Below are 57,671 nucleotides of genomic sequence, written 5' to 3' on the forward strand. Positions count from 1 at the left end.
CCCTGCTGGCCGAAGTTCTCGCGGCCCAGGCTGCGGCTCTGGCTGTCGCTGCCGTCGAAGGCGGTGACGCTCATGCCGGGGAACACGAAGCGTTGCGCCTGGCGCAGTTCGGCGCCGGCACTGTTGAGGTAGATCTGCTCGACCGTGCTCAGGCCCAGGCTGGCCTGCCAGTTCACCAGGCGCGAATCGCCCGGCACGCTGGCCGATTCGCGGGCCAGCAGTTCATAGCAGTCGGCCAGGGCCGGGAAGGTGCTGTTGAGGTTGGGCGAGCAGTAGTCGGCGCGGGCGCTGGACACCGGTTGCTCGCGCAGGTCGAGCAGGGCGTGGCACGCGATCTGGCGGGCCAGCGCCTCGGCCTGGTCAAGGGCGCGTTGCAGGCCGGCCTGGGACAGGTCGGCGGTGGCCGCGTAGGCCTCCACGCCGTTGACGCGCACGGTGAGCATCGCGCCCTGGTCGCGGGTCAGGCTGGGTGGTTCGGCGATGTTCTTGCGCACCGACAGGTGCTGGTGGGCTTCCTGCACATAGCGCAGGGAGAAAAACTCGGCGCCGCTGTTCAGGCCAGCGAAACGCTGGCGCAGCGGCGCGGTGAAATCGAACATGCGCGAACCTCCGGGTGACGGTGGTTCCCCCTCAGAACCACTCCTCGTGCATGCCCGGGCAGGTGTCGTCGCGGGCCTCGAGCAATGCGAGGTCATTATGGCAGGCCGGTACTTCCCAGGTGAGGAAAAACCGTGCGGCCTGCAACTTGCCCCGATAGAACCCGGTATCGGCCGGGTTGCCGCGGGCCAGGCCCTGTTCGGCGCGAATCGCCTGCTCCAGCCAGCGCCAGCCGATCACGCAGTGACCGAAGGCCTTGAGGTACAGCGCCGAGTTGGCCAGGGCGCTGTTGACCTGGCCTGTGGACAACTCGCCAAGCAGGCCCAGGGTCACGTGCTGCAGGCGGCTGAGCAGTTGTTCCAGCGGTTCGCGCAACGGGTCCAGGCGGGTGTAGGCCTGGGCCTGGGCGCAAGTGCCGGCGATCAGGCGTACCAGTTGCTTGAGGCCGGCGCCACCGTGCTGGGCCAGCTTGCGCCCGAGCAGGTCGAGTGACTGGATGCCGTGGGTGCCTTCGTGGATCGGGTTCAGGCGGTTGTCGCGGTAGTACTGCTCTACCGGGTAATCGCGGGTGTAGCCGTGGCCACCGAGGATCTGGATCGCCAGCTCATTGGCCTTGAGGCAGAACTCGGACGGCCACGACTTGACGATCGGGGTCAGCAGGTCGAGCAGTTGCTGGGCATGCTGGCGCTCGTCTTCGGTGGCGGCGGTATGGCTGTCGTCGAACAGCCGGGCGGCGTACAGGCCCAGGTCGAAAGCGCCTTCGACGTAGGCCTTCTGGGTCAGCAGCATGCGTTTCACATCGCTGTGCTGGATGATCGGCACGGCGGCGGTGGCGGGGTTCTTGTTGTCGGGCAGGCGGCCTTGCGGGCGCTGGCGGGCGTAGTCCAGCGAGTACAGGTAGCCGGCGTAGCCGAGCATCACCGCGCCCATGCCCACGCCGATGCGCGCCTCGTTCATCATCTGGAACATGCAGGCCAGGCCCTGGTGCGGCTGGCCGATCAGGTAGCCGACGCACTGGCCGTTGTCGCCGAAGTTGAGTGCGGTGGAGGTGGTGCCGCGCCAGCCCATCTTGTGGAACAGGCCGGCCAGCACCACATCGTTGCGCTGGCCCAGGCTGGCGTCCGGGTTGACCAGGAACTTGGGCACGATGAACAGCGAAATGCCCTTTACCCCGGGTGGTGCGTCGGGGAGTTTGGCCAGTACCAGGTGCACGATGTTCTCGGACAGCGTGTGATCGCCCCCGGAGATGAAGATCTTGTTGCCCTTGAGGCGGAAGCTGCCGTCGGCGGCGGGTTCGGCGCGGGTGCGGATATCGGCCAGCGAGCTGCCGGCGTGGGGTTCGGTGAGGGCCATGGTGCCGAAGAAGCGGCCCTCGATCATCGGTTGCAGGAACAGGCGCTTTTGCTCGTCGGTGCCGAAGTTCTCGATCAGGTTGGCGGCGCCCATGGTCAGGAACGGGTAGGCGGTGGTGCCGGCGTTGGCGGCCTGAAAGTGGGCGAAGCAGGCTTGCGAGAGCAGGGTGGGCAACTGCATGCCGCCGGCCTCGAAGTCGCGGTTGGCGTTGAGAAATCCGGCGTCGAGGAAGGCGTCGACGGCAGGTTTGACCTCGGGGATGAGGATGGCCTGGCCGTTCTCGAAGCGTGGCTCGTGCTCGTCGCCCTTGCGGTTGTGCGGGGCGAAGTATTTTTCGGCCAGGGTGCGAGCGGTGTGCAGCGCGGCGTCGAAGGTTTCGCGGCTGTGCTCGGCGAAGCGTGGGCGTTGGGTGAGGGCCTCGGCGTCGAGCACTTCGTAGAGTTCGAAGGCCAGGTTGCGGGCGCTGAGCAGGGTGTCGGACATGGCGGCCATACCTTGGTGGGGATGGGGCCGAGTCTAGGCATGCGGGCGGGAGGTGGACAGGTTAATAGGTGGGGGTGATGAGGGGTCAGAACCGTTGTCAGGTGTGTGTCCGCAAAAAAAATCGCGGGCCAGGCCGGCCCCCACAAGAATCTGCATCGATCCTGTGGGGGCGGGCCTGACCCGCGATTGGCAACGCCTCGGTGGTTAGCCGATGGTCATCAGGCTGGCATTGCCGCCTGCCGCGGCGGTGTTCACGCTCAACGCACGCTCGATCACCAGGCGCTCCAGCGCAATCGCGGTTTCACCCGACGACAAGCCCTGCACACCCACGATCGCACCGGCACGCTTGGCCACCTGCTCGCATACTGCGCGCAGCTGGTCCGAATGGCCGTGATGCAGCACCGCGTCGAACACCACCTCGTCCTTGGCCCAGTCGCTCACCAGCTTGATGCGCGCCTGCACATCCTTCGGCAAGCGCCCACGCAAGGCCTTGCCCGGCTCGCCGTCGACGAACACTGCCGAGCTGCCCACCGCCATTACCGCTGCCAGTTGAGTCAGCAGATCAGCCTCCGACTCGGCCAGGCACAGCACGTGCTCGCGCGGCAGGATGGTGTAGCTGTTGCGCTCGCCGGTCGGGCCGTTGAGCAGGCGGGTGACGCCGCTCTGCGACTGCTGCGCGAACTGCTCGCACAGCTGCGCCAGCTCGGCCTGCTGGTTGCTGCCGGCCCACGCCTTGAGCGATTGCAGCGGCTTGAGCAACTGCTCGCGCAGACGCACGTCCGGGGCAGTGCCGGCGTCGCTGCGCTGGAACGACTGCTCGATGGCATCGGCCGGGCGCGTGGACAGCAAACGGTACAGGTACAGCGGGCCACCCGCCTTGGGGCCGGTACCCGACAGGCCTTCACCACCGAACGGCTGCACGCCGACCACGGCGCCGACGATGTTGCGGTTGACGTAGACGTTGCCGGCATGGACGTTGTCGATCACCTTGGCGATGGTCTCGTCGATGCGGGTGTGCACGCCCAGGGTCAGGCCGTAGCCGGATGCATTGATCTGCTCGATCAGCTGGTCGAGGTGCTTGCGGTTGTAGCGCACCACGTGCAGTACGGGGCCGAAGATCTCACGCTGCAGTTCATCGAAGCTTTCCAGCTCGATCAGGGTCGGCATCACGAAGGTGCCGCGCTTGATCTCTTCACCGTCGGCAATGGCCACCTGATACACGTTGCGACCCTTGTCGCGCATGCCCTGGATGTGTTTTTCGATGCCAGCCTTGGCCTCGGCGTCGATCACCGGGCCGATGTCCACGCTCAGGCGCTCCGGGTTGCCCAGGCGGCTTTCGGCCATGGCGCCCTTGAGCATCTCGATCACGCGGTCGGCCGAGTCTTCCTGCAGGCACAGCACGCGCAGGGCCGAGCAACGCTGGCCGGCGCTGTCGAAGGCCGAGGAGACCACGTCGATGACCACCTGCTCGGTCAGCGCCGAGGAGTCGACGATCATCGCGTTCTGGCCACCGGTTTCGGCGATCAGCGGGATCGGACGGCCCTGGCTGTCCAGGCGGCCGGCAATGTTGCGTTGCAGCAGGCGCGCCACTTCGGTGGAACCGGTGAACATCACGCCCTTGACCCGGTCATCGCCTACCAGGCGCGCACCGACGGTCTCGCCACGGCCCGGCAGCAGTTGCACCACGCCTTGCGGGATGCCGGCCTCGAGTAGCAGGCGCACGGCCTGGGCGGCCACCAGCGGGGTCTGCTCGGCAGGCTTGGCCAGTACCGGGTTGCCGGCAGCGAGCGCTGCAGCCACCTGGCCACTGAAGATCGCCAGCGGGAAGTTCCACGGGCTGATGCACACCACCGGGCCCAGCGGGCGGTGGGCGTCGTTGCTGAAGTCGTTGCGTGCCTGCACCGCGTAGTAGCGCAGGAAGTCGACCGCTTCGCGCACCTCGGCGATGGCGTTGGCGTAGGTCTTGCCGGCTTCGCGGGCCAGCAGGCCCATCAGCGGCTGGATCTCGCCTTCCATCAGGTCGGCGGCACGTTCCAGGATCGCGGCACGCTCGGCCGGCGGGGTGGCCTGCCAGATCGGTGCGGCGTTGAGTGCGCACTGGATGGCGTTGTCGGCGTCCTCGACGGTGGCTTCCTGCACGTGGCCGACCACGTCACGGTGGTCGGACGGGTTCAGCACCGGTGCGGCAGCTTCGTCGCTGGACGCGCAACCGAGCATCGGCTCGGCTTTCCAGTCGTTGTGCGCGGTGGCCAGCAGGGCGCACGACAGCGAGGCCAGGCGGTGTTCGTTGGCCATGTCGATGCCGCTGGAGTTGGCGCGCTCGGCACCGTACAGGTCACGCGGCAACGGGATGCGCGGGTGCGGCAGGCCGAAGCCGCCTTCCTGGGTGGCCATGCGCTCGATGGTCGCGACCGGGTCGGCCACCAGTTCCTGGATCGAGATCGACTGGTCGGCGATGCGGTTGACGAACGAGGTGTTGGCGCCGTTTTCCAGCAGGCGACGCACCAGGTAGGCCAGCAGCGTTTCGTGGGTGCCGACCGGGGCGTACACGCGGCACGGACGGTTCAGCTTGCCGTCGGCCACCTTGCCCACCACCTGTTCGTACAGCGGCTCGCCCATGCCGTGCAGGCACTGGAACTCGTACTGGCCCGGGTAGTAGTTCTGCCCGGCGATATGGTAGATGGCCGACAGGGTGTGGGCGTTGTGGGTGGCGAACTGCGGGTAGATGGCTTCGGGCACCGACAGCAGCTTGCGGGCGCAGGCGATGTAGGAGACGTCGGTGTACACCTTGCGGGTGTACACCGGGTAGCCTTCCAGGCCTTCGACCTGGGCGCGCTTGATCTCGCTGTCCCAGTAAGCGCCCTTTACCAGGCGGATCATCAGGCGGTGACGGCTGCGGCGTGCCAGGTCGATGACGTAGTCGATCACGTAAGGGCAGCGCTTCTGGTAGGCCTGGATCACGAAGCCGATGCCGTTCCATCCGCTCAACTGCGGCTCGAAGCACAGGCGCTCGAGCAGGTCCAGCGACAGCTCCAGGCGGTCGGCCTCTTCGGCGTCGATGTTCAGGCCGATGTCGTACTGCTTGGCCAGCAGGGTCAGCGACAGCAGGCGCGGGTACAGCTCGTCCATCACGCGCTCGTACTGGGCGCGGCTGTAGCGCGGGTGCAGGGCCGAGAGCTTGATCGAGATGCCCGGGCCTTCATAGATGCCGCGGCCATGGGAGGCCTTGCCGATGGCGTGGATGGCCTGCTCGTAGGAGGCCAGGTATTTCTGCGCGTCGTGCTCGGTGAGCGCGGCTTCACCAAGCATGTCGTAGGAGTAGCGGAAACCCTTGGCTTCGAACTTGCTGGCATTGGCCAGGGCTTCGGCAATGGTCTCGCCGGTGACGAACTGCTCGCCCATCAGGCGCATGGCCATGTCGACGCCCTTGCGGATCATCGGCTCGCCGCTCTTGCCGATGATGCGGCTGAGCGAGGAGGTGAGGCCGGATTCGTTGTGCGTGGACACCAGTTTGCCGGTCAGCAGCAGGCCCCAGGTGGCGGCGTTGACGAACAGCGACGGGCTGTTGCCCAGGTGCGGCTGCCAGTTGCCGGTGCTGATCTTGTCGCGGATCAACGCATCGCGGGTGCCCTTGTCGGGAATGCGCAGCAGGGCTTCGGCCAGGCACATCAGCGCCACGCCTTCCTGGGACGACAGCGAGAACTCCTGCAGCAGGCCCTGGACGATGCCGGCGCGGCCGCTGGCGCTCTTCTGGTTGCGCAGCTTTTCGGCAATGCCGGCGGCCAGCTTGTGGGTGGCCTCAGCCATGGGCGCGGGCAGGCGTGCCTGCTCCAGCAGCATCGGCACCACTTCCGGTTCCGGACGACGGTAGGCGGCGGTGATCGAGGCGCGCAGCACCGACTGCGGCAGGATGCTCTCGGCGAACTCGAGGAAGCACTGGTGCGAGTGGTCGGCCTGCACATCGCCGGCGTCGTCGCTCTGATTGCCGGGCTGACCGCTGAGTTCGGTCAGGGTGGCGCCACCCTCGAGCTTCTCCAGGTAGTTGAAGATCGCCTGCTTAATCAACCAGTGCGGGGTGCGGTCGATGGACTGCGCAGCCGTTTTCAGTCGCTCGCGGGTAGGGTCGTCGAGTTTGACCCCAAGGGTGGTCGTCGCCATTTCTTATCCTCATTATTGCCACTGGGCCGTGGCTAAGCTGGCGCCAAGATTAGCCGGGCGCCTTTGTGGGTGCAACCTAGTGCAACCCAAATAATCGCGTTGAGCAGTGCTACTCGTCCGGTGGCTAAAACCCCACAGCATAAATGGCTGTTCAAGGTGCATTTGCTTATGTAAACGGCGGTTTTTGCTCCCAAATGGAGCAAAAACACGTTGTTATGCGAAATATCCGACCAGGTGCAACTTGACTGAAGAAACTGGTTGCACCTTGTTTGCGTTGTTGCATAGGATTCGCCGCCTGGGTGCAACCGTTAGCGGCTGTCACTACATAAAAACAAACGCCAGGGCGCAACAATGAGTTTTAGCAATCCAATCACGATCACGTTCGTGATCTATATCGCGGCAATGGTGCTGATCGGCTTCATGGCCTATCGCTCCACCAACAACCTTTCCGATTACATCCTCGGTGGCCGCAGCCTCGGCAGCGTGGTGACCGCGCTCTCGGCCGGTGCCTCGGACATGAGCGGCTGGTTGCTGATGGGCCTGCCGGGCGCCATCTACATGTCGGGCCTTTCCGAAGCCTGGATCGCCATCGGCCTGACCGTCGGTGCCTACCTGAACTGGCTGTTCGTGGCCGGCCGCCTGCGCGTGCAGACCGAGCACAACGGCGACGCGCTGACCCTGCCGGACTATTTCGCCAGCCGTTTCGAAGACCACAGCGGCCTGCTGCGCATCATTTCGGCAATCGTGATCCTGGTGTTCTTCACCATCTATTGCGCCTCCGGCATCGTGGCCGGTGCCCGCCTGTTCGAAAGCACCTTCGGCATGTCGTATGAAACGGCGCTGTGGGCCGGTGCTGCTGCCACCATCGCCTACACCTTCGTCGGTGGCTTCCTGGCGGTGAGCTGGACCGATACCGTGCAGGCCACGCTGATGATCTTCGCGCTGATCCTGACCCCGGTGATCGTGCTGATCGCCACCGGCGGCTTCGACACCACCTTCCTGGCCATCGAAGCCCAGGGCGCGGGCAACTTCGACATGTTCAAGGGCGCCACCTTCATCGGCATCATCTCGCTGATGGGCTGGGGCCTGGGCTACTTCGGCCAGCCGCACATCCTGGCGCGCTTCATGGCGGCAGACTCGGTGAAATCGATCGCCAATGCCCGTCGCATCTCCATGACCTGGATGATCCTGTGCCTGGCCGGTACCGTGGCCGTGGGCTTCTTCGGCATCGCCTACTTCTCGGCGCACCCTGAAGTGGCCGGCCCGGTCACCGAGAACCACGAGCGCGTGTTCATCGAACTGGCCAAGATCCTGTTCAACCCGTGGATTGCCGGTGTGCTGCTGTCGGCCATCCTGGCAGCAGTGATGAGTACCCTGAGCTGCCAGCTGCTGGTGTGCTCCAGCGCCCTGACCGAAGACTTCTACAAGACCTTCCTGCGCAAGAACGCCTCGCAGGTCGAGCTGGTATGGGTCGGTCGCCTGATGGTGCTGGCGGTTGCGCTGATCGCCATCGCGCTGGCCGCCAACCCGGACAACCGCGTGCTGGGCCTGGTGGCCTACGCCTGGGCCGGCTTCGGTGCCGCCTTCGGCCCGGTGGTGCTGATTTCGGTACTGTGGAAGGGCATGACCCGCGACGGCGCACTGGCCGGTATCGTGGTGGGCGCGGTGACCGTGATCCTGTGGAAGCAGTTCGACACCATGGGCCTGTACGAAATCATCCCGGGCTTCCTGTTCGCATCGCTGGCGATCTACTTCGTGAGCAAGGCGGGCAGCCCGTCGGCTGCGATGGTCAAGCGTTTCGAAACCGCTGAAGCGGCGTTCCACGCCGACAAGTAACACGGCTGCATCATGCTGCCCGGCAACGGCCCGGCCTCTTCTGGAGGTCGGGCCGTTGTCATTCTGGCGGCTGTCACCTGACGGCGCGGGCCTGACAGGGTAAACTTCCGGGCCTTGCAGGAGTTGCCATGAACTATCGTCACGCCTTTCACGCCGGCAACCACGCCGACGTGTTCAAACACCTCGTATTGACCCGGCTGATTGCGCTGATGTCGCGCAAGGAGCAGCCGTTCGCCTACCTCGACACCCACGCCGGCCTTGGCCTGTATGACCTGCAGGGCGACCAGGCGACCCGCACCGGCGAGTGGCTGGAAGGCATCGGCCGGCTCTGGGGGCGCGACGACCTGCCCGAGGTGACGGCCGATTACCTGCGCATCCTGCGCAAGATGAACCCCGACGGCGAGCTGCGCTACTACCCGGGGTCGCCCGAGCTGGCACGGCGCCTGGCGCGCCAGCAGGACCGCGTGCTGCTCAACGAGAAGCACCCCGAAGACGGGCGCCTGCTCAAGGAAAACATGAAGAAGGACCCACGCGTGGCGGTGCACCTGGGCGAGGGCTGGCACGTGCCGAGGGCCTTGCTGCCGGTGCAGGAGAAGCGCGCGGTGATGCTGATCGACCCGCCCTTCGAGCAGGCCGACGAGCTCAAGCGCTGCACGGTGGCGATGAAGGAGACGATTGGCCGCATGCGCCAGACGGTCGCGGCCATCTGGTACCCGATCAAGGACCAGCGCCAGCTGGTGCGTTTCTATCAGGACCTGACCAGCACCGGTGCGCCGAAGCTGCTGCGGGTGGAGCTGTACGTGCACCCCCAGGACAGCCCGCAGGGCTTGAACGGCTCGGGCCTGGCGATCGCCAACCCGCCATGGGGCCTGGAAGAAGAGCTGCGCGCACTGCTGCCGTGGCTGGCCCAGGTGCTGGGGCAGACCCAGGGCAGCTGGCGCATGGACTGGCTGATTGCCGAGTAGGGTGTTGTGAATGTGTTGGCCTATCGCGGGTCAAGCCCGCTCCCACAGAGGCAATGATGTCCTTGTGGGAGCGGGCTTGACCCGCGATGGGTTCCACGCCAGCAGTGCGCCCTGCACTCCGTACCACGCTTTACGCTATAATCCCGCCCTTTCGCTGCCACCCGCCCATGAGGCCGGGGCGCACATCTACAGATTTGAAGAGGCTAGACCCTTGGCATTGACGATTCTTGGCCTGTCCGGCGCCCTTAGCCATGATCCTTCCGCGGCCCTGTACATCGACGGCAAGCTGATTGCCGCCGCTGAAGAAGAGCGCTTCGTGCGCGACAAACATGCAAAGAACCGCATGCCCTACGAATCGGCGAAGTTCTGCCTCGAACAGGCCGGCATCAAGCCGTCCGATGTCGATGTGGTAGCGATTCCGTTCGCCCCCATCAGCCTGTTCGGCAAGGCCCGCTGGCACTACGCCAAGCGCTACTGGTACGCCCCGGATCGCGCCCTCGACGCGCTGCTGATGGGCAACCGTCGCTACAAGCGCTACCGCAACAAGATCGTCTGGTGCCTGGAACAATTGGGCTTCGATCCGAAAAAGATCAAGATCGAACCGGTCGAGCACCACCTGGCCCATGCCTCCAGCGCCTACCACTGCTCGGGTTTCAAGGAAAAGACCGCGATCCTGGGCATCGACGGCAAGGGCGAGTACGCCACCACGTTCTTCGGCTACGGCGAAAACGGCAAGATCCACAAGATCAAGGAATTCTTCGACCCGGACTCCCTCGGCGGCCTGTATGGCGCGATCACCGAGTTCCTGGGCTTCGAAATGCTCGACGGCGAGTTCAAGGTCATGGGCATGGCGCCGTACGGCGACGCCAGCAAGTATGACTTCTCGCGCCTGGCCAGCTTCGAAAACGGCGAGCTGGAGATCAACACCGACTACGCCAACGTCATCGGCCTGCGCCGCTATAAAGAGAAGGGCAAGGGTTTCTACTTCTCGCCCAAGCTGATCGAGTGGCTGGGCCCCAAGCGCGAAGGCGACATCGCCGACGAGCCGTACATCCACTATGCGGCCAGCATGCAGGCGCTGTTCGAGAAGCTCGCGCTGCAGATGATCGACTACTACCTGGGTGACGTGCTCAAGGAAACCGGCAAGCTGGCCTTTGCCGGCGGCTGCGCGCTGAACGTCAAGCTGAACCAGAAGATCATCGCCCGTCCCGACGTGAAGGAGCTGTTCGTGCAGCCCGCCTCGGGCGACGCCGGCACCGCAGTCGGTGCTGCCGCCTATGTGTCCCACGCCCGTGGCGTACCGGTCGAGAAGATGGAACACGTCTACCTCGGCCCGGCGTACAGCAACGAGGACGTGATCGCCGCCTGCGCCCGTCACGAACACAAGCCGACCTGGCGCAAGCTGGACAACATGCCCGAGCAGATCGCCCGGATCATGGTCGACGGCAACCCGGTGGCCTGGTTCCAGGGCCGCATGGAGTTCGGCCCGCGGGCCTTGGGCGGACGTTCGATCATCGGCTGCCCGAGCGTGCCGGGCGTGGCCGACCGCATCAACCACCAGATCAAGTTCCGCGAGCGCTGGAGGCCTTTCTGCCCGTCGATGCTCGACACCGTGGCGCCGCAGATGATCAAGATCGATCACCCGGCCCCGTTCATGACCTTCACCTTCGAAGTGGCTGAAGAGTGGAAGACCCGCGTGCCGGAAGTGGTCCACGAAGATGGCACCTCGCGGGCCCAGGTGCTCAAGCGCGAGTACAACCCGCGCTACTACGACATGATGAAGGCGCTGGAGACCCTGACCGGCAACGGCGTGTCGCTCAATACCTCGCTCAACCGTCGTGGCGAACCGATGATCTGCTCGCCGACCGATGCCCTGAACATGTTCTTCGGCTCGGACCTGCAGTACCTGATCATGGAAGACATCCTGGTGGTCAAGGACGGCGCGAAAGCTTATGACAGCGTTGGCTGAACGGCACGTCCTGCAGTTTTGCCACGGCTATGACGGGCCGTTTCTCGATTGCGCCCGTCAGTACGCCAGCCTGTTCGCGGGCAAGGGCTACCGCGTCACCACGGTGTTTCTCACCGGCGCCGCCGATCCGCAGGTGGCGGCGGGCTGTGCGAGCGATGAAGTGCTGTTTCTCGAGTTCAGCTCCAAGGCCATTCGTGGCTTGAAGCTGGGCGCGATTCGCGAACTGCGCCGCATTGCCGCGTCGCGCCGGTTCAGCTTCTGCATCGCCCACCGCTTCAAGCCTATCTACATCGCCCTGCTGGCCACCCGCCTGCCGGTGATAGGCGTGCACCACGCCTTTGGCGACTACCAGCGGCGTACCCGCCAGCTGTTCGCCACTATTTTCAGCAAGCGCCTGAGCCTGCTCGGGGTGTCGGACGCGGTGCGCGACGACATGCGCCAGTGCCTGCCCAAGTGGCCGGCCGAGCGTATCCAGACGCTGTACAACCGCATCGATATCGACGCCCTGCAGGCCAGTCTGGTGCCCGCCGCGCAGGCGCGCCAGGCCCTGGGCCTTGATGCGAAGGCGTGGATCGTCGGCAATGTCGGCCGCCTGCATCCGGACAAGGACCAGGCCACCTTGCTGCGCGGGTTTGCCCAGGCGCTGCCGGCACTGCCGGCAGGCGCCCGCCTGGCGGTGCTGGGCACCGGCCGCCTGGAGCACGCGCTCAAGGCGCAGGCCGAGGCGCTGGGTATTGCCGCACAGGTGGACTTTCTCGGCCAGGTACCGGATGCACGGCGCTATTTCAGTGCCTTCGACGTGTTTGCCCTGAGCTCGGACCACGAGCCTTTCGGCATGGTGCTGCTCGAAGCGATGGTCGCCGGCGTGCCATTGCTGGCCACCGCTTGCGGTGGCGCCAAGGAAGTGGTCGAAGGTGTCGGCATCCTGTTCCCGCTGGGGGATGCCGAGCGTCTGGCGCAAGGCCTGCAACACCTGGCCGAGCTGGACCAGGCGCAACGCCAGGCCTGTGCCGAGCGCATGCTCGAGCGCCTGCGCGAACGCTTCTCCGACACGGCCGTGCGCGAGACTTTCTGGCACCTTCCCCAGGTTGTCGAACTGACGGGGCAGGCCTGATGCTCAATTATGTACAAGGCTGGCGTGAGCGCGGCTGGCGCGTGATCGATGCGCCGGCCTACGCCGACGCCTGGCAGCGCTTTGGCGGCAGTGTGGCGACCCACCCGCTGGTGCTCGCGCAACTGGCCGAGATGGCCGATATTCCGGTGCGTTACCTGGGCTGGTATCAGGGCGACCAACTGAAGGCGGCCATCCCCACCTGGGACCGCTACCTGGCACTGTCCAAGGACGTGCTCAAGCGCCGGGGCAAGAAGGGCCTGTTCGACCTGGGCAATGCCGAGCTGATTCTGCCGGCCGCTGCCGATGCACAGGCGCCGCTGCGCCATGCCGGGCGCTACCTGTCCGAGCTCAACCAGGGCCGTTTCAGCGGCCTCAAGGCGCAGCCCGAAGCCCTGGCCATGGCACGCCAGCCCGAAGAACTGTCGAAGAAGTTTCGCTACAACCAGCGCCGCGAACTGCGTTTGCTGGAAGAGGCGGGTGGGCAGGTACGGGCCATCACCGAGTACACCAGTGCCGAGATCGCGTCGATGTATTGCGACCTGTTCCAGCGCCGCTGGGGCTTTGCGGCCACCGGTGCCGAGCGCATGGCCGAGATGGTCGAACGCCTGCGCGCGTTGCTGATCGGCTCGGTGCTGTTTCTGGAAGACAAGCCGATCGCGATCCAGCTGGTGTACCGCGTCGAGGCTCCCGAGTGGGTCAGCGTCGAGTACGTCAACGGCGGCGTCGATCCCGAGACGCGTGCGTTCAGCCCAGGCAGCGTGCTGAGCTTTCTCAACACCCAGAGCGCCTGGGAAGCCGCGCGTGCGCTGAACAAGCCGCTGCGGTTCTCCTTCGGCCGCGCCGATCGCGAGTACAAGGACCGATGGTGCAACCCCGTGCCGGTGTTTCAGGTGTGAGCCGCAAGCAGCAGTTGCTCAGGCGCCATCGGCAGCGCAAGCGCATGACGCTGGTCATTTTGCTGGTCATTCTGCTGGCCAGTGCCTGGCTCGCCTGGTGGCTGCCGCTGGTGCTCGGCGTACTGGCCTGGTCCGCTCACGAGGCCTGGTTCAGCGACCATCTGTTCTATGCGCCGGCCAGTGATTACGACTATCTCATCGACAGCGACCAGTCCTACCCCCTGCGCCTGACGCAAGGTCGATTGGGTGTGCCGGCCGGGTGCAGCCTCGAGGAGGGCGACACGCTGCTGCTCAAGGTCTGTATGCGCGCTTCGCTGTTCGGTCGGCTGCTTGACCCGGCGGTGAGGATCGAAGGCGGCACATCCGATACACAGGTGTTCGAGCGCGGTGTGAAGGGGGTGCGTTACCTGAACCTGACCGGGCAGCACACCGCCCTTGTAGAGGGGCGACTACGTCTGCGCGGCCAGTACTGTCGGCTGGATGAACAGGTCGAGCTGTTGGTGTGCCGACATCCGGATTACCTCGCCGGGCCGTTGCTGGTGATCGCCCCGCATGCCGATGATGCCGAGCTGGCAGCCTTCGGCGCTTATGCCCAGGCCCGGGAAAGCTGGATCGTCACACTCACAGCCGGTGAAATCGAAACCGAACACTACCGGGCCATGGGCCTGGATGCAGTCGCCGCAGCTCGCCTCAAAGGCCAGTTGCGCAGCTGGGACAGCATCGCCGTGCCGCTGTGGGCCGGTGTACCGGCCGAGCGCTGCGTGCAGCTTGGCTATTTCTGCATGCAACTGGCGGCCATGCAGGCCGAGCCACTGATGGCGCAGGGGTCGCGCGAGGCGGACATGCTCGACACGCGCCTGTTCCGGCGTTTCAACCGTGTCGGCCTTGCCAGCGACGTCGATGGCGTCCCCTCCTGGCGCAACCTGGTGCAGGACCTGTGTGAACTGATCGAGCGTATTCGCCCGCAGACCATCGTGCTGCCTGAGCCGCTGCTCGATCCCCACCCCGATCATGTATGCGCCCGCAACGCAGTGCTAGAGGCCCTTGCGCTGACGCACCATCAGCCGCGGACGCTGCTGCACTACGCCAATCACCTGCATGACAACGACCGTTGGCCAATGGGGGATGCGGGCAGCGGAGTGGCGCTGCCGCCCCACTTCCAAGGGCAGGTGGCGATGCGCCCCTGGGTGCTGGCGTTGAGCGAGGAAAAGCAATGGCACAAGGCTATGTCTTTGGGCATGATGCACGACCTGCAGCCCGGAGCCCCCTTCAAGCGTCGCCTACGCCGCTTTTTGCAGCGCGTCCTGGCAGGGCGGCGTTGGCCGACCACTGGTGAAAACGAGTTTTTCCGCAAGGCCGTGCGCCGGCACGAGCTGTTCTGGGTCGGTGCCGAAACCGACAAGAGAGAGCAACAGTGAAAGTCCTATTTCTGGTTCAGAAAGAGCAACGGGCCATTCTGGATCGCTTATATGAAGGCGTAGGTGCAGCCTGCGACTGTGATATCCGTTGGCTGACCGACGCCGAGCAGGACAATCTGCGCGCTTATTTCAAGCAGCACGTCAATGTCGAACAGTACGACCGGATCGTGTTTTTCCTGCGCTTCAAGAAAGAGATACGTCAGGTCGGCTTTATCCGCACCGTGCCCAATCTGGTCATTCTCGAGCACGACGCTTATCAGAACTACATCCCGTGCAAGTACACGGGCAAGTTCAGCAAGCACTACCAGCAGATACCTTGGGCGCGGGTGATCACCTCGGGGGCGGTGGTAAGCCGGCGCCTGCGTGACGAGGGCTTCGACGCGGTGTTCGTGCCCAAAGGCTACGATCAGGCGCTGCTGCGCAATGAAGGGCGCGAGCGCGACATCGAACTGGCCTTCGTCGGCAGCCTTCGCAGCGTGGCCTACTCCGGGCGCAAGGCAATGCTCGACTCGCTCGCGAGTGTCGAGAACCTTGTCGTCACGCGCACCAAATCGGGTGAGGAGTACAGCCAGACCCTCAGCCGCATCCGCTTTTTCGTCAGTGCCGATGTCGGCATGGGCGAGTACATGATCAAGAATTTCGAAGCGATGGCCTGTGGCTGCGTCTTGTTTGCCTATGACCAGGGCGACGAGGAAAACCAGGCTCTGGGTTTTGTCGATATGCACAACATCGTGCTGTATCGCGACTTGGCAGAGCTGCGAGCCAAATTGAAACAGCTGCGTGAGCAGCCCGAGCTGGCCGACGAGATCTCCCGTCGCGGGCAGCAGTTGGCCGAGACGCGTTATACGTTTCACGCCTTGGGCAAGACCATTGTCGAGACCATGCGTGCGCCGCTGCGTGCGCATGCCCAGCCTGGCTGGTGGGCACGGCTGCGCAACGCGGTAGGCCGTTAAGGCCGTTCATCTGTCACTTATCGAGGAAGCAACATGCTCTTCAGCGAAAGCAGCGAAATCACCCTGATGGTGACCAGTTGCGGCCGGTTCGATCTACTCAAGCGCACGCTGGAAAGCTTCGACCGATTCAATACGGCGCCCATCCGGGAAGTTTTCATCACCGAAGACTCCGGTGACGAGGCAGTACGCGATTGCGTCCCTGTGCACTGGCGCGAGCACACCACCTGCATTGTCAACAACCCCAAGCTGGGCCAGTTGCGCTCGATCGATGCTGCCTACGCGCAGATCAAGACACGCTGGGTGTTCCATTGCGAGGACGACTGGGACTTCTATCGCCCAGGCTTCATCGAAGACTCCCAGGTGCTGCTGGAGGCCGACCCGCAGGCCTTGCAGGTGTGGTTGCGCAGCTTCAACCACGACCTGCAGGTGCACAGCCCTTACGTATTCCTCAACGAGCGCCAGGTGCTTCAGGGCATCGCGTTCTACCAGTTGGGCTCGCACAAGCCGGATTGGCAGGGCTTTTCCTTCAACCCCGGGTTGCGCCGCCTGGCCGACTATCAGCAGCACGCGCCGTATGCCGGGCACAGCGGTGAAAAGAGCCTTTCGCGTCTGTATGCCAGCGAAAACCGCTATGCATTGATACTGGAAAATGATGCCGTGCTGCACACGGGTTTCGGCGGACATGTCGAGTTGCCCCAGGAGAAACAGAACAAGTTGCGCCGTAAACAAAGGGATCGCTTCAAGCTGATTGGAGCGCTGGTAGTTGGAATGGTAATAGGCTGGATGTTGAATGTTATTTAGTGAGGTCCATTTGGAAAACAGCAACAGCCGTCGCTACTTTGGCGCGGCCATCATTCTGTTTCTGCTCAGCTTCATCCTGATGGACTCGTCCAAGTGGACGAACAACATCTTCTACGCGTTTATTGCTTTGCCCGGGTTGGTGTTTCTGCTCAAGGAACGGGGCGTCGGGCTGTTTCAGCACGGCCTGACCTGGGCCTGGCTGGCGTTCATGCTGTGGTTCCTCGTGCCTGCCGCCATTGCCGGCAATGGGCAGTTCTACAAGCACATCCTGTATGTCTGCGTGTTTGTGTTTGTGGTTGCCGGGCTGACGAGTCCGCAATTTTTCCGCTCGTCCGCGTTCACCCGCGCGCAGTTCTGGATCATTTTCGCCTACATCTTTGGCTACGCTACCTATGCCTACGCCACAGGCATCTTCCCCTTTGGCGAGCGTGTACGCTTGTTGCCTTCGCGCATGGAGAACATTATCTATGCCAGCATCTGGTTGCTCTGCGCCTTGGCGCTGGCCCTGCCTGCATGGGTCAGGGAGCGGCGCTGGATCGAGGCGATAGCTGCAGTGGCGCTGTCGCTGTTTGCGGTGGCGTTTGTGTTGCAAACACGTACCGCGCTGGTTGGCGCTGCCTTTCTGCTGGGCGTCTGGGCGCTGTACGGCATCCTGCGGTTCCCCAGGATTGGTTTGATCTGCGTGTCGGCGGCCGCTGCAGCCATGCTTCTGGTCTTGTGGCTGGTGCATGAGCAGCATTGGTTCCTGTCGCTGTTCGAGCGTGGCGATTCGTACCGTGTCGAACTGTTCCATATCATGGTCGGGGAATGGCGCAATTGTGGTTGGGCGCTAGGGTGCGGGGTCGACTTCAAGACCGCCAAGACCCTTCAGGACGGCCTGCCTATCCAGCACCCGCACAACATCTTCGTTGCCATGGGGCTGTACACCGGGGCGGTGTCGTTAGTGCTGTTCCTAATAGTGATGGGCGCGACCCTGTGGCAGGCCTGGCGCAACCGGGATCCATGGGGCATGTACCTGGCGTGCGCGCTGGTTATGCTCAACTTCGACGGCAGCAAGCTGATAGGCAACCCTGACGAACTCTGGCCACTCGTGCTGCTGCCTGCGGCGCTGGTGCTGGGGCGCGTGGCGCAGCGTCCGAGGCGCGTGCGTCTGTGATCCAGTCGACCACCTTCGGGTGGTCGATTTGTTTCAGGCCAGTGCGGCGCTCAGTTCGGCGGCGCTGCAGGTGTGCTGGTGGGCAAGGTAGGCGCTGCTGAAGGCATCGCCACCGTTGTCCAGCAACCAGGCCCGGTCCTGCGGGTAGCGCAGCATGTGCTTGAAGTTGCGCAGGCGTAGACGCTTGGTCAGCGCCTGGCGGTAGATGCGCAGGTCGGCAATATCGATCAGGCCCAGTTCGCCTTCCGGTGTGAGCACCACGTTGCCCAGGTGCGCAGAACGGAAGTAGACGCCTTTCTCGTGCAGTTGCGCGATAAATGCACCCAATTGCGCGCGCCGTCGGTCATCACTGAGCGGGTCCTCGAGCAACTGGCGCAGGGTTTGCCCCGGCAGGGGGTCGTAATGCACGGCATCCCGGGCGATTTCGGCTATTCGATACACCTGGCGCACACGCGGGCAGGGGATGCCACGTTCGGCCAGGGTGCGGCAGTTATCGGCAAAACGCTTGGCGTAGGGGTACCACGCCGCGGACGTGATCAGGCGCTTGCGGCGGAACAGCTTCAGCATCGAGCCGTCGCCCAGACGCAGCACCTTGTCTCCCGTACCGTCAGCCTCCAGGACTTGGGCGCCTTCGCGCAGGGCAAGGTAACGGGCATGTTCAAGGGCTTGCATCGATACTCCGGTGTCTGGGGCCTGAGGCTTGTTTGGCCGGCTATATTACCCCAGCACCGAGTGGCGAAAACCGCTTGTGATACAATCCCGCTTCTTTTTGATACGACGGATTCTCATGACCGCCCCTGAATCGTCCGCGCCTTCGAGCTTGAAAATCTATTTTCGACTGCTCGGTTACGTGAAGCCCTACGTGGGCATGTTCCTGGTGAGTATCCTCGGCTTCGTGATATTCGCCTCGACCCAGCCCATGCTGGCAGGCATCCTCAAGTATTTCGTCGATGGCCTGAGCAACCCCGAAGCGGTGCTGTTCCCCACCGTGCCTTACTTGCGCGACCTCCAATTGTTGCAGGCTGTGCCGCTGCTGATCGTGCTGATCGCCGCGTGGCAGGGCCTGGGCTCGTTTCTGGGCAACTATTTCCTGGCCAAGGTTTCCCTGGGTCTGGTGCACGACCTGCGGGTCGAGTTGTTCAACAAGCTGCTGGTACTGCCCAACCGCTATTTCGACAGCCACAACTCCGGACACCTGATTTCGCGCATCACCTTCAATGTGACCATGGTCACCGGCGCCGCCACCGATGCAATCAAGGTGGTGATCCGCGAAGGCCTGACCGTGGTGTTCCTGTTCGGCTATCTACTGTGGATGAACTGGAAGCTGACCATCGTGATGCTGGCGATTCTGCCGCTGATCGCCTTCATGGTCAGCAGTTCGAGCAAGAAATTCCGCAAGCAGAGCAAGAAGATCCAGGTGGCCATGGGTGACGTGACGCATGTCGCGTCCGAAACCATCCAGGGCTATCGCGTGGTGCGCAGCTTCGGGGGCGAGAACTACGAAGAGCAGCGCTTCAACAACGCCAGCCAGAGCAACACCGAGAAGCAGCTGCGCATGACCAAGACCAGCGCGGTATACACACCGATGCTGCAATTGGTGATCTACTCGGCCATGGCCGTGCTGATGTTCCTGGTGCTGTACCTGCGCGGCGACTCCACCGCCGGCGACCTGGTGGCCTACATCACCGCGGCCGGTCTGCTGCCCAAGCCGATCCGCCAGCTGTCGGAAGTCAGCTCGACCATCCAGAAGGGTGTGTCGGGGGCCGAGAGCATCTTCGAGCAGCTGGATGTGGAGCCGGAAGTCGACCACGGCACCGTCGAGCGCGACCGGGTTACCGGGCGCCTGGATGTACGTCACCTGAGCTTCACCTACCCGGGTAGCGAGCGCCGCGTGCTCGATGACATCAGCTTCACCGCCGAGCCGGGTCAGATGGTGGCGCTGGTTGGGCGTTCGGGCAGCGGCAAGTCGACCCTGGCCAGCCTGATACCGCGTTTCTACCCGCATGCCGAGGGCGAGATCCTGCTCGATGGCGTGGAGGTGGAGCAGTACCGCCTGCGTAACCTGCGTCGGCACATTGCCCAGGTGACCCAGCATGTGACCCTGTTCAACGACACCGTGGCCAACAACATCGCCTACGGTGACCTGGCCGGTGCGCCGCGCGAGCAGATCGAGGCTGCGGCAGCCGATGCCTATGCCAAGGAGTTCATCGATCAGTTGCCCCAAGGGCTGGACACCGAGGTCGGCGAGAACGGCGTGCTGCTGTCCGGCGGCCAGCGCCAGCGTCTGGCGATCGCCAGGGCCCTGCTCAAGAATGCACCGCTGCTGATTCTGGACGAGGCCACCTCGGCCCTCGACACCGAGTCGGAGCGGCACATCCAGGCCGCCCTGGACCAGGTGATGAAAGGCCGTACCACCCTGGTGATCGCGCACCGCCTGTCGACCATCGAGAAGGCCGACCTGATCCTGGTGATGGATCAGGGGCGCATCGTCGAGCGTGGCACGCATGGCCAGTTGCTGGCCGAAAACGGCTATTACGCGCGCCTGCACGCCATGGGCCTGGATGAGCCGGCCAAGGCCGACATCACCTGAGTCACCCTGCCAGGGCGCGTTCTGCGCCCTGGTTGTCACAGCAGGTTACCGGCGCCGAACAGGCCGGTGCCAGGGCTGTGCTAATATCCCGCCCCTGTTCATTTTGTCTATATGGGTTGCCCATGAAGTTGTCCATGCCGCGTTTCGATCAAGCTCCGGTACTGGTGGTCGGGGATGTCATGCTCGACCGCTACTGGCATGGCGGTACCTCTCGCATTTCACCTGAAGCCCCGGTACCGGTGGTCAAGGTCGAGCAGATCGAGGACCGTCCGGGTGGTGCAGCCAACGTTGCGCTGAACATTGCCGCGCTGGGTGCGCCGGCCTCGCTGGTGGGCGTCACCGGCCAGGACGAGGCCGCCGACAGTCTGGCCAACAGCCTGCAGGCAGCGGGGGTTCGTTCGATCTTCCAGCGCATCGCCCATCAGCCGACCATCGTCAAGCTGCGGGTCATGAGCCGTCACCAGCAACTGCTGCGCATCGATTTCGAAGAACCCTTTGCCACCGACCCGCTGTCGCTGGGCGCCGAAGTCGACGCCCTGCTCGAAGGGGTGAAGGTGCTGGTGCTGTCCGACTACGGCAAAGGCGCATTGAAGAACCATCAGAGCCTGATTCAGGCCGCGCGGGCCAAGGGCATTCCGGTGCTGGCCGACCCCAAGGGCAAGGATTTCTCGATCTACCGCGGCGCCAGCGTCATCACGCCGAATCTGGGCGAGTTCGAGGCCATCGTCGGGCATTGCGCCGACGAGACCGAACTGGTCAACAAGGGCGGCGAGCTGATGCGCGAGCTGGAACTGGGCGCCTTGCTGGTGACCCGAGGCGAGCACGGCATGACCTTGCTGCGCCCGGGCCATCCGGCCATGCACCTGCCGGCACGGGCGCGTGAAGTGTTCGATGTGACCGGTGCCGGCGATACCGTGATCTCCACCCTGGCGGCGGCGATCGCCGCCGGTGAGGAGCTGCCCCATGCGGTCGGTCTGGCCAACCTGGCTGCCGGCATCGTGGTCGGCAAGCTGGGTACGGCGGCCATCAGCGCGCCGGAACTGCGCCGCGCCATCCAGCGCGAAGAAGGCTCCGAGCGCGGGGTGCTGAGCCTTGAGCAGTTGCTGCTGGCCATCGACGATGCGCGGGCGCACAACGAGAAGATCGTGTTCACCAATGGCTGCTTCGACATTCTGCATGCCGGGCACGTGACCTACCTGGAGCAGGCGCGTGCGCAGGGCGACCGGTTGATCGTGGCGGTCAATGACGATGCTTCGGTCAGTCGCCTGAAGGGGCCGGGTCGGCCGATCAACAGTGTCGACCGGCGCATGGCGGTGCTGGCGGGGCTGGGGGCAGTGGACTGGGTCATCAGCTTCTCCGAAGGCACCCCGGAAAACCTGCTTGCCGAGGTCAAGCCCGACGTTCTGGTCAAGGGTGGCGACTACGGCATCGATCAGGTGGTGGGCGCCGATATCGTCAAGGCCTATGGCGGTACGGTGAAGGTGCTGGGGCTGGTGGAAAACAGCTCGACCACGGCGATCGTGGAGAAAATCCGCAAGAACTGAGTGGTTTGACCCGCGATTAGGGCCTGCAAAAACGTCCTACTTCTGCAAAGCCAGCCCCAACAGCTGGCGGGCCTTGCCCGTCAGCCTTTTAAGTTTCGAGTCCGGCCTGGGCGCCACCAGCCCCTGCTGCCTCAGCCAGTCCTTCCAGCGAATCCGCTCTTCACGCACCAGCCAGCCATCCTGGCGGGCAAAGCTTTCGGCCAGGTAGATACCACGTGTACTCGCCGGCACCAATCGGTCCTTCTTCAGGGTGTACAGCTCGGCCTGCGGCTGTCCGTCTTCCAGCGGCATCAGGTACAAGTCTGGCCGGCTGCGGTTGAGGCGTGCCACCAGTTGGTCGCCCTCAAGGCGCTCGTCCACATGGAACAGGCTCAATGATTTGGCTTCCCTGGGCACTTGCAGGCGCAGGTCATAAATCAGTTGCAGTGACGCCGTGGGCAGGTGGACATAGGCTCGCGGTCGCTCGATCAGCGGCTGGTTGCCACAGCGCACCGGTCGCGCGGCCCCCGAGTGAGGGGTCAGCACGAAGGGCATCGCTTCACGGTAATGCAGCGCGTCGGCGTACGGCGCCGGCAACCAGGTGTCGTTGAAACGCCCGCCAAGCCAGCCTTCCGGGGTCTCCAGCAGGCATTCCTCGGCCACTTCCTGCACGGCCGTGTGCAAGGGCAGGTTCAGCTCCTGAGCGGGCACGTAACCGGAGATCAGCTTGAGCACCACATCACCGCGGTCCTGGCGGCGCTGGCGCACCAGTACCCAGTAGTCGCGGTTCTGCCACTGCAGGGTGAGGCGCACCGAAACGCCCAGGTTGGCCAGCTCCACGGCGAAACGCTCGGGGTCGGCCACCTGGATTGCCTTGCGCCGCTGCAGGGTCTGGGCAAAGTTCAGCGGCATGCCGATGCTCTGGTAGCTCAGGCCCTCGGGGCCGGCTTCCACATGCAGGGGCAGGGTCTTGAAGTTGCTGGGGTTCTTGCGGATCAGCGTGCGCGGCATCTCGGCTCCTTCTTGCGTTGGGGTCGGCCGCGACGGCGGCTCAGCGCTGGCTCAGGATCTTGGCGACCACGCCCACGTTGTGGGCCAGGTGCACGGGATTGATGGTGCCGACAATAGCACTGCTCACCCCGGGGTGGGCAAACAGCAGCTCGAAGCTGGCTCGCACCGGGTCGACGCCCGGGGCCAGGCAGGCATGACCGCTGGCCAGGGCCTTTTTCACCAGGATGGCCTTGCCGTGTTCGGCAGCATAGTCCAGCACCGGGCGTTCGCCCTGCTCGTCGAGGTTGTAGGTAACCATCGCGCAATCGCCTGTTTGCAGGGCCTGCAGCCCCCCTTCGACGGTTTTGCCGGACAGCCCGAAGCCGCGAATCTTGCCTTCCTGCTTGAGTCGGGCCAGGGTTTCGTACACCGCTTCCTGCTGCAGAATGCGCAGATCGTTGCCGTCGGAATGCACCAGTACAAGATCGATACAATCTGTTTCAAGGCGTTGGAGGCTGCGTTCCACCGAGCGGCGCGTGTGGGCGGCGCTGAAGTCGAAGTGCGAGTGGCCGTCGTCGAACTCTTCGCCGACCTTGCTGACGATCACCCAGTCGTGGCGCTGGCCGCGCAGCAATGGGCCCAGCCGCTCTTCGCTGCGGCCATAGGCCGGTGCGGTGTCGATCAGGTTGATGCCCAGCTCGCGGGCCTGGCGCAGCAGCAGGCGGGCCTCGTCGTCGTCGGGGATGGTGAAGCCGTTGGGGTATTTGACGCCCTGGTCGCGGCCCAGCTTGACCGTGCCCAGCCCCAGCGGGGAAACGCTCAGGCCGGTGCTGCCCAGCGGGCGGTGATAGGGGTGCAGGGTCGGCAGGCTCATGGCAGCAGTTGCTCCCATACCGGTTGTGCCAGGGGCGGTTTTGGCAGGGGCGGCAGGGCAGGCAGATTGCCTGGCTTGATACCGTCACGTTCCAGGCTGTTCAGCACGCGGTCAGCGAAGTCCGGTGCCAGGGCCAGCTTGGTCGGCCAGCCCACCAGCAGGCGCTGCTGATCGGCGAGGAAGGCGTTGTCGGGGCGCACCAGGCCCGATTGCGCGGGTTCGGCGCGGTCGACACGCACGGTGGCCCACTGCACCTGGCTGAGGTCGACCCAGGGCAGCAGCCCCGCGACCTCCTTGCGGGCGGCAGCGATCTGCGCTTCGGGTTCGCGGGCAACGCCCTCGGCTTCGGCCAGGTCGCCGCCCAGGTACCACACCCACTGGCCGTCGGCGGCCGGGTGGGTGGTCACGGTGATGCGCGGCTTGGGCCCGCCGCCCAGGCAGTGGGCGTACAGGGGCTTGAGGCTCGGGCCCTTGGCCATGACCATGTGCAGCGGTCGGCGCTGCATGGCCGGCTGGCTCAGGCCCAGGCTTTGCAGCAGCGCGGCATTGCCGGCACCGGCGCTGAGCACCACGCGCTGGGCGCGGATATCGCGGCCATCGACACGCAAGCCGACCAGTTCGTCACCGTCATGCAGCGGTTCGATATGTTCACCGGCCAGCAGGCTGTCGCCGGCCAGCTCTGCCAGGCGCGCGAGCAGGCTCGGCACGTCCACCACCAGTTCGGCCAGGCGGTACACCTTGCCCTTGAAGGCACGGTCCTGCAGGGCAGGGGGCAACTGCTCGCCCTTGACCTGGTCGACCCGGCCGCGTACCGCCTTGCTGGCGAAGAAGCTGGTGAGGTTGCCGGCCAGGGTGCCGGGCGACCACAGGTAGTGCGCCTCGGACAGCAGGCGCACGCCGCTCAGGTCCAGTTCGCCGTTGCCGGCCAGGGCCTCGCGCCAGCGCCGCGGCATGTCGGCAATGGCCTCGGAGGCGCCGGTGAGCGCACCGTGCAGGGCGTACTTGGCACCACCGTGGATGATCCCCTGGGACTTGAGGGTCTGCTCGCCACCGAGGCTGGCGCGTTCCACCAGCACCGTCGAGTAGCCCAGGCGGCGCAGGCGGGCATTGAGCCAGAGGCCCGCGACCCCTGCGCCGACGATCAGCACGTCGGTGGAAATAACGGATGACATGCACGCACCTCACAAGCAAAGACAGGAGCGCAGTATACAGCCTGTGAGGTTTCGTACCCTGTCGCTCATCAATGCCCGGTGGTTTTGGAGAACACCTGGATCACCACCACGCCGCCGACGATCATGGCCATGCCGAGCATGGCCGGCACATCCAGTTTCTGCCCGTAGATCACCAGCGCCGCGATGCTGATCAGCACGATGCCCAGGCCCGACCAGATGGCGTAGGCAATGCCTACCGGAATGCTGCGAACCACCAGGGTCAGCATCCAGAACGCCACGATGTAGCCGCACACCATCAGAAGCAGGGGCAGCGGCGTACTCAGGCCCTTGACCGCCTTCATCGAGGCGGTGGCAATGACTTCGGCGCAGATGGCGATGGCCAGGTAGGTATAGGCGTTCATGGTAGTCCTCTGTTCTGGTCGCGCATTCTAGAGGATGGCGCAATGGGGTAAAGTCATTACCTATCTATTCTGGAGATAGGCTGGCATGCACGGTCAATGGAACCTCGAACAGCTGCGCACCTTCGTGCGGGTCGCCGAACTGCGCTCGTTCTCGGCGGTGGCGCGTGAGCAGCGCAAGGCCCAGTCGGCGGTCAGCAACGCCATCGCGTTGTTCGAGGCCGACCTTGGGGTCACGCTGTTCGAGCGTAGCAGCGGGCGTCAGCCGCGCCTGACCGATGCCGGCCAGGCGTTGCTCGAGGAGGCACGCGAGCTGCTGCGCCAGTGCGAGCGCCTGGACGGCCGGGCGCAGGCGCTGATGCGCGGGCAGGAGGCGCAACTGCGCCTGGCGCAGGACGAGGCCATGCCCTTCCAGCCGGTGCTCGACAGCCTCGACGAGCTGGCCGTGCAGTACCCGCTGCTGGAAATCCAGGTGGCCAGCGGGGCCCAGGGCGATGTGGCGCGCAAGCTGCTGGAGCGCCGTGCCGACCTGGGCCTGATGTTTCACCACGAGCACATGCCTGCAGCGCTGGAGCGCCAGGCGCTGGGCAGCGTGGAGATGGTCACCGTGTGCGCGGTGCATCACCCGCTGGCGCAACTGGCCAGCGTCAATCGCCAGCAGCTGGCGCAGCACCGTCAGTTGCTGATCACGCCCCAGCAGAGCGGCTACCCTGGCGGCGAACCGATCAGCCCGCAGATCTGGCGCGCCGACAGCTTCTACGTGATGGCCGAGATGCTCATGCGCGGGCTGGGCTGGGCCTGGCTGCCGCGCCATGTGGTGCAGTACCCGGCCTACCAGCAGCAGATGGTGGAGCTTGCCAGCGAGTGGCGCCCGCCGGCGCTGGTGGTGGAGTTGGCATGGCGCCGCGACGAGCCGCTGGGGCCGGCCGCGCGCTGGCTGGCCGAGCGCTTCGCAGTGCATTTGTGCGCCATTGGCTAGTACACTTCGGCGCCATGAACAGAACCCTTTATACCCTGCTGTTTCACCTGGGCCTGCCGCTGGTCGCGCTGCGCCTGTACCTGCGCTCGCGCAAGGCGCCGGCCTATGCCCGGCGCATCGCCGAGCGCTTCGGCCTGAAGCTGCCGCCCCTGCAGCCGGGGGGCATCTGGGTGCATGCGGTGTCGGTGGGCGAGAGCATCGCCGCCGCGCCGATGGTGCGTGCCCTGCTGCAACGTTATCCACAGTTGCCGATCACCATCACCTGCATGACGCCCACCGGTTCCGAGCGCATCCAGGCGCTGTTCGCAAACGAGCCACGCATCCAGCACTGCTACCTGCCGTACGACCTGCCGTGGGCGGCGGCGCGGTTTCTGGAGCGTGCACGCCCGCAACTGGCGGTGATCATGGAGACCGAGCTGTGGCCCAACCATATCCACCAGTGCGCCCGACGTGGCATACCGGTGGCGCTGGCCAATGCGCGGTTGTCGGCTCGTTCGGCCAAGGGCTATGCGCGTTTTGCCGGGCTGACCCGGCCGATGCTGGCCGAGATGAGCCTGATCGCGGTGCAGACCGAAACCGAGGCCGAGCGTTTTCGCCAGCTCGGTGCGCGGCCCGAGTGCGTGCAGGTGACCGGCTCGATCAAGTTCGACCTGACCATCGATGCGCAGCTGCCGGTGCGCGCCAGGGCGCTGCGTGAAGAGTGGCAGGCGCTGCAACGGCCGGTGTGGATTGCCGCAAGCACCCATGAGGGCGAGGACGAGGTGATCCTGGCAGCGCATCGGCAGTTGCTGGCGCACCATTCGGACGCGCTGCTGATGCTGGTACCGCGCCATCCGGAGCGCTTCAACGCGGTGCATGGGCTGTGCGCAGCGCAGTTTTCCACGGTGCGCCGCTCTGGCGGGGCGCCGGTGACGGCGGATTGCCAGGTATTGCTGGGCGATACCATGGGCGAGCTGCTGTTTCTGTATGCGCTGGCGGACATCGCGTTCGTCGGCGGCAGCCTGGTGCCCAACGGCGGGCACAATCTGCTGGAGCCGGCTGCACTGGCCAGGCCAGTGCTGAGTGGGCCCCATCTGTTCAACTTTCTCGAGATCGCGGCGATGCTGCGCGAGGCGGGGGCGTTGTGCGAAGTGGATGATGCCCAGGGGCTGGCGGCCGAGGTGCGGCGCCTGATCGAGCTGCCCAGTGATGCACTGAAGATGGGCGAGGCGGGGGTCGGGGTGATGCGGGCCAATCAGGGGGCGTTGAAGCGCCTGCTGGATGGGCTGGGGAATCTGCTCAAGGCGTGAGGCCTGTTCGCCGGCAAGGCCGGCTCCTACACGGGTGCGCAACACCTGTAGGAGCCGGCCTTGCCGGCGAAGCTGTTTCAGGGCCTTTCGAAATTGGCTTGCGCCGCCTTGGCCAGGTCCGGCGGCAGGAAGTCCTTGTCCGGGTTGTAGTCGGGCTTGAGGTAGCGACCCAGGTCATTCAGGTCTTGCGGGCTCAAGGTCCCGGCGGCCTGCTTCAGGCGCAGGTTGTCGAGGATGTAGTCATACCGGGTGTTGTTGTAGTCGCGCACCGAGGTGTACAGCTGGCGCTGTGCATCCAGCACGTCGACGATGTTGCGCGTACCCACCTGGTAACCGATTTCGGTCGCTTCCAGCGCGCTCTGGTTGGAAATGATCGACTGCTTGCGCGCCTGCACCTGCTCCACGTCGGTGTTCACCGCGCGGTGCAGGTTGCGGGTGTTTTCCACCACCTGGCGACGCAGGCTCTCGCGCTGCTGTTCGCTCTGGCTCAGGCGCTGGTACGCCTCGCGCACCTGCGAGCTGGTCAGCCCGCCACTGTAGATCGGGATGTTCAGCTGCAGGCCGATGCTGGTCTGCTCCACGTCGCCGCGGTAGTTCTGGCCCGTCAGGTTGGGGTTGCTGAAGCCCAGGCTGTCGTTGTCACCCTTCTGGTAGCGCGCCACCGCGTCCACCGTCGGCGCGTGCCCGGCCTTGCGCTGGCGCAGGGTTTCCTCGGCCGCGTTGACCGCGTAGTTGGTGGCCTGCAGGTTCAGGTTCTGCTTTGCGGCGGTTTCTACCCAGGCCTTGGCGTCATTGGGCGTGGGTACCTGCACCGGCAGGGTGTGCACGATGCCCTGCACCGAGTTGTAGTCGCGGTTGGTCAGGGTCACCAGTGCCTCGAAGGCGTCGTCCACCTGGCGCTGCGCGACGATGCGGTTGGCGCGTGCGGTGTCGTAGCTGGCCTGGGACTGCAGCACGTCGGTCTTGTCCGACAGGCCTACATCGAAGCGCTCGTTGCTCTGGTCGAGCTGGCGCTTGAACGCGGCTTCTTCGGCCTTGGTCGAAGCCAGGGTGTCCTGGGCGCGCAGCACGGCGAAGTAGTTCTCGGCACTTTGCAGAATCAGGTTCTGTTCGGTGGCCGACAGCTCCAGCGCCGCCTGTTCGTTCACCGCTTCGGCTGCCTGCAACTGGAACCAGCGGTCGGCGCGGAAGATCGGCTGGGCCAGGGTGGCCTGCCAGGAGTTGCCGCTGCGGTTGGCGGTGATCGAGGGGTGATCGATCTTCGTACGGCTGTTCATCATCTCGGCGCCGGCCGAGAGGTTGGGCAGCAGGCCGGCACGGGCCTGGGGCACCACTTCCTTGCGGGCGCCGTAGTCGGCGCGGGCAGCGGCCAGGTCGGCGTTGTTGTTCACCGCTTCCTGATACACGCTGACCAGATCGGTGCGTACCGACAGGGGCGGTTCTGCTGCCCAGGCCATTCCGTTGGTAGCACACGACACGGCGAGGGCCAGTGAAAGTTTGCGCAGCATAGGGCAGTCCTTGAACGGTTGAGTATTTCTGAACCGATGAGTGTAGTTGCGCAGGCATTTTGCAACAATCCGCTATTTGCGCCTTTTATCATGCTTGTGCTTGGACTGTTGGCGTTTCGCGTCGCACCGGTCTATGCTGGGCGCGTTCTTGTCGGGGTGCCTTGCGTTGAGGCTGAGATCGGATAATTCCGGATCCCGTTGAACCTGATCAGGTTAGCGCCTGCGTAGGGAACAAGATTGCTCGTCTCCCGCGAGCCCTCTTGTGTCGGCTGCGGGATTGTCATTTCAGCTTTTTGGCTGGTGTGGCATCTTCCGTTTTCGGCACAGCACCAGCCCTGGTGCGCCCGTGCCTTTCAGGTTCACTCCGACTGCCAACCCGTCTGGAGAGCCTGTGATGAGCCAAAAACAAAAATACCCCGCGCACCTGAGTGAATCGGCCAAGGTCGACGAGCAGTCCGTGCAGCCGTTCACCCGTTCGCGCAAGATCTACGTGCAGGGCTCGCGCCCCGATATCCAGGTGCCGATGCGCGAAATCAGCCTGGACGACACCCCCACCGATTTCGGCGGCGAAGCCAACGCGCCGGTGCTGGTGTACGACACCTCCGGCCCCTACACCGACCCCACCGTGCAGATCGACGTGCGCAAGGGCCTGGGCGATGTGCGCTCGGCCTGGATCGACGCGCGCGGCGACACCGAGCGCCTGGCCGGGCTGTCCTCCAGTTTCGGCCAGATGCGCCTGAACGACGTGGAACTGACCAAGCTGCGCTTTGCCCACGTGCGCAACCCGCGCCGGGCCAAGGCCGGCGCCAACGTCAGCCAGATGCACTACGCGCGCCAGGGCATCATCACCGCCGAGATGGAGTACGTGGCCATCCGCGAGAACATGAAGCTGCAGGAGGCCCGCGCTGCCGGCCTGCTCGACCAGCAGCACGCCGGGCACAGCTTCGGCGCAAGCATCCCCAAGGAGATCACCGCCGAATTCGTGCGCGAGGAAGTCGCTCGCGGCCGCGCGATCATTCCGGCCAACATCAACCATGTGGAGCTGGAGCCGATGATCATCGGCCGCAATTTCCTGGTGAAGGTCAACGGCAACATCGGCAACAGCGCGCTGGGCTCCTCCATCGAGGAAGAAGTGGCCAAGCTGACCTGGGGCATCCGCTGGGGCTCGGACACGGTAATGGACCTGTCCACCGGCAAGCACATCCATGAAACCCGCGAGTGGATCATCCGCAACTCGCCGGTGCCGATCGGTACGGTGCCGATCTACCAGGCACTGGAGAAGGTCAACGGCGTGGCCGAGGACCTGACCTGGGAGCTGTTTCGCGACACCCTGATCGAACAGGCAGAGCAGGGCGTGGACTACTTCACCATCCATGCCGGCGTGCTGCTGCGCTACGTGCCGCTGACCGCCAAGCGCGTGACCGGCATCGTCAGCCGCGGCGGCTCGATCATGGCCAAGTGGTGCCTGGCGCATCACAAGGAAAACTTCCTCTACACCCATTTCGACGAAATCTGCGAAATCATGAAGGCCTACGACGTCAGCTTTTCGCTGGGCGACGGCCTGCGTCCGGGCTCGATCGCCGACGCCAACGACGCGGCGCAGTTCGGCGAGCTGGAGACCCTGGGCGAGCTGACCAAGATCGCCTGGAAGCATGACGTGCAGTGCATGATCGAAGGCCCCGGCCACGTGCCGATGCAGTTGATCAAGGAGAACATGGACAAGCAGCTCGAGTGCTGCGACGAGGCGCCGTTCTACACCCTGGGCCCGCTGACCACCGACATCGCGCCGGGGTACGACCACATCACCTCGGGCATCGGTGCGGCGATGATCGGCTGGTTCGGTTGCGCGATGCTTTGCTACGTGACGCCCAAGGAGCACCTGGGGCTGCCGAACAAGGACGACGTCAAGACCGGCATCATCACCTACAAGATCGCCGCGCACGCGGCGGACCTGGCCAAGGGGCACCCGGGCGCGCAGATCCGCGACAACGCCTTGAGCAAGGCGCGGTTCGAGTTCCGCTGGGAAGACCAGTTCAACCTGGGCCTGGACCCGGACACCGCACGCTCGTTCCACGACGAGACCCTGCCCAAGGATTCGGCCAAGGTCGCGCACTTCTGCTCGATGTGCGGGCCGAAGTTCTGCTCGATGAAGATCACCCAGGAAGTGCGTGAATACGCCGCCAACCAGCCGGTCGAGGTGGCGGTAGAAGAGGGCATGCGCGAGCAGGCCGAGCGGTTCCGCCAGGAAGGCAGCCAGTTGTACCAGAAGGTCTGAAAGCATCGCGGGCCAAGCCCGCTCCCATAGGTATGCCGCTGCCCTAGAGAGCAGCGATACCCCGTGGGAGCGGGCTTGACCCGCGAAAGGGCCTTCCATCCAACCCACATTTCCTGCCGAGTCTTCATCGTGAGCACACCCAGCCACTACTCCCCCGATTCCCCAATTCCCGACAGCCAGCGCGTCTTCGGTGCGCGGGACCTGTTCTCCCTGTGGTTCTCCCTCGGCATCGGCCTGATGGTGCTGCAGACCGGCGCCTTGCTCGGCCCCGGCCTGGGCCTGTCCGGCGCGTTGCTGGCCATCACCCTCGGCACGCTGGTCGGCGTTCTGCTGCTGGCCGCCGCCGGCGTCATCGGCAGCGACACCGGCCTGTCGGCCATGGGCACCCTGCGCCTGAGCCTGGGCCGCCACGGCGTGGCGCTGCCGGCCATTCTCAACCTGCTGCAACTGGTTGGCTGGGGCGCGTTCGAAATCATCGTGATGCGCGACGCCGCCAGTCTGCTCGGTGCGCGGGCCTTCGGCGCCGATAGCCTGTGGGTCAGCCCGCTGTTGTGGGCACTGTGCTTCGGCGCCCTGGCCACCGCGCTGGCGGTGGCCGGCCCGCTGACCTTCGTGCGCCGCATTTTGCGCAAATGGGGCATCTGGCTGCTGCTGGGCGCCTGCCTGTGGCTGACCTGGAACCTGTTCGCCAAGGCCGACCTGGCCGCCCTGTGGGCCCGCGCCGGGGATGGCTCGATGTCGCTGGGGGTGGGCTTTGACATCGCCATCGCCATGCCGCTGTCGTGGCTGCCGCTGATTGCCGACTACTCGCGCTTCGGCAGGCATTCGGGGCAGGTGTTCGTGGGTACCGCACTGGGCTACTTCATCGGCAACCTGTGGATGATGAGCCTGGGGGTGGCCTACATCCTGGCCTTCGCCACCGATGGCGAAGCCAGCACCCTGCTGCTGGCGCTGGCCGGCGCAGGCTTTGGCATCCCGCTGTTGCTGGTGCTGCTCGACGAGTCGGAAAAGGCCTTTGCCGACATCCACTCGGCGGCGGTGTCCAGCAGCCTGCTGTCAGGCGTGAAGGTCGAGCACCTGGCACTGGTGATCGGTGTGGTGTGCACCCTGATCGCCTGCTTCGCGCCGCTGGGCCAGTACGAGAACTTCCTGCTGCTGATCGGCTCGGTGTTCGCGCCGCTGTTCGGTGTGGTGCTGAGCGATCACTACGTGCTGCGCCGGCGTCGCCTGCCCAGTGTGGTCGACGGCCTGCACTACGGGGCGCTGGTGGCGTGGGCCTGTGGCGTGGCGACCTACCATGTGCTGGCGCATTACGCCGCGGACGTTGGCGCCACCCTGCCAGCCTTGCTGCTGGCAGGGGCGCTGCATCTGTTGCTGGGCTTCAACCGCGGCCGGGAAACAGCTCGGGCCTGATCACGCCGTTCAGGCGCGGGTAGGGGATCTTGAGCTCGATGTGGCCCATGGAGTACGGGGCGATGGCATACACCTCGTACTTCACCACCACCGCGCCGTAGGTCAGGGCGACGTGCGGTGACTTCTGGAATGGCCAGTTCTTCACGAACTCGGCGTCCTTGTCCATGCCGGTGCTGATCAGCCAGCCCTTGTGGGCCTCTTCGACGGTCTTCCAGAAGGTTGCCTCCTGGCCCGGCACCAGCATGTCCTGCAGGGTCAGCACCTTGTCCTGCTGGCGAGAATAGTTGATGAAGCCGCGCCCCGGCATGCCGTGCGCGCCGCCGGTGTCCAGGTAGCTGGACAACTCGATGATCACCAAGCCGTCATGCTGCTCGCGTACCTTGGCCTGCAGGTAGCTGCTGTTGCGGCTCTGGGCCGATTGCAGGTAGCTGTCCTCGTAGGACTTGAGCGAGGCCGGCAACGGTGCGCCCTCGCCATCGCTGGTGAGCTTGAGCAGGCTGCGCTCGACGATCGCATCGAGCTTGGGGTTGGTGGGGAAGTGCACCGTGTCGATGTTCACCAGCGGGCAGTCGGCTGCGGTGCAGCCCGGCTTGATGTGCTCCCACCTGTCGCGCTTGACCTCGAGCGGCACGCGCATGTTGGGCTGGAACAGGCTCTGGCAGGCGCCCAGGGTCAAGGCCAGGGCGGTCACGCAGGCTAATTTCGCAAGTGACATGATGATCCTTGTAGTGCAACGGTAATCGGGCTTGGACCGTCGGCAATGCCGTCGGTTCGCCACTAAGCTGACAAGAAAGGCTGCGCCTATCCTCGCAGCCCGCACGATTGTTTTAAAGGGGTGAAACCGCGCAGTGTGCAGGTTAGGATGGCGCGACGTGGTAATGGGGTAACGAGGTATCCATGACAGACAAGCCAAAGGCCATGCCGACCGACGTACAGATCGTGCGGCGCGAAAACTGCTTCAAGGGCTTTTACCGGCTCGACCGGCTGCACCTGCGCCACGAGCTGTTTGCCGGCGGCATGGGCCGCGAGATCAGCCGTGAGCTGTTCGTGCGCCACGACGCAGTGTGCGTGCTGCCCTACGATCCGCAGCGTGACGAAGTGGTGCTGATCGAGCAGTTTCGTGTCGGCGCCATGGGCAAGGTCGACAACCCCTGGCTGGTGGAACTGGTCGCCGGTCTGATCGACAAGGACGAACAGCCCGAGGAGGTTGCGCACCGCGAGGCGCAGGAGGAAGCTGGGCTGACATTCAGTGCGCTGTGGCCGATGACCAAGTACTTTCCGTCGCCCGGCGGCAGCGATGAATTCGTGCACCTGTACCTGGGGCGTTGCCACAGCGACGGCGCGGGCGGCCTGCACGGGCTGGAAGAAGAGGGCGAAGACATTCGCGTGAAGGCCTGGGCGTTCGAGGATGCGTTGCAGGCCGTGCGCGATGGGCGCATTGCCAATGCCGCGAGCATCATCGCCCTGCAATGGCTGGCGTTGAACCGTGACGAAGTCAGGGGGCTGTGGTCGTGAATCTGTTGCGCGAGCGCTACCGGGTCGATCTGGTCGGCTTGCAGGCTGCCTGCGAGGCCAACTATGCGCGCCTGATGCGCCTGTTGCCCGACATGCGCACCACCCAGAGCTCGCGCCGCATCGGCATGACCCAGGGTGACCAGATGCTCGGCGTGCTGGTGCTCGACGTGGTGCTGGCCTGCCCTTACACCACCACCCTGCGCGTGCGCCAGGAGCACAGCCTGCCGTGGCTGCCGGTGCCGCAGCTGGAGGTGCAGGTGTACCACGACGCGCGCATGGCCGAGGTGGTCAGTGCCGAGCATGCGCGGCGCTTTCGCAGTGTCTACCCATACCCCAATGCGGCCATGCACCAGCCGGACGAAAAGGCCCAGCTCAACCTGTTCCTTGGCGAGTGGCTGAGCCATTGCCTGGCCTGCGGCCACGAACTGGAAGCGGTTCGCTGAAAATGTGACCGGTGTCGTGGGCGCGGGGTTTGCCGTTGCCTGCATTCCCACCATAATCGTGCAGAATCCGCCCAAGGAGACGGCCTTGCCGCACTCGATCATCCCTTCCCGTGACGCCTCGGTGCTGCTGGTGCAGCTCTCCGACAGTCATCTGTTCGCCGAAGCCGAAGGCACGCTGCTGGGCATGAACACCCGCGACAGCCTGCGCCGTGTGGTCGAGCGGGTACTCGACGAACAGCCGGTGGTCGACCTGGTGCTGGCCACCGGCGACCTGTCGCAGGATGGCAGCGTCGAATCCTATCTGCAGTTTCTGGCCCTCAGCGGCAGGATCCCGGCCCCGGCCCGCTGGCTGGCCGGCAATCACGACGAACCGTTCCCCATGGCGCAGGTGGCACGCGGCAGCGCGCTGCTCGAGCCGGTGGTGGATGCCGGCGCCTGGCGGGTGATCATGCTCAACTCGGCCGTGTGCGGCTCGGTGCCGGGGCTGCTGGCAGACGATCAGCTGCAACTGCTCAGGCAGGCCCTGGAGGCCGCACCGCAGCGCCATTGCCTGATCTGCTTCCATCACCAGCCGGTTTCCATCGATTGCGCCTGGATGGCGCCCATCGGGCTGCGCAACGCCGATGTGCTGTTCGACCTGCTCAAGGGTTATCCACAGGTGCGCGCGCTGCTCTGGGGGCATATCCACCAGGAGTGGGACCAGTTGCGTGACGGTGTGCGTCTGCTCGCTTCGCCGTCCACCTGCATTCAGTTCGAGCCGGGCAGTGAAGACTTCAAGGTGGGCGACCAGGCCCCGGGGTATCGCTGGCTGCGCCTGCATGACGACGGCAGGCTCGAGACCGGGGTCTCGCGCGTGACCGACTTTGCCTTCACCGTCGATTACGGCAGCAGTGGGTACTGAGCGCTGCAAGCTGCAAGTGAACGCGAATATCAACGCCCGGTTGTAACCTGATGTTTGAAAGTTGCCGCTCAAGGCTTCTCGAACAGGCTAAACTGCGCGTCTTTTGTGCTCGTTGCGACGGGCGTTGCATGGGCATCGGGGGCGATCATGTCGGGTTCGATTCTTTATATCCACGGGTTCAACAGTGCGCCCAGTTCGACCAAGGCCAGCCAGCTGAGCAGTGTGATGCAGCAGCTGGGGCTGGCCGGGCAGCTGCGCGTGCCCCTGCTGGACAACCATCCGCGCCAGGCCGTGGCGCAGCTTGAACGTGCCATCGCCGAGCTGGGTTCGCCATTGCTGGTCGGCAGCTCGCTCGGGGGCTACTATGCCACCCACCTGGCCCAGCGCCACGGGCTCAAGGCCCTGCTGATCAACCCGGCCGTCAATCCGCACCAGCTGTTCGACGGCTACCTGGGCCCGCAGCAGAATTTCTACACCGGGGAAACCTGGGAGCTGACACTGGACCACGTGCAGGCCCTGGCCGAGCTGGAAGTGCCCGCACCGAGCGACCCCGAGCGCTTCCAGGTATGGCTGCAGACGGGCGATGAAACCCTGGACTACCGCCGTGCCCAGGCCTTCTATCGGGCCTGTGCGCTACGCATCGAGGCCGGTGGCGACCACAGCTTCCAGGGCTTCGCGCAGCACCTGCCGGCCATGCTGAGCTTTGCCGGCATTGCACCGCAGGTGTACCAGGCATTCGATTTTTCTGTACTTTGACTGATTATTTTCACCTACGACTGACGACGAGAACCCATGGCCAATCCCAGCGCTAGCGCCTATAACGCAGACGCCATCGAAGTCCTCTCCGGCCTTGACCCGGTGCGCAAGCGCCCGGGCATGTACACCGACACCAGCCGGCCCAATCACCTGGCCCAGGAAGTCATCGACAACAGCGTCGACGAAGCGCTGGCCGGCCACGCCCGCACCGTGCAGGTCATCCTGCATGCAGACCATTCGCTGGAAGTGTCCGACGACGGTCGCGGCATGCCCGTGGACATCCACCCCGAAGAGGGCGTGTCGGGCGTCGAGCTGATCCTCACCAAGCTGCACGCCGGCGGCAAGTTTTCCAACAAGAACTACCAGTTCTCCGGCGGCCTGCACGGGGTGGGCATCTCGGTGGTCAACGCCCTGTCCAACCAGGTACGGGTACGGGTCAAGCGCGACGGCAACGAGTACCAGATGACCTTCGCCGACGGCTTCAAGGCCACCGAGCTCGAAGTGATCGGTACCGTCGGCAAGCGCAACACCGGTACCAGCGTGTACTTCGCGCCCGATCCCAAGTATTTCGACTCGCCCAAGTTTTCCATCAGCCGCCTCAAGCATGTGCTCAAGGCCAAGGCCGTACTGTGCCCGGGGCTGCTGGTCAGCTTCGAGGACAAAGGCACCGGCGAGAAGGTCGAGTGGCATTACGAGGACGGCCTGCGCTCGTACCTCGAAGACTCGGTAAGCGAGTTCCTGCGCCTGCCCGATGCGCCGTTCTGCGGCAGCCTGGCGGGCAACAAGGAGGCCGTGGACTGGGCCTTGCTGTGGCTGCCCGAAGGCGGCGACAGCGTGCAGGAAAGCTACGTCAACCTGATCCCCACCGCCCAGGGCGGCACCCACGTCAACGGCCTGCGCCAGGGCCTGCTCGATGCCATGCGCGAGTTCTGCGAGTTCCGCAACCTGCTGCCGCGCGGGGTCAAGCTGGCCCCCGAGGACGTGTGGGAGCGCATCAGCTTCGTGCTCTCGATGAAGATGCAGGAGCCGCAGTTCTCCGGCCAGACCAAGGAGCGCCTGTCGTCCCGCGAGGCCGCCGCATTCGTTTCCGGCGTGGTCAAGGATGCCTTCAGCCTGTGGCTCAATGCCCACCCCGAAGTGGGCATGCAACTGGCGGAACTGGCGATCAACAACGCCGGGCGCCGGCTCAAGGCGAGCAAGAAGGTCGAGCGCAAGCGCGTGACCCAGGGCCCGGCACTGCCGGGCAAGCTGGCCGACTGCGCCGGGCAGGACCCGATGCGCGCCGAGCTGTTCCTGGTCGAGGGTGACTCGGCCGGTGGTTCGGCCAAGCAGGCGCGCGACAAGGAGTTCCAGGCCATCCTGCCGCTGCGCGGCAAGATCCTCAACACCTGGGAAGTCGACGGCGGCGAAGTGCTGGCCAGTCAGGAAGTGCACAACATCGCGGTGGCCATCGGCGTCGACCCCGGTGCCACCGACATGAGCCAGCTGCGCTACGGCAAGATCTGCATCCTGGCCGACGCCGACTCCGACGGCCTGCACATCGCCACCTTGCTCTGCGCCCTGTTCGTGCAGCACTTTCGCCCGCTGGTGGAGGCCGGCCACGTGTACGTGGCGATGCCGCCGCTGTACCGCATCGACCTGGGCAAGGAGATCTACTACGCCCTGGACGAGGCCGAACGCGACGGCATCCTCGACCGCCTGGTGGCCGAGAAGAAGCGCGGCAAGCCGCAGGTCACCCGATTCAAGGGCCTGGGCGAGATGAACCCGCCGCAGCTGCGTGAAACCACCATGGACCCGAACACCCGGCGCCTGGTGCAGTTGACCCTGGAAGACCTCGAAGGCACCCGCGAGATCATGGACATGCTGCTGGCCAAGAAACGTGCGGGCGACCGCAAGAGCTGGCTGGAGTCCAAAGGCAACCTGGCCGAGGTACTGGCTTGATCGCTCGGTGCCTGGCAGCGCTGTTGTCACTGCTGGGCGTGCCGGCGCTGGCCGAAACCTGGCCGGAGCTGGCGATGCAGAGCGAGCATCCGGTAGAGGGCATGCGTGGCGGCAACCTGTCGGGGCTGGCCCTGTGCAACGGCGAGCTCTGGACCGTCTCGGACCGCGACGACGACCTGCTGTACCGCCTGGACACCACCCAGACGGTGTGGCAGGCCGAAGGTATTCGCCTGGAGGTGCCGCCGGTGCCGGACAGCGGCCTGCCCTGGGGCCTGCGCTCGAGCAACTGGGCAATGTCCTACGTGCGCGGCGGCGAGCTGGATTTCGAAGGCATCAGTTGCGATGCCGCAGGCAATCACTACCTGGTCAGCGAAACCCATGTGGCGGTGCTCAAGGTACCGGTCGCAGGCGACCCCAGCTGGCTGAAGATCGACCCGAGCATGGTCCGCCAGGCGCGCGCCAGCGGCATGCTGCTGCACTTCAATGCATTGTTCGAAGGCATCGCCGTGAACCCGGCCGGCGATCGCCTGTGGCTGGCCGCCGAGCGCGAGCGCCGCGGGCTGATTTCGATCAATCGCCAGCAGACCACCTGGCACTGCGGTGATGGCTGCGTGCTGCTCAGCGAGGCCGGCACCGAGATGCAGCCTGCGCAGATGCCCAACGCCCGCGAGCGGCCCCGGGATTTTGCCGACCTGGCGCTGTTCGAAGGCAAGCTGTTCACCCTGGAGCGCAACGCCTACCGTATCTGCCGGCGTGATGCCGACACTGGAAGCGTGGAGCGCTGCTGGTCGTTCGCTGCCGATGCCCTGATCGAATCGCGGCAGTACTCGCAGCCGTTCGGCCTGGCCGAGGCCCTGGTGATCGATGCCAAGGGTGCCTGGATAGGCCTGGACAACAACGGCGGTCGCCGCGCCGATGGCGAAAACCGCCCGATCGTGTGGCGCTTTGCAGCGCCCCAGGGCGGCTGGAGCGCCAAACCGTGAGCCAGGCACCGGGCAAGCGTGCCGGCCGGGTGATGCTGGTGCTGGCGTGGGCGGCCGGCCTGTTCCTGGCTACGCGCTTTTTCGGCGACTGGGAACAGCGCCAGGCCAACCCCAACAGCCAGATCAGCTCGCAGCACGGCGATGGCTATGTCGAGGTGCGGCTGCTGGGCAATGGCCAGGGGCATTTTGTGGCCGACGGTCTGATCAACGGCCAGGCCGTGCATTTTCTGCTGGATACTGGCGCCACCGACGTGGCGATCCCCGAGAGCCTGGCCCGGCAGTTCAGCCTGGAGCGTGGTGCGCCCGTGACCCTGAGTACCGCCAATGGTCGTACCGAGGGCTATCGCACCCGCCTCGACAGCCTGCAACTGGGCGATATTCTGCTGCGCGACGTACGCGCCCTGGTGGTGCCGGGGCTGGACGGCGAGCAGGTACTGCTGGGCATGAGTGCCCTGAAACGACTCGAATTTACCCAGCGCGGCGGCACCTTGCTGCTGCGCCAGACCTTGAAATGATGAGGCCCGCATGAGCGACTCCCTTGATCTCAGCCTCGATGGCGTAGAGCGCCGGTCACTGGCTGACTTCACCGAACAGGCCTACCTCAACTATTCCATGTACGTGATCATGGACCGTGCGCTGCCGCATATCGGCGACGGTTTGAAGCCGGTGCAGCGACGCATCGTCTACGCCATGAGCGAACTGGGCCTGGACGCCGATTCCAAGCACAAGAAATCGGCGCGTACCGTCGGTGACGTGCTCGGCAAGTTCCACCCGCATGGCGATTCGGCCTGCTATGAAGCCATGGTGCTGATGGCGCAGCCCTTCAGCTATCGCTACACCCTGGTCGACGGCCAGGGCAACTGGGGTGCGCCGGACGATCCCAAATCCTTCGCGGCCATGCGCTACACCGAAGCGCGCCTGTCGCGCTATTCCGAGGTGCTGCTCAGCGAACTGGGCCAGGGCACTGCGGACTGGGGCCCGAACTTCGACGGTACCCTCGACGAGCCCCTGGTGTTGCCGGCACGTTTGCCGAACATCCTGCTCAATGGCACCACCGGTATCGCCGTGGGCATGGCCACCGACGTGCCGCCGCACAACCTGCGCGAAGTGGCCACCGCCTGCGTGCGCCTGCTCGACGAGCCCAAGGCCACGGTCGAACAGCTGTGCGAGCACATCCAGGGCCCGGACTACCCGACCGAAGCAGAGATCATCACCCCGCGAGCCGACCTGCTGAAAATCTACGAAACCGGCCGTGGCTCGGTGCGCATGCGCGCCGTGTACCACATCGAGGACGGCGACATCGTGGTCACCGCGCTGCCGCACCAGGTGTCGGGCGCCAAGGTGCTGGAACAGATCGCCGCGATGATGCAGGCCAAGCCGTCCAAGGCGCCGCAGGTGGCCGACCTGCGTGACGAATCGGACCACGAGAACCCGTGCCGCATCGTGATCATCCCGGTGCACAGCCGCGTCGACCACGAAGCGCTGATGCAGCACCTGTTCGCCAGTACCGACCTTGAGTCCAGCTACCGGGTCAACATCAACATCATCGGCCTGGACGGCAAGCCGCAGTTGAAGAACCTGCGCACGCTGCTGGTCGAGTGGCTGCAGTTCCGCGTGCAGACCGTGCGCCGTCGCCTGCAGTTCCGCCTGGACAAGGTGGAGCGTCGCCTGCACCTGTTGGACGGCTTGCTGATCGCCTACCTCAACCTGGATGAAGTGATCCACATCATCCGTACCGAGGAGCACCCGCGGGCCAGGTTGATCGAGCGCTTTGCATTGAGCGAGATCCAGGCCGACTACATTCTCGACACGCGCCTGCGCCAGTTGGCCCGTCTGGAAGAGATGAAGCTGCGCAACGAGCAGGACGAACTGCTCAAGGAACAGGCCAAGTTGCTGGCGCTGCTGGGCAGCGAAGCCAAGCTCAAGAAACTGGTGCGCACCGAACTGCTGCAGGACGCCGAAACCTATGGCGACGACCGTCGCTCGCCGATCGTCGAGCGCGCCGAAGCCCGTGCGATGACCGAGCACGACCTGCTGCCCAACGAAAAGGTCACGGTGGTGCTGTCCGAGAAGGGCTGGGTACGTTCGGCCAAGGGCCACGACATCGATGCCACCGGGCTCTCGTACAAGGCCGGTGACGGCTTCAAGACCGCAGCCGCGGGGCGCTCGAACCAGTACGCGGTGTTCATCGACTCCACCGGCCGCAGCTACTCGGTGCCGGCGCATACGCTGCCGTCGGCACGGGGCCAGGGTGAACCGCTGACCGGTCGCCTGACCCCGCCGCCCGGTGCTTCGTTCGAGTGCGTGCTGATGCCCGAGGATGACGGCTTGTACGTGATTGCCTCCGATGCCGGCTACGGCTTCGTGGTCAAGGGCGAAGACCTGCAGGCCAAGAACAAGGCCGGCAAGGCCCTGTTGAGCCTGCCGAACAACGCCAAGGTGATCCTGCCGCGCCCGGTGGGCAACCGCGAGCAGGACTGGCTGGCGGCGGTGACCACCGAAGGGCGCCTGCTGGTGTTCAAGATCAGCGACCTGCCACAGCTGGGCAAAGGCAAGGGCAACAAGATCATCGGCATTCCGGGCGACCGCGTGGCCAGTCGTGAAGAATTTGTCACCGACCTGGCAGTGATTCCCGAAGGTTCGACCCTTGTATTGCAGGCCGGCAAGCGTACCCTGTCGCTCAAGGGCGATGACCTGGAGCACTACAAGGGCGAGCGTGGGCGGCGTGGCAACAAGCTGCCGCGCGGCTTCCAGCGGGTCGATGCGCTGCTGGTGGAAAACGTCGAATAAGCGACCTGGTGGCCGCAAACGGGTATTTTAGTGACCGTTTGCGGCTTAAACACTGGAGTCGCACGGAACTTTCGCGGATGATAGGCCCCTTGTGGTGCCAGCGTAGCTGTGTGCCCGACGTATTCATGAGTATCACTGCGGCAAGCCGTGTGGCGGCCGCCTGGATGGGATGATGACTTTTCTGCGCCTTCCATTTGTTCTACTGCTCAGTGGCGTGCTGGGCTTGGCCGGGTGCAGCATGCACCAGCCGGTAGCGCTGTATCAGCTCGACAGTGGCGAGCCGGGGCAACCTGGCCAGAGCAACGGCATGGCCGTGGTGCTGGGGCCGGTCTCGGTGGCCGACTACCTGCAACGCGAAACCCTGCTGCAACGCCAGCGTGACGGCAGCCTGACGGCGGCGACCGATGGTCGCTGGGCGGGCAGCCTGTCGGCCGATATCGACCAGTTGCTGGTGCGCCAGCTGGCCTGGCGCCTGGACAGCCAGCGTGTGGTGCTGGCACCGGCCAGCACCGGGTTCAACCCGGATGTGCAGGTGCTGCTGTCGATCACGCGCCTGGACTCGGGCGTTGGCCAGCCGGCGATCCTCGATGCCCAGTGGCGCTTGCTTGATCGTCGTGGCCAGGTGCGTGACAACCGCATCGTGCATTTCGAGCAGCCCCATGAAGGCAGCTCGGCGGCGCAGGTACAGGCGCAGGGGCAACTGCTTCAGCGTCTGGCCGAGCAGCTGAGCGTGGCGTTGAAGCCGTTGGCCAATCAGCCGCCGATCGTGCAGGAACAGCCGAAGAAGGCCACGCCGGTACAGCAGGTGCGCAAGGAGCCGGAGAAGCCGAAGATTCCGATGGCGACACCGATTCGTACCGAGATGGAAGTGTTCCGGTTTTAACCGGCCACAAAAAAGCCCGCAGCGATGCGGGCTTTTTTGTGGCCGGTTGAAACCGGCTCCTACGGGGCCTCAGGTCTTGATCTGGCGCTCGTGCATCCGTGCCAGCTGGCGCTCCAGCATCGACGGATACGGCTCCATCAGGCGCTCCACACAGCACGCCCCTTCAGGGCTGGCAATCGGGCGGATGCGGGCACGCTGGCGAATCAGCGCATCATCACTGACCTTGCGCTCCACCAGCAGCAGGTTGCGGCTGTGTTGCGACAACGCCAGGGCATCCTGGGCCTTGTCGGTCAGCAGCAGGTCGATCTGGCTCAGGCCGTGCAGGTCTTCACCCAGCGCCAGGCCCAGCTGCAATTGCAGGGTAATCCCGCTGTCGGCCACTTCCACCTGCAACGCATGCCCCAGGGCACGCAGCAGTTCGCCACAGCAGATGGCGTTGGTCAGGTAGTCCTCGCCGCTTTCCGAGCTGTGGAACAGCAGCAGCGTGCTGCCATCGTTGAGTGTGTGCACTTCGCTTTCATACAGCGACGCGGCCTGGTCGAGGCAGTCGCGGTAGCGGTCCAGCAGTTCGGTCAGACGTGCCCGAGGCAGGCGGCGCAGTTGCTCCTGGGAGCCCAGTTGCACCGCCAGCACCGCACTGGCCTGCGGCTCGCGTGGCGCAGTGGGTACTACAGCCTGCGGCGCGGCATCGCTGTCGTCGCGCAGGTCGGCAAACGCCTCGTCGTCGTCTTCATCATGCGCTACAGGCCTGGGCAGCGCCGGCTTGGGCTCCAGCGCCGGCTCGCGCAGGTTGCGCACCTGGAAGGCCGGCTGCGCTTCGTGTTCCTCGTAGTCGTCTTCTTCCTCGGGCTCTGCTTCAGGCTCCGGCGGTGGCGGGGCAAAGCGCGAATGCAGCTGGCGCGCCAGGTCGCCGATCTCGTCCTGGCGGTCGGTGGCCGGGGTGTAGGCATCCAGGTCGCGCAGCCACACCCGCAGTTGCAGCAGCGGCGTCGAAATGAAGCGCCCCAGGCGCAGGCTCAAGGCCAGGGCCAGGGCCAGCAGGATCGCCGCCAGAATGCCCATGCTCTGCAGGCTGATGGTCAGCGGCTGCTGGAACTGGCTCATGTCCAGGCTGATGCGCAGTTGCCCGGCCGTCACGTCCTGGAAGGTGATCTTGGTCTGGTACAGGCCCTCGACCTCGCCCAGCAGGCCGTTTTTCGGGCGCTGGCCGGCTTCGGCGAGGATCCGGTTGTCGACGCTGTAGATGGCGGCATGGGCCACCAGCGGGTTCTTCACCAGGTTGCCGAGCAGCACGTTGAGGCTGAGGATGTCGTTGGACACCAGCAGTTCGGTGGCAGACGTGGCGGTCTGCGTGGTCAGGCTCTGACCCAGGGCGTCGGCCTGCTCGTGCATGGCCTGCTTGAACTGCAGGCCCATGACCCCGGCGTAGATGACCAGCGCCAGCGCTACCAGAAACACGTTGTGGCAGGCGATCCGCAAGGCCAACGGCACACGGCGCTGGCGCAGGGCACGGAAGATCAGCAGGAAGAAATTGTCGGTTTTAACTGGCGTGGGCCGGTTCACAGAGCGCGGCTCTTTATGTCGGAGAAGGTGCTGCGCAGTATAGCGACAGGGCATGGGCCGGCAAAGTATCGACTGCGCCCGATGGTCTGCGAAAGTGGGTAGAATGCGCGTTTTGTCACTGTGTCGGAGCCCGTTTTGCGCGAAATCGTTCTGATTAACATCACCGGCGAGGACCGTCCGGGTCTCACCGCGGCCATTACCGGCGTGCTCGCCCAGGGCGGGGTGAACATCCTCGACATCGGCCAGGCGGTCATCCACGACACGCTGTCGTTCGGCATCCTGGTGGAAATCCCCAGCACCGAGCAGGCCAGCGCCGTGCTCAAGGACATCCTCTTCACCGGGTACAAGCTGGACCAGCAGGTGCGCTTCACCCCGGTTTCCGAGCAGGACTACCAGCAGTGGGTCGACGGCCAGGGCAAGGCCCGCCACATCGTGACCCTGCTGACGCGCAAGGTCACTGCCGAGCAGTTGCAGCGGGTGAGCTCCATCACCGCCCAGTACGGGTTGAACATCGACCATATCGACCGTCTGTCGGGTCGTATCGCGTTGGACACCCCGGCCGACCAGGGCAAGGGCTGCATCGAGTTCTCCGTGCGTGGCGAGCCGGCCGACCCGCAGGCCCTGCGTGCCGAGTTCCTCAGCGTGGCGCAGGAGCTGAACGTCGACATCGCCTTCCAGCAGGACTCGCTGTTCCGCCGCAACCGTCGCCTGGCGGTGTTCGACATGGACTCCACCCTGATCGAGGCCGAGGTCATCGACGAGCTGGCCAAGGCGGCAGGCGTGGGCGAGCAGGTGTCGGAAATCACCGAGCGTGCCATGCGTGGCGAGCTGGATTTTCGTGCCAGCTTCAAGGAGCGCCTGGCGCTGCTCAAGGGCCTGGACGTCAACGTGCTGGACGAGATCGGTGCTTCGCTGCGCCTGACCGAGGGCGCCGAGGTGCTGTTCGCCGAGCTCAAGCGCCTGGGCTACAAGACCGCGATCCTGTCGGGTGGCTTCACCTACTTTGCCAAGCAGCTGCAGGCCAAGCTGGGCATCGACTATGTGTTTGCCAACGAGCTGGAAGTGGTGGACGGCAAGGTGACCGGCGTGGCCGTGGAGCCGATTGTCGATGCGCAGCGCAAGGCTGACCTGTTGACCGAGCTGGCACGCAAGGAAGGCTTGCAGATGGAGCAGACGATTGCCGTGGGCGACGGTGCGAACGACCTGCCGATGCTGGCGATTGCCGGCCTGGGCGTGGCGTTCCGGGCCAAGCCGCTGGTCAAGCAGTCGGCCAAGCAGGCGATCTCGACGCTGGGGCTGGATGGGGTGCTGTACCTGCTGGGCTTCAGGGATCGCGACGGTCGCGACTGAGAAAGCGCGGCCGCTGCGCGGGTCAAGCCCGCTCCCACAGGTTTGCCATCGCTTCAGAAGGCCGTGCAGCCCCTGTGGGAGCGGGCTTGACCCGCGATGAGGCCCGACAGCCAGGCACAAAAAAGCCCGCATCGCTGCGGGCTTTTTGTTGGGTCAGGCGTGCTGCGCCGGCAACCCCAGGCATTCGCCCATGTTCACCACCGACCCCGCACCCAGCGATTCGGCCCACTTCACCTGCTCTGGCCCGAACAGCACGACAGCCGTCGAACCCAGCTTGAAGCGGCCCAGCTCGGCGCCTTTTTCCAGGTGGATCGGTGCACGCGCTGCCTCGTCGTAGCGGAAGGTCTTCAGCTCGCGCTTGGGCGGCGTGACCAGCCCGGCCCATACCGTCTCGACCGACGCCACGATCATCGCGCCCACCAGCACCACGGCCATCGGCCCGCGCTCGGTATCGAACAGGCACACCACGCGCTCGTTGCGCGCAAACAGCTCCGGCACGTTTTCGGCGGTGGTCTGGTTGACCGAGAACAGCCGCCCCGGCACGTAGATCATCTCGCGCAGGGTACCGGCCAGCGGCATGTGCACGCGGTGGTAGTCCTTGGGCGACAGGTAGATGGTGGCGAATTCGCCGCCCATGAACGGCGCAGCATTGGCCGGGTCGCCGCCCAGCAGCTCAAGGGCGCTGAAGCTGTGGCCCTTGGCCTGGAAGATGCGGCCATGCTCGATCGGGCCCAGCTGGCTGACAGCGCCGTCGGCCGGGCACAGGATCGCCCCCGGGGTCTGGTCCAGCGGGCGGGCATCCGGCTTGAGCGCGCGGGTGAAGAATGCGTTGAAGTGCTCGTAGGCGGTCAGGTCTTCGACCTGGGCCTGGGACATGTCGACCTGGTAGCGCTTGGCGAACCAGGCGGTGAAGGCATTCTTGAACCATTTCACGCGGCATTCGGCCACGCAGCCGGCCAGGCGCGACAGCAGGTGGTGGGGCAGCAGGTACTGGCTGATGATGAACAAGCGGGATTTCATTGAATTTCCTTAAACTTCTACAGGCGTGTCGGGGTGGTTGCCCCATTCGCCCCATGAGCCGGCATAGGCCTTGACCCGTGGGTAGCCCAGGTGTTTGGCCACAAGATAGGTGAAGCCGGAGCGGTGGTGGGTCTGGCAGTGGGTAATCACTTCCTTGTCGCGGGTGATGCCCAACTGCTCGAGGATCTGGGGCATGTCCTTGCGGATGCGCAGGTGATCGTTCTGGTCCATGCCGGCTGTCCACTCGAAGTTGACCGCGCCCGGGACGTGTCCGCCCTTGGCGGCCAGCACTTTCTCGCCGCGGTATTCCTGCGGGCTGCGGGCATCCCAGACCGCCAGGTCGGCAGCGCCCAGGCGGCTTTGCAGGTATTCGCGGGTGGCGGTGGGGGCTTCGTGCAGGGTCAGGCTGACGCTGCCGGCAGCGGGCGCGGGCACATCGGTCGAGAGCTCGCCGGTCCAGCCCAGCGCGCCACCGTCGAGGTAGTGATAGCGGGTATGGCCGATCACATCCAGCAACCAGATGAAGCGCCCGGCCCAGCCGCCGCCTTCGTCGTCATACACCACATACACGGCGTCCGGGTTGTGCCCCAGCTCGCCGAACAGCTTTTCCAGGTCGCCTTGGCTCGGCAGCAGCCCGGGCGCCGGTGGCTGGCCCAGCTGGGTGCGCTTGGGGTCGACGAAGCGCGCACCGGGAATGTGCCCGCTGCCATAGCGTTTCGTGCTGGTCAGGTCGACCAGGATCAGCCCCGGCGCATCCAGGCGGGCTTGCAGGTCGGCGGGTTCAATCACCAGGGGCAAGCCGGAAAAGTCAGTCATCCAGAGTCTCCAGATCGGAACAGAGTGGGCGATTGTAGCGCATGGGTCAGGTGCTGCGGTTGCTGAAGGCGGTGAGGGCGCGCTCGATGCACTGGGCGGTCTTGCCGAACGCCTGCACGCTGATCTCCGAGAACGGGCCGCCGCCCTGGTCGGCCAGCACCACCATCACCACCTTGCCGTTGCTCGACAGCGAGCGCAGCAGCAGGTGCTGGCCACGGAACAGCACGCGCAGGGTGCCGGGCAGCAGGGCACCGAACTGGGCATAGTTGTCCGGGGTCAGGCGCAGTTGTGCCGACTGGGTCAGCAGGCGTTGCAGCAGCTTGCTCTGGGCGAGCGGCACCACCAGGCCGCCGGCCTCGGCGGGCAGCCCGGCGATCTGGTGCACGCGCAGGTGGGTCATGCCCTTGTCGGCCATCAGCATCATCACCCGCTGCATGCCGCAGGCCACCAGGGCATCGCGGGCGTAGGTGGTCAGGTGCATGGCGTTGGTGAATGCACTGGGCTCCACCAGCAGGTCGGCGCAGTACTTGCGCCAGGCCCCCAGCGATTCGGTCGAGGGCACGTCGGCAGGCCGCAGGCGGCGGTGCACGTAGTGCGAGCCGGTCGGCCAGATCAGCGATTCGGCGGGGTGGTAGAGGTCGTCGTCGGCGTGCAGGCGCGCACTGTTGGCGGCCTGCTGGTGCACCTGTTGCTGCACGTCGCTCAGCGGCACCTGCAGGTACAGGCTGGTCAGGCGTTGCCAGCGCTGGCTGTGCGGGCAGTCCCAGGCGTGCTGCGCCGCCAGGGCCAGGCCGTTGGCCAGCAGCACGGTGTTGGCCGGCTGGTTGAGCCAGCGGCGCAGGGCCGGGTCGGCGTCCAGCAGCTGTTGCTGGCGCAGCGGGTTGTCGTGCAGGCGGGCGATGTGCATGACCTTGACCAGCAGGCGGCGTTCTTCGCTGAGCACGTGGTAGCCCTGGGTGACCCAGTTGGGCAGGCGCCAGTAGTCGGCCAGGGCGCGGCACAGCGCCAGCAGGGGTACACCGAACAGTTCGCGCTCCACGCGCAGGGCCGGCTCGCCGCGGTGCACCACGCGCACTTCCCATTCCTCGATCAGCTTGGGGTGCGCCAGGGCCAGGGTCCACAACGGCGAGAGGAACAGCAGGCTGCCCCAGTGGATCTCCTGCCACAGCCGCGCCAGTTGGCTGGCGAACAGGCCGCTGGCCTGCTGGCTGGCATGCAGGCTGATCATCTGCAGGTGGCGCAGGGCCTTGGGGATCTGCGCCGGCGGCGCGGTGGGCAGGCGCAGCAGCAGTTCTTCGGCGCGCTTGAGGCCAAGCCGGTTGAGGGCGATTTCCAGGCTTTCGGCCGGCTCGGCCATGCTGGCGTGGGTATGCCGGTTGGCTTCGCGCATCACGCTGAGCACCAGCGCGGGGCTGTCCTGCATCAGGTCGGCGATGTCACGCAGCGAGCGGCGGCTGTCGCCGATGGCGGCTTTTACCCGCTCGTGACTGTCCAGCGGCACCGGCAGTTGCACGCTGTCGAGCAGTTTGATCCAGGCGTCTAGGGTCTTTGGAATTTGAGTTGGCACGTGAGTTCACTAGGCATGCTGGGAGGTGGCCGAACTGGCTTTTCGCCTTGACTGGCTATAGTCTGGCGCAGAACTGCCGATAAGTAGAAGAAGAGTTTTACGAACTTCCGCCCCCGACCCTGACCACGACAGTAAGTGCTTCCAATCTATGGCTAAAATTATCGGCATCATTGTCGTATTCGCGAGCGTGCTTGGCGGATACGTTCTTTCTCACGGCAAGATCGCGGCCCTGATTCAGCCTTTCGAGGTGCTGATCATCGGCGGTGCCGCCTTTGGTGCGTTCCTGCAGGCCAACCCCGGCTACATGACCATGCACGTGATCAAGAAGTCGCTGAGCATGTTCGGCTCGCGCTTCTCGCACACCTTCTATATAGAAGTGCTGGGCCTGATCTACGAGATCCTCAACAAGAGCCGGCGCGAAGGCATGATGGCGATCGAGGGCGATATCGAAGACGCCGCGGCCAGCCCGATCTTCGCCAAGTACCCGGCGGTACTCAAGGATGAGCGCATGACCGCGTACATCTGCGACTACCTGCGCATCATGTCCACCGGCAACATGGCCCCGCACGAGCTCGAAGGCCTGTTCGACATGGAACTGCTGAGCATGAAGGAAGAGCTCGACCACCCGTCCCATGCCGTGACCGGCATCGCCGACGGCATGCCCGGCTTCGGTATCGTGGCGGCGGTACTGGGTATCGTGGTGACCATGGCCTCGCTGGGCGAAGGCGACCAGAAGTCCATCGGCCTGCACGTGGGTGCGGCGCTGGTGGGTACCTTCTTCGGTATTCTGGCGGCCTACGGCTTCTTCGGCCCGCTGGCCACCTCCCTGGCCCACGACGCCAAGGAAGAGGTCAACGTGTACGAGGCGATCAAGGCCGCACTGGTGGCGTCGGCCTCCGGCATGCCGCCATCGCTGGCGGTGGAGTTCGGTCGCAAGGTGCTGTTCCCCAAGCACCGTCCAAGCTTTGCCGAGCTGGAACAAGCAGTTCGCGGTCGCTGATCCATGGAAAACAATCAGCCGATCATCATCAAGCGCGTAAAGCGCTTCGGCGGCGGCCATCACGGCGGCGCCTGGAAAATCGCGTTCGCCGACTTCGCCACGGCGATGATGGCGTTCTTCCTTGTGCTGTGGCTGCTGTCCACCGCCACGCCCGAGCAGAAGATCGCGATTGCCGGCTACTTCAAGGACCCCATCGGGTTCTCCGAGAGTGGCACCCCGTACATCATCGACCTGGGCGGCTCGCCGGAGCTGGCCCCGGAAAAGACCATCAACCCTGAAGTGCAGTCCGAGCCGACTCCTGACACCAGCATCCAGCTGGACAAGGACGCGGTCGAGAGCATGGCCGAGCAGGTCGAGAAAGACCGCTTGAACCTGGTGCTGCAGGAGCTGCAGAACAAGGTCGAAGAGAACCCGCAACTGCAGAAGTTCAAGGACCAGATCCTGTTCGAGATCACCCAGGACGGCCTGCGCATCCAGATCATGGACGCCGAGAACCGGCCGATGTTCGACCTGGGCAGTGCGCGCCTGCAGCCGTACTTCGAGGACATCCTGCTGGCCATGGCCGACACTATCAAGGCGGTGCCGAACAAGATCAGCATCAGCGGCCACACCGATGCCAAGCCCTACGCCGGCACCGGTGATTACGGCAACTGGGAGCTGTCGGCCAACCGTGCCAACGCGGCGCGTCGGGCGCTGGTGGCCGGTGGCTATCCGGATGCCCAGGTGGCGCGGGTGGTGGGGTATGCATCGTCGTCGCTGTTCGACCGCGAGAACCCGCTCAACCCGGTGAACCGTCGTATCGACATCATCGTGCTGACCAAGAAGGCCCAGCGCACCATCGAGGGCGAACAGACCTCGCCGACGCCGCCGGACGCAGCCCAGCCGGGCGCGGCACCTGCGCCGGGCGCTGCGGCACCGACGCCCGAGCCCGAGCCGATGCAGCCGCGTGAACTGCGCGAGAAGCTGAACATCTTCGAGGATGGCGTGTTGAAGATGGACGAGCCCAACAAGCCGCAGTGAGCCGGCAGCCGACAACGCCCGCATGGAGTGATCCGTGCGGGCGTTGTGCTGTGTGGGGTTCGGCATTTCAGTAGCCGCGACCGATGCTGGCCTTGAGCTCGGCCTGGAAGTGCTGGGCATTGCAGCGATTGTCGCCGGGTGCGGCCTGCGTGGGCAGGTTGAGGGCACGGCCAAGGGTGTGTTCCAGGCGGTACGCGCTGACGAACAGGTCCAGGTCGGTGGCTTGCGCCATGGTCGGCAGTTCGCCCAGGTAGGTGGGGCTGGCCGGCTCGCCCAGCTGGAACGTGGCGACCCGTCGGTCGGCCAGCGCTGCGGCGCCCAGGGCGAAGGGCACCCACCAGGCGCCGCAGGTGTTGCCCGACACCAGCACGATCAGGTGGGTGCAGCCGTGCAGGCTGCGGCTGATGAGGGTGGTGAGGGTGCAGGCATCGTCGGCCTGGGGGTCGATGGCCTCCAGGCAGGTGGCCAGGCCCTCGAGGCGCAGGTGCTCGCCGATGGCCATGGCGGCGGCCAGGTCGTTGCGGCAGTAGAGGAGTGAGACTGGCATCCGGAGGTCCCTGGTGGGCGCAAATCTGGTGCGGGATACCTTTGATGATTACGACGCGTGGTGCAAGGCGTGGGATTGAATCAGGAGGTGGACTACATGCCTGGGTGAAAAGGCCTACAAATGTGTTGCGACAACTGACGCCTTCGCCGGCAAGGCCGGCTCCTACAGGTGTCCGCGTAAGGCGAATCTTCGGAATTTCCCTATTCCCTGTAGGCCCCTTCCCAATCATACTTTTGCCGCTTTCCCGCCATTGCGGTGGTCACGGTAGCGCTCTAGTCTGCGTTGCGTCGTTGGTGTTCAACGACCGGTTTTGACAGGCCGTTACTGATTTCGGACCACATGTGCATCGCTTTATGGCGGCTGTGCGTGGGGCACTTCGTGTGCGCCGAGTTCCGGTATCCTCGGTCTGTCAACCCGCGTACAGCTGCCACCTATTTGTTTGACAGCAAAGCGTGGTAGCTCCACTGATACTGGAGTTGGTCATGTTGAAAATCGTCCCCGATCCACCCCAATACGCCAATCTGCCCCTCGAAGACATCCTCTCGTGCACTGATCGCGAGCGCTGCGCGCTCGTTCGCCGGCAAGTCCGGCTCCTACAAAGGCTCGCAGTACCTGTAGGAGCCGGCCTTGCCGGCGAAGACGCCCGTAGAGCCAATTAAGAAAGTCGTCGGGAGATAACAGATGGAAAACAGCTCAGTCTTCAAGACACTAGGCGTCGGCACTTTCGGCGAAGGCGAGGGTGGCCCCACCGCCGAGCGCCTGTTTCGCGTGCAAGCCGGGCACAACGCCGACTTCGCGCTGGAGCAATCGGCCCTGCTGCTCAGTTGCGCCTACAAGCTCACCTTGCAAGCCGGCATCGAGCCGGATGGCACGCTTGTCTGGGCGGCACATTACCTGAGCGGCATGTCCAAGGCCCTGGTCGAGGATGTGGCGCACGCTATGTTCATCGAACAAACGCCTGCGCCATGACCGTCAGTAGCTGTCCTGCGGCAGGCTGGCAATGATCGAGCGATAGCTGTTCATGCGCTGCTGCTGCACGCGCCCGTCTTCCAGCGCCTTGAGCAGCGCACAGCCCGGCTCGCGGTCGTGCTTGCAGTCGCGGAAGCGGCAGGTGCCGATCAGGTCGTTGAACTCGATGAAGCCGGCCTCCACGTCCGCCCGGCTCACGTGCCCCAGGCCGAACTCGCGAATGCCCGGCGAGTCGATCAGCTCACCGCCACCCGGGAAGTGATACAGCCGCGCGGTGGTGGTGGTGTGCTGGCCCTGGCCCGACCACTCCGACAGCTCGCCTACGCGGGTGTAGACATCGGGCAGCAGGCTGTTGACCAGCGACGACTTGCCCACCCCGGACTGGCCGACGAACACGCTGATGTGCCCATCGAGCAAGGTCTGCAACTGCTGCATGCCGTCGCCATGGTGCGCCGACACTTCCAGCAGCGGGTAGCCCAGCTGACGGTACACCGCCAGCAGCGCATTCAGCGCCGGGGCGTTCTGCTCGTCGATCAGGTCGGCCTTGTTCAGCAGCAGCAGCGGGCGGATACCGGCATGCTCGGCGGCCACCAGGTAACGGTCGATCAGGTTGGCATGCGGCTCGGGGGCCGGGGCGAACACGATCACGATCAGGTCGACGTTGGCCGCCACCGGCTTGAGCTGGCCACGGCTGTCGGGGCGGCACAGCTCGGTGCTGCGCGGCATCTGCGCCACGATCACGCCGATACCCTGGTTGCCGGCGCGCCATACCACCTTGTCACCAGTGACCAGCGCCGGCAGGTTGGCGCGCAGGTGGCAACGGAACACCTGGCCGGCCACGTCGCCGTCCTGTGCTTCGACTTCTACCTGCACGCCGAAGTGTGCAATCACCAGGCCCAGTTGTTCAGGCCCCAGGTCGCCGCCTTCGAGGGTGTCCAGCGTGTGCTGTTCGCGTTTGGCAGCGCGGGCGGCGCGCTCACCCTGGATTTTTTCGATGCGCCAGTTCTGGCGGCGATTGAGCTGGCGTTTGGCCATGTAGGTCTCGTTTCGTCAAGCAAAGCATGTGAGGGTGCAACGGCGTCGAGTCTAGCACGCTCCACTAGGCTAAACTGCGCGCCTACCGAGGAGCAGAATCATGCAGAACCCACAGAACCTGATCTGGATCGATCTGGAAATGACCGGCCTGGATCCGGACAGCGACGTCATCATTGAGATGGCCACCATCGTCACCGACAGTGACCTGAACACCCTGGCCGAAGGCCCGGTGATCGCCATCCACCACAGTGACGAGGTGCTGGCGCGCATGGACGAGTGGAACACCCGTACCCACGGCAACTCCGGCCTGACCCAGCGCGTGCGCGAGAGCAAGGTGAGCATGGCCGAGGCCGAGGCCGAGACGATCCGCTTCCTGGAGCAGTGGGTGCCCAAGGGCAAGTCGCCGATCTGCGGCAACAGCATCTGCCAGGACCGTCGCTTCCTGTACCGCCACATGCGCGAGCTGGAGAATTTCTTCCACTACCGCAACCTGGACGTGTCCACCCTCAAGGAGCTGGCCGCACGCTGGGCTCCCGAGGTGCGCGACAGCTTCAAGAAGGGTGGCACGCACCTGGCGCTGGACGATATTCGCGAATCCATCGCCGAGCTGCGCCACTACCGCGAGCACTTCATCAAGTTCTGACCCGCACTGCGCCAACAATCGTTGGCGCGCCCCCTTTTGGTGCCTGGGGCAACTGGGTAGACTGCGCGCCTCTTTGCACGGACCTGCGCCATCATGCTGTTGATGCTCTATTTGATCGCCATTACCGCCGAAGCCATGACCGGGGCGCTGTCGGCCGGGCGGCGCGGCATGGACTGGTTCGGCGTGGTGCTGATCGCCTGCGTCACGGCCCTGGGCGGAGGCTCGGTGCGCGACGTGCTGCTGGGCCACTACCCGCTGACCTGGGTGAAGCACCCGGAGTACCTGGTGCTGACCAGCGTGGCGGCCTTGATCACCATTTTTATCGCGCCGCTGATGCGCCACCTGCGTTCGCTGTTTCTGGTGCTCGATGCGCTGGGGCTGGTGGCGTTCACCCTGATTGGCTGCATGACGGCGCTGGAAATGGGCCAGGGCATGCTGGTGGCGTCGATCAGCGGGGTGATCACCGGCGTGTTTGGCGGCATCCTGCGGGATATCTTCTGCAACGACATTCCGCTGATCTTCCGGCGTGAGCTGTATGCCAGCGTGTCGTTTCTGGCGGCGTGGTTCTACCTGGGGTGCGTGTACTTCAAGGTGCCGGGGGAGCAGGCGATTCTGCTGACGCTGTTTGGCGGGTTGCTGCTCAGGCTGCTGGCGATACGGTTTCGCTGGGAAATGCCGAAGTTCCAGTACAACGACGAGCATTGAGGGCTTCTTCGCGGGTCAAGCCCGCTCCCACAGGATCACCACAGTTCTTGAAACCGGTGCTGTCCCTGTGGGAGCGGGCTTGACCCGCGATGGTCGCGCTGCAGACCTAAAGCCGTGCCTGATGCTGACGCAGCGCCCACTCCACATGCTCCCTCACCAGCTCCGACGGATACTCCCGCCGCGCCTGGAGCGCCTCCAGCACCGGTATGGTCGAGGGCGCATTGCCCAGCCCCACCGCCAGGTTGCGCAACCATCGCTCATACCCCGCCCGGCGCAGCGGCGAGCCTTCGGTGCTGGCCAGAAACGTCTCTTCATCCCACAGGAACAGCTCCGCCAGCCCGGCGTTGTCCAGCCCGTGGCGCGGCTTGAAATCCGCTTCACCGGTGGGCCGGGCAAAGCGGTTCCACGGGCACACGATCTGGCAATCGTCACAGCCGAACACCCGGTTGCCGATCAGCGGCCGCAGCTCTTCGGGGATCGCGCTCTTCAGTTCTATGGTCAGGTACGAAATGCAGCGCCGCGCATCCAGCACATACGGCCCCACGAAGGCCTGGGTGGGACAGATGTCCAGGCATGCACTGCACCGCCCGCAATGCTCGGTGGCCTGTGCCTCGTCCACCGGTAGCGGCAGGTCGATGAACAGCTCGCTGAGGAAGAAGTAGCTGCCCGCCTTGCGGTTGAGCAACAAGGTGTTCTTGCCGATCCAGCCCAGCCCAGCCTGTTCGGCGATGGCCTTTTCCAGCACCGGCGCGCTGTCGACGAAGGCGCGGAAGCCGAACGGCCCGATGTCTTTCTGGATGCGCTCGGCCAGGTGCTGTACGCGCTTGCGGACCAGCTTGTGGTAGTCGCGCCCCAGCGCATAGCGCGAGATGTAGGCCTTTTCGGGCTGGGCGAGCATCTGCGCCATCTGCGTGTCGCCCGGCAGGTAGTCCATGCGCAGCGACACCACGCGCAAGGTGCCCGGCACCAGCTCGTCGGGGTGCGAGCGTTTGCTGCCATGGGCGCCCATGTACTCCATCTCGCCGTGATAGCCCTCGGCCAGCCAGCGTTCCAGGTGTTTTTCGTGTTCGCCCAGCTCCACACCGGCAATGCCGACGTGCGCAAAGCCCAGTTCACGGCCCCAATCCTTGATCGATTGGGCGAGGGCGGGTAGATCGAGGGGGGAAGCAGACATGCGAAATAGGGCAACGATGACTCAGGTGCGTATAATTCTGCCAGACATCGGAGCCGAACGACGCATGCCTCAGACCAAACACCCTGCAAATCAGCCATTGGTGCTCACCAGCGTCACCCTGGCGAGCCTCGCGCCGCGCTCGAATGCCGCACACAAGGGCGACTTCGGCCATGTGCTGGTGGTCGGTGGCGACCGTGGCACGGGCGGTGCGGTGCTGCTCAGTGCCGAGGCGGCGCTGCGCTGCGGCGCCGGCCTGGTGTCACTGGCCACCCGCAGCGAGCAACTGCCCGCCGCGCTGGCCCGCCTGCCCGAGGTGATGAGCCTGGGCGTGCATTCGGCCAACCAGTTGATGGCGCCGATTGAACGCGCCACCGTACTGGTGGTCGGACCCGGACTGGGGCAGGCCGCCTGGGGGCGCAGCCTGCTCTCGGCGGTGGTGCCGGCCAGGCACGCCCAGGTGTGGGATGCCGATGCGCTGAACCTGCTGGCGCAAGCACCCTTGCCGCTGGCGGCGGGCAGCATCATTACCCCGCATCCGGGAGAGGCGGCGCGCCTGCTGGGGATTTCCACCGAAGCGGTGCAGGCCGATCGCTCCTGGGCGGCGCTCAAGCTGGCGCGCAAGTACGCGGCGGTGTGTGTGCTTAAAGGCGCCGGCACGCTGGTGGCCGACCCGGCCGGGCAATTGGCACTGTGCCAGCGCGGTCACCCGGCCATGGCCGGTGCCGGCCTGGGCGATGTGCTCAGCGGCGTGCTGGGTGCGCTGCTGGCCCAGGGCATGCCGGCCTGGGACGCCGCCTGCCTGGGGGTGTGGCTGCACGCCTGTGCCGGCGAGCGCCTGGGCGTACAAGGTCGCGGGCTGGCGGCCAGCGACCTGATACCGGTCATTCGTCAAGTTCTGGAGGAGCATTCAGCGTGTCAGGTGTAACCCTGTTTATGGCCGACGAAGCGGCCATGTGTGAGTTCGGTGCCCGTATCGCCCAGGTGACCAAGGGTCACGGCGTGATTTTCCTCGAGGGTGACCTGGGGGCCGGCAAGACCACCCTGTCACGGGGCATCATCCGTGGTCTGGGACACACCGGCGCGGTGAAAAGTCCTACCTTCACTGTGGTTGAGCCCTACGAGATTGGCGACATTCGTGCCTTCCATTTCGACCTGTATCGCCTGGTCGATCCGGAGGAGCTGGAGTTCATGGGCATTCGCGACTACTTCGAAGACGACGCCCTGTGCCTGTTCGAGTGGCCCCAGAAGGGGGCGGGCATTTTGCCAAAGCCCGACCTGACCATTACCATAAGCCCCCAGGCGGACGGGCGTTCGCTGAACCTGTTGCCGCAGGGCTCTCG

General features: G+C 65.0%; 49 protein-coding genes and 1 riboswitch (2 of these 50 cut by a window edge). Of the genes, 32 read left to right on the forward strand and 17 right to left on the reverse strand.

Going from position 1 to position 57,671, the window contains the following annotated elements; translation table 11 throughout:
* The 3 genes from B4I46_RS03680 to putA all read right to left on the reverse strand — a co-directional run.
* Window positions 1–599: the 5' end (the start) of a TldD/PmbA family protein gene (locus tag B4I46_RS03680; RefSeq protein WP_286898683.1), read on the reverse strand. It extends 844 nt beyond the left edge of the window; only the first 599 of its 1,443 coding nucleotides appear in the window; the start codon lies at window positions 597–599; the stop codon falls past the left edge of the window.
* Between the two features lie 31 nt (window positions 600–630).
* Complete coding sequence (locus B4I46_RS03685) at window positions 631–2,433, reverse strand: acyl-CoA dehydrogenase (protein WP_286898684.1); 1,803 nt, start codon at window positions 2,431–2,433, stop codon at window positions 631–633.
* A 204-nt stretch (window positions 2,434–2,637) separates the two neighbouring features.
* Window positions 2,638–6,591, reverse strand: a complete 3,954-nt coding sequence (putA, locus tag B4I46_RS03690) for a trifunctional transcriptional regulator/proline dehydrogenase/L-glutamate gamma-semialdehyde dehydrogenase (protein ID WP_104573003.1) — start codon at window positions 6,589–6,591, stop codon at window positions 2,638–2,640.
* Between the two features lie 351 nt (window positions 6,592–6,942).
* Here putA and putP point away from each other — a divergent pair, with 351 nt between their 5' ends.
* The 9 genes from putP (at window position 6,943) to B4I46_RS03735 (ending at window position 17,699) form a co-directional block, all read left to right on the forward strand.
* Window positions 6,943–8,427 carry a sodium/proline symporter PutP gene (putP, locus tag B4I46_RS03695; RefSeq protein WP_210013885.1) on the forward strand — a complete coding sequence of 495 codons (1,485 nt, stop codon included), beginning with the start codon at window positions 6,943–6,945 and terminating at the stop codon, window positions 8,425–8,427.
* A 128-nt stretch (window positions 8,428–8,555) separates the two neighbouring features.
* Window positions 8,556–9,392 (forward strand): 23S rRNA (adenine(2030)-N(6))-methyltransferase RlmJ, encoded by an 837-nt coding sequence (locus B4I46_RS03700; RefSeq protein WP_043863583.1) that lies wholly within the window; start codon window positions 8,556–8,558, stop codon window positions 9,390–9,392.
* Between the two features lie 211 nt (window positions 9,393–9,603).
* Complete coding sequence (locus B4I46_RS03705) at window positions 9,604–11,361, forward strand: carbamoyltransferase family protein (RefSeq protein WP_043863582.1); 1,758 nt, start codon at window positions 9,604–9,606, stop codon at window positions 11,359–11,361.
* Window positions 11,345–12,475 (forward strand): glycosyltransferase, encoded by a 1,131-nt coding sequence (locus B4I46_RS03710; protein ID WP_286898688.1) that lies wholly within the window; start codon window positions 11,345–11,347, stop codon window positions 12,473–12,475. Before B4I46_RS03705 ends, B4I46_RS03710 begins: the two co-directional genes overlap by 17 nt.
* A complete protein-coding gene (locus B4I46_RS03715; protein WP_054915749.1) occupies window positions 12,475–13,371 on the forward strand; it encodes an antimicrobial resistance protein Mig-14 in 897 nt (298 codons plus the stop codon). Before B4I46_RS03710 ends, B4I46_RS03715 begins: the two co-directional genes overlap by 1 nt.
* A complete protein-coding gene (locus tag B4I46_RS03720; protein WP_286898690.1) occupies window positions 13,368–14,789 on the forward strand; it encodes a PIG-L deacetylase family protein in 1,422 nt (473 codons plus the stop codon). The genes B4I46_RS03715 and B4I46_RS03720 overlap by 4 nt, the downstream gene beginning before the upstream one ends.
* Window positions 14,786–15,742 (forward strand): glycosyltransferase family protein, encoded by a 957-nt coding sequence (locus B4I46_RS03725; RefSeq protein WP_043863578.1) that lies wholly within the window; start codon window positions 14,786–14,788, stop codon window positions 15,740–15,742. The genes B4I46_RS03720 and B4I46_RS03725 overlap by 4 nt, the downstream gene beginning before the upstream one ends.
* Before the next feature lie 33 nt (window positions 15,743–15,775).
* The gene (locus tag B4I46_RS03730; RefSeq protein ID WP_043863577.1) at window positions 15,776–16,543 is read left to right on the forward strand and encodes a glycosyltransferase family 2 protein; all 768 of its coding nucleotides are present in this window, start codon (window positions 15,776–15,778) and stop codon (window positions 16,541–16,543) included.
* Window positions 16,533–17,699 (forward strand): O-antigen ligase domain-containing protein, encoded by a 1,167-nt coding sequence (locus tag B4I46_RS03735; protein WP_286898694.1) that lies wholly within the window; start codon window positions 16,533–16,535, stop codon window positions 17,697–17,699. Before B4I46_RS03730 ends, B4I46_RS03735 begins: the two co-directional genes overlap by 11 nt.
* Window positions 17,700–17,732: 33 nt before the next feature.
* Here the strand turns inward: B4I46_RS03735 and B4I46_RS03740 are convergent, their stop codons facing one another.
* Window positions 17,733–18,371 (reverse strand): phosphotransferase, encoded by a 639-nt coding sequence (locus tag B4I46_RS03740; RefSeq protein ID WP_043863575.1) that lies wholly within the window; start codon window positions 18,369–18,371, stop codon window positions 17,733–17,735.
* A gap of 115 nt (window positions 18,372–18,486) precedes the next feature.
* Here B4I46_RS03740 and msbA point away from each other — a divergent pair, with 115 nt between their 5' ends.
* Together msbA and hldE are read left to right on the forward strand one after the other, a co-directional pair.
* On the forward strand, window positions 18,487–20,289 hold the full coding sequence (msbA, locus tag B4I46_RS03745; protein WP_043863574.1) for a lipid A export permease/ATP-binding protein MsbA: 1,803 nt from the start codon (window positions 18,487–18,489) through the stop codon (window positions 20,287–20,289).
* 122 nt (window positions 20,290–20,411) lie between these two features.
* Window positions 20,412–21,833, forward strand: a complete 1,422-nt coding sequence (gene hldE / locus B4I46_RS03750) for a bifunctional D-glycero-beta-D-manno-heptose-7-phosphate kinase/D-glycero-beta-D-manno-heptose 1-phosphate adenylyltransferase HldE (RefSeq protein WP_058541610.1) — start codon at window positions 20,412–20,414, stop codon at window positions 21,831–21,833.
* 36 nt (window positions 21,834–21,869) lie between these two features.
* Here hldE and B4I46_RS03755 read toward each other — a convergent pair whose 3' ends face one another.
* The 4 genes from B4I46_RS03755 to B4I46_RS03770 form a co-directional block, all read right to left on the reverse strand.
* The gene (locus B4I46_RS03755) at window positions 21,870–22,823 is read right to left on the reverse strand and encodes a hypothetical protein (protein WP_043863572.1); all 954 of its coding nucleotides are present in this window, start codon (window positions 22,821–22,823) and stop codon (window positions 21,870–21,872) included.
* A 40-nt stretch (window positions 22,824–22,863) separates the two neighbouring features.
* Window positions 22,864–23,676, reverse strand: coding sequence for an aldo/keto reductase (locus tag B4I46_RS03760; RefSeq protein ID WP_043863571.1), 813 nt, complete (start codon window positions 23,674–23,676; stop codon window positions 22,864–22,866).
* A complete protein-coding gene (locus tag B4I46_RS03765) occupies window positions 23,673–24,848 on the reverse strand; it encodes an NAD(P)/FAD-dependent oxidoreductase (protein ID WP_286898699.1) in 1,176 nt (391 codons plus the stop codon). The genes B4I46_RS03760 and B4I46_RS03765 overlap by 4 nt, the downstream gene beginning before the upstream one ends.
* A 68-nt stretch (window positions 24,849–24,916) precedes the next feature.
* On the reverse strand, window positions 24,917–25,249 hold the full coding sequence (locus B4I46_RS03770; RefSeq protein WP_043863569.1) for a DMT family transporter: 333 nt from the start codon (window positions 25,247–25,249) through the stop codon (window positions 24,917–24,919).
* An 85-nt stretch (window positions 25,250–25,334) separates the two neighbouring features.
* On the opposite strand from B4I46_RS03770, the gene B4I46_RS03775 reads away from it, so the two are divergent.
* Window positions 25,335–26,225 carry a LysR family transcriptional regulator gene (locus tag B4I46_RS03775; RefSeq protein WP_043863568.1) on the forward strand — a complete coding sequence of 297 codons (891 nt, stop codon included), beginning with the start codon at window positions 25,335–25,337 and terminating at the stop codon, window positions 26,223–26,225.
* Window positions 26,226–26,239: 14 nt separating this feature from the next.
* A complete protein-coding gene (gene waaA / locus B4I46_RS03780; protein ID WP_100632907.1) occupies window positions 26,240–27,514 on the forward strand; it encodes a lipid IV(A) 3-deoxy-D-manno-octulosonic acid transferase in 1,275 nt (424 codons plus the stop codon).
* A 77-nt stretch (window positions 27,515–27,591) separates the two neighbouring features.
* Here waaA and B4I46_RS03785 read toward each other — a convergent pair whose 3' ends face one another.
* Window positions 27,592–29,022, reverse strand: coding sequence for a TolC family outer membrane protein (locus B4I46_RS03785; protein ID WP_043863566.1), 1,431 nt, complete (start codon window positions 29,020–29,022; stop codon window positions 27,592–27,594).
* 142 nt (window positions 29,023–29,164) lie between these two features.
* A riboswitch (TPP riboswitch) is annotated at window positions 29,165–29,270 on the forward strand.
* Window positions 29,271–29,416: 146 nt separating this feature from the next.
* Here B4I46_RS03785 and thiC point away from each other — a divergent pair.
* Both thiC and cytX read left to right on the forward strand, forming a co-directional pair.
* A complete protein-coding gene (thiC, locus tag B4I46_RS03790; protein ID WP_054915742.1) occupies window positions 29,417–31,297 on the forward strand; it encodes a phosphomethylpyrimidine synthase ThiC in 1,881 nt (626 codons plus the stop codon).
* A gap of 129 nt (window positions 31,298–31,426) precedes the next feature.
* Complete coding sequence (gene cytX / locus B4I46_RS03795) at window positions 31,427–32,710, forward strand: putative hydroxymethylpyrimidine transporter CytX (RefSeq protein ID WP_043863564.1); 1,284 nt, start codon at window positions 31,427–31,429, stop codon at window positions 32,708–32,710.
* On the opposite strand, the gene B4I46_RS03800 is transcribed toward cytX, so the two are convergent.
* Window positions 32,679–33,425, reverse strand: a complete 747-nt coding sequence (locus B4I46_RS03800; protein WP_043863563.1) for an RsiV family protein — start codon at window positions 33,423–33,425, stop codon at window positions 32,679–32,681. The genes cytX and B4I46_RS03800 overlap by 32 nt on opposite strands.
* A gap of 182 nt (window positions 33,426–33,607) precedes the next feature.
* Between B4I46_RS03800 and B4I46_RS03805 the strand changes: the two genes are divergently transcribed.
* From B4I46_RS03805 to B4I46_RS03845, 9 genes are all read left to right on the forward strand, one after another.
* Complete coding sequence (locus tag B4I46_RS03805; protein ID WP_043863562.1) at window positions 33,608–34,225, forward strand: NUDIX domain-containing protein; 618 nt, start codon at window positions 33,608–33,610, stop codon at window positions 34,223–34,225.
* On the forward strand, window positions 34,216–34,668 hold the full coding sequence (locus tag B4I46_RS03810) for a DUF1249 domain-containing protein (RefSeq protein ID WP_043863561.1): 453 nt from the start codon (window positions 34,216–34,218) through the stop codon (window positions 34,666–34,668). Before B4I46_RS03805 ends, B4I46_RS03810 begins: the two co-directional genes overlap by 10 nt.
* Before the next feature lie 85 nt (window positions 34,669–34,753).
* Window positions 34,754–35,569, forward strand: coding sequence for a 3',5'-cyclic-AMP phosphodiesterase (cpdA, locus tag B4I46_RS03815; protein WP_255000650.1), 816 nt, complete (start codon window positions 34,754–34,756; stop codon window positions 35,567–35,569).
* Between the two features lie 147 nt (window positions 35,570–35,716).
* Window positions 35,717–36,325: a YqiA/YcfP family alpha/beta fold hydrolase gene (locus B4I46_RS03820; RefSeq protein WP_043863559.1), complete on the forward strand. Its 609-nt coding sequence runs from the start codon at window positions 35,717–35,719 to the stop codon at window positions 36,323–36,325.
* Between the two features lie 36 nt (window positions 36,326–36,361).
* Window positions 36,362–38,266, forward strand: a complete 1,905-nt coding sequence (parE, locus tag B4I46_RS03825) for a DNA topoisomerase IV subunit B (RefSeq protein WP_043863558.1) — start codon at window positions 36,362–36,364, stop codon at window positions 38,264–38,266.
* A complete protein-coding gene (locus tag B4I46_RS03830) occupies window positions 38,263–39,249 on the forward strand; it encodes an esterase-like activity of phytase family protein (RefSeq protein ID WP_058541604.1) in 987 nt (328 codons plus the stop codon). The genes parE and B4I46_RS03830 overlap by 4 nt, the downstream gene beginning before the upstream one ends.
* On the forward strand, window positions 39,246–39,764 hold the full coding sequence (locus B4I46_RS03835; RefSeq protein ID WP_043863556.1) for a retropepsin-like aspartic protease family protein: 519 nt from the start codon (window positions 39,246–39,248) through the stop codon (window positions 39,762–39,764). Before B4I46_RS03830 ends, B4I46_RS03835 begins: the two co-directional genes overlap by 4 nt.
* 10 nt (window positions 39,765–39,774) lie before the next feature.
* The gene (gene parC / locus B4I46_RS03840) at window positions 39,775–42,039 is read left to right on the forward strand and encodes a DNA topoisomerase IV subunit A (RefSeq protein ID WP_054915737.1); all 2,265 of its coding nucleotides are present in this window, start codon (window positions 39,775–39,777) and stop codon (window positions 42,037–42,039) included.
* Window positions 42,040–42,211: 172 nt separating this feature from the next.
* Window positions 42,212–42,922, forward strand: coding sequence for a PqiC family protein (locus B4I46_RS03845; protein WP_043863554.1), 711 nt, complete (start codon window positions 42,212–42,214; stop codon window positions 42,920–42,922).
* 69 nt (window positions 42,923–42,991) lie between these two features.
* On the opposite strand, the gene B4I46_RS03850 is transcribed toward B4I46_RS03845, so the two are convergent.
* Entirely contained in the window at window positions 42,992–44,485 is a 1,494-nt protein-coding gene (locus B4I46_RS03850; protein ID WP_058541603.1) for a HAMP domain-containing protein, read from the reverse strand.
* Window positions 44,486–44,620: 135 nt separating this feature from the next.
* Here B4I46_RS03850 and serB point away from each other — a divergent pair, with 135 nt between their 5' ends.
* Window positions 44,621–45,835 (forward strand): phosphoserine phosphatase SerB, encoded by a 1,215-nt coding sequence (serB, locus tag B4I46_RS03855; RefSeq protein ID WP_043863552.1) that lies wholly within the window; start codon window positions 44,621–44,623, stop codon window positions 45,833–45,835.
* Window positions 45,836–45,988: 153 nt separating this feature from the next.
* Here serB and asd read toward each other — a convergent pair whose 3' ends face one another.
* Genes asd through B4I46_RS03870 form a run of 3 tightly spaced genes read right to left on the reverse strand, consistent with a single transcriptional unit; the run spans window position 45,989 to window position 49,238 of the window.
* Window positions 45,989–46,855: an archaetidylserine decarboxylase gene (gene asd, locus B4I46_RS03860; protein ID WP_043863551.1), complete on the reverse strand. Its 867-nt coding sequence runs from the start codon at window positions 46,853–46,855 to the stop codon at window positions 45,989–45,991.
* 9 nt (window positions 46,856–46,864) lie between these two features.
* A complete protein-coding gene (locus tag B4I46_RS03865; protein ID WP_043863550.1) occupies window positions 46,865–47,671 on the reverse strand; it encodes a rhodanese-like domain-containing protein in 807 nt (268 codons plus the stop codon).
* A 46-nt stretch (window positions 47,672–47,717) separates the two neighbouring features.
* On the reverse strand, window positions 47,718–49,238 hold the full coding sequence (locus B4I46_RS03870; protein ID WP_054916178.1) for an HDOD domain-containing protein: 1,521 nt from the start codon (window positions 49,236–49,238) through the stop codon (window positions 47,718–47,720).
* Between the two features lie 148 nt (window positions 49,239–49,386).
* Between B4I46_RS03870 and motA the strand changes: the two genes are divergently transcribed.
* Entirely contained in the window at window positions 49,387–50,238 is an 852-nt protein-coding gene (motA, locus tag B4I46_RS03875) for a flagellar motor stator protein MotA (RefSeq protein ID WP_043863548.1), read from the forward strand.
* 3 nt (window positions 50,239–50,241) lie between these two features.
* Window positions 50,242–51,258 carry a flagellar motor protein MotB gene (gene motB, locus B4I46_RS03880; protein ID WP_043863547.1) on the forward strand — a complete coding sequence of 339 codons (1,017 nt, stop codon included), beginning with the start codon at window positions 50,242–50,244 and terminating at the stop codon, window positions 51,256–51,258.
* Window positions 51,259–51,325: 67 nt separating this feature from the next.
* Here the strand turns inward: motB and B4I46_RS03885 are convergent, their stop codons facing one another.
* A complete protein-coding gene (locus tag B4I46_RS03885) occupies window positions 51,326–51,805 on the reverse strand; it encodes a toll/interleukin-1 receptor domain-containing protein (protein WP_043863546.1) in 480 nt (159 codons plus the stop codon).
* 681 nt (window positions 51,806–52,486) lie between these two features.
* On the opposite strand from B4I46_RS03885, the gene B4I46_RS03890 reads away from it, so the two are divergent.
* The gene (locus B4I46_RS03890; protein WP_043863545.1) at window positions 52,487–52,774 is read left to right on the forward strand and encodes a DUF3077 domain-containing protein; all 288 of its coding nucleotides are present in this window, start codon (window positions 52,487–52,489) and stop codon (window positions 52,772–52,774) included.
* Window positions 52,775–52,777: 3 nt separating this feature from the next.
* Here the strand turns inward: B4I46_RS03890 and rsgA are convergent, their stop codons facing one another.
* Window positions 52,778–53,809, reverse strand: a complete 1,032-nt coding sequence (gene rsgA / locus B4I46_RS03895; protein ID WP_286898713.1) for a small ribosomal subunit biogenesis GTPase RsgA — start codon at window positions 53,807–53,809, stop codon at window positions 52,778–52,780.
* 100 nt (window positions 53,810–53,909) lie between these two features.
* Between rsgA and orn the strand changes: the two genes are divergently transcribed.
* On the forward strand, window positions 53,910–54,452 hold the full coding sequence (gene orn, locus B4I46_RS03900) for an oligoribonuclease (protein ID WP_043863543.1): 543 nt from the start codon (window positions 53,910–53,912) through the stop codon (window positions 54,450–54,452).
* Between the two features lie 90 nt (window positions 54,453–54,542).
* Window positions 54,543–55,157 (forward strand): trimeric intracellular cation channel family protein, encoded by a 615-nt coding sequence (locus tag B4I46_RS03905; RefSeq protein ID WP_173925102.1) that lies wholly within the window; start codon window positions 54,543–54,545, stop codon window positions 55,155–55,157.
* Window positions 55,158–55,263: 106 nt separating this feature from the next.
* Here the strand turns inward: B4I46_RS03905 and queG are convergent, their stop codons facing one another.
* Entirely contained in the window at window positions 55,264–56,331 is a 1,068-nt protein-coding gene (gene queG, locus B4I46_RS03910; protein ID WP_286898714.1) for a tRNA epoxyqueuosine(34) reductase QueG, read from the reverse strand.
* 64 nt (window positions 56,332–56,395) lie between these two features.
* Between queG and B4I46_RS03915 the strand changes: the two genes are divergently transcribed.
* Window positions 56,396–57,256 (forward strand): NAD(P)H-hydrate dehydratase, encoded by an 861-nt coding sequence (locus B4I46_RS03915; RefSeq protein ID WP_058541594.1) that lies wholly within the window; start codon window positions 56,396–56,398, stop codon window positions 57,254–57,256.
* On the forward strand, window positions 57,244–57,671 hold the 5' portion of the coding sequence (gene tsaE, locus B4I46_RS03920) for a tRNA (adenosine(37)-N6)-threonylcarbamoyltransferase complex ATPase subunit type 1 TsaE (protein ID WP_054916175.1). Its footprint extends 43 nt past the window's final position; only the first 428 of its 471 coding nucleotides appear in the window; its start codon is at window positions 57,244–57,246; its stop codon lies beyond the right edge, outside the window. The genes B4I46_RS03915 and tsaE overlap by 13 nt, the downstream gene beginning before the upstream one ends.

Source organism: Pseudomonas sp. UBA7500 (genome assembly GCF_002478435.1).
Classification (GTDB): Bacteria; Pseudomonadota; Gammaproteobacteria; order Pseudomonadales; family Pseudomonadaceae; genus Aquipseudomonas; species Aquipseudomonas palmensis.

Bases quoted from the DNA above. Each gene is read 5' to 3' on its own strand.
- B4I46_RS03685 (WP_286898684.1), bottom strand. From the start codon at position 2,433: ATGTCCGACACCCTGCTCAGCGCCCGCAACCTGGCCTTCGAACTCTAC.
- putA (WP_104573003.1), bottom strand. From the start codon at position 6,591: ATGGCGACGACCACCCTTGGGGTCAAACTCGACGACCCTACCCGCGAG.
- putP (WP_210013885.1), top strand. From the start codon at position 6,943: ATGAGTTTTAGCAATCCAATCACGATCACGTTCGTGATCTATATCGCG.
- B4I46_RS03700 (WP_043863583.1), top strand. From the start codon at position 8,556: ATGAACTATCGTCACGCCTTTCACGCCGGCAACCACGCCGACGTGTTC.
- B4I46_RS03710 (WP_286898688.1), top strand. From the start codon at position 11,345: ATGACAGCGTTGGCTGAACGGCACGTCCTGCAGTTTTGCCACGGCTAT.
- B4I46_RS03715 (WP_054915749.1), top strand. From the start codon at position 12,475: ATGCTCAATTATGTACAAGGCTGGCGTGAGCGCGGCTGGCGCGTGATC.
- B4I46_RS03730 (WP_043863577.1), top strand. From the start codon at position 15,776: ATGCTCTTCAGCGAAAGCAGCGAAATCACCCTGATGGTGACCAGTTGC.
- B4I46_RS03735 (WP_286898694.1), top strand. From the start codon at position 16,533: ATGTTATTTAGTGAGGTCCATTTGGAAAACAGCAACAGCCGTCGCTAC.
- B4I46_RS03740 (WP_043863575.1), bottom strand. From the start codon at position 18,371: ATGCAAGCCCTTGAACATGCCCGTTACCTTGCCCTGCGCGAAGGCGCC.
- msbA (WP_043863574.1), top strand. From the start codon at position 18,487: ATGACCGCCCCTGAATCGTCCGCGCCTTCGAGCTTGAAAATCTATTTT.
- hldE (WP_058541610.1), top strand. From the start codon at position 20,412: ATGAAGTTGTCCATGCCGCGTTTCGATCAAGCTCCGGTACTGGTGGTC.
- B4I46_RS03755 (WP_043863572.1), bottom strand. From the start codon at position 22,823: ATGCCGCGCACGCTGATCCGCAAGAACCCCAGCAACTTCAAGACCCTG.
- B4I46_RS03760 (WP_043863571.1), bottom strand. From the start codon at position 23,676: ATGAGCCTGCCGACCCTGCACCCCTATCACCGCCCGCTGGGCAGCACC.
- B4I46_RS03765 (WP_286898699.1), bottom strand. From the start codon at position 24,848: ATGTCATCCGTTATTTCCACCGACGTGCTGATCGTCGGCGCAGGGGTC.
- B4I46_RS03770 (WP_043863569.1), bottom strand. From the start codon at position 25,249: ATGAACGCCTATACCTACCTGGCCATCGCCATCTGCGCCGAAGTCATT.
- B4I46_RS03775 (WP_043863568.1), top strand. From the start codon at position 25,335: ATGCACGGTCAATGGAACCTCGAACAGCTGCGCACCTTCGTGCGGGTC.
- waaA (WP_100632907.1), top strand. From the start codon at position 26,240: ATGAACAGAACCCTTTATACCCTGCTGTTTCACCTGGGCCTGCCGCTG.
- B4I46_RS03785 (WP_043863566.1), bottom strand. From the start codon at position 29,022: ATGCTGCGCAAACTTTCACTGGCCCTCGCCGTGTCGTGTGCTACCAAC.
- thiC (WP_054915742.1), top strand. From the start codon at position 29,417: ATGAGCCAAAAACAAAAATACCCCGCGCACCTGAGTGAATCGGCCAAG.
- B4I46_RS03800 (WP_043863563.1), bottom strand. From the start codon at position 33,425: ATGTCACTTGCGAAATTAGCCTGCGTGACCGCCCTGGCCTTGACCCTG.
- B4I46_RS03805 (WP_043863562.1), top strand. From the start codon at position 33,608: ATGACAGACAAGCCAAAGGCCATGCCGACCGACGTACAGATCGTGCGG.
- B4I46_RS03820 (WP_043863559.1), top strand. From the start codon at position 35,717: ATGTCGGGTTCGATTCTTTATATCCACGGGTTCAACAGTGCGCCCAGT.
- parE (WP_043863558.1), top strand. From the start codon at position 36,362: ATGGCCAATCCCAGCGCTAGCGCCTATAACGCAGACGCCATCGAAGTC.
- parC (WP_054915737.1), top strand. From the start codon at position 39,775: ATGAGCGACTCCCTTGATCTCAGCCTCGATGGCGTAGAGCGCCGGTCA.
- B4I46_RS03845 (WP_043863554.1), top strand. From the start codon at position 42,212: ATGACTTTTCTGCGCCTTCCATTTGTTCTACTGCTCAGTGGCGTGCTG.
- asd (WP_043863551.1), bottom strand. From the start codon at position 46,855: ATGAAATCCCGCTTGTTCATCATCAGCCAGTACCTGCTGCCCCACCAC.
- B4I46_RS03865 (WP_043863550.1), bottom strand. From the start codon at position 47,671: ATGACTGACTTTTCCGGCTTGCCCCTGGTGATTGAACCCGCCGACCTG.
- motA (WP_043863548.1), top strand. From the start codon at position 49,387: ATGGCTAAAATTATCGGCATCATTGTCGTATTCGCGAGCGTGCTTGGC.
- motB (WP_043863547.1), top strand. From the start codon at position 50,242: ATGGAAAACAATCAGCCGATCATCATCAAGCGCGTAAAGCGCTTCGGC.
- B4I46_RS03885 (WP_043863546.1), bottom strand. From the start codon at position 51,805: ATGCCAGTCTCACTCCTCTACTGCCGCAACGACCTGGCCGCCGCCATG.
- B4I46_RS03890 (WP_043863545.1), top strand. From the start codon at position 52,487: ATGGAAAACAGCTCAGTCTTCAAGACACTAGGCGTCGGCACTTTCGGC.
- rsgA (WP_286898713.1), bottom strand. From the start codon at position 53,809: ATGGCCAAACGCCAGCTCAATCGCCGCCAGAACTGGCGCATCGAAAAA.
- orn (WP_043863543.1), top strand. From the start codon at position 53,910: ATGCAGAACCCACAGAACCTGATCTGGATCGATCTGGAAATGACCGGC.
- queG (WP_286898714.1), bottom strand. From the start codon at position 56,331: ATGTCTGCTTCCCCCCTCGATCTACCCGCCCTCGCCCAATCGATCAAG.
- B4I46_RS03915 (WP_058541594.1), top strand. From the start codon at position 56,396: ATGCCTCAGACCAAACACCCTGCAAATCAGCCATTGGTGCTCACCAGC.